The 44,617-nt window shown below is 44.4% G+C and carries 44 protein-coding genes and 1 pseudogene; 26 read left to right on the plus strand and 19 right to left on the minus strand.

Annotated elements, in window-relative coordinates:
* Positions 1–154: 154 nt before the first annotated feature.
* Positions 155–1,540 (plus strand): MBL fold metallo-hydrolase RNA specificity domain-containing protein, encoded by a 1,386-nt coding sequence (locus Q4519_RS16745; protein WP_303514225.1) that lies wholly within the window; start codon positions 155–157, stop codon positions 1,538–1,540.
* Positions 1,541–1,597: 57 nt separating this feature from the next.
* On the opposite strand, the gene Q4519_RS16750 is transcribed toward Q4519_RS16745, so the two are convergent.
* Positions 1,598–1,972 carry a hypothetical protein gene (locus Q4519_RS16750; protein WP_303514228.1) on the minus strand — a complete coding sequence of 125 codons (375 nt, stop codon included), beginning with the start codon at positions 1,970–1,972 and terminating at the stop codon, positions 1,598–1,600.
* 245 nt (positions 1,973–2,217) lie between these two features.
* Here Q4519_RS16750 and dusA point away from each other — a divergent pair, with 245 nt between their 5' ends.
* From dusA to Q4519_RS22440, 4 genes are all read left to right on the plus strand, one after another.
* Complete coding sequence (dusA, locus tag Q4519_RS16755; RefSeq protein ID WP_303514229.1) at positions 2,218–3,210, plus strand: tRNA dihydrouridine(20/20a) synthase DusA; 993 nt, start codon at positions 2,218–2,220, stop codon at positions 3,208–3,210.
* A 511-nt stretch (positions 3,211–3,721) separates the two neighbouring features.
* Positions 3,722–4,312 carry a DUF4136 domain-containing protein gene (locus Q4519_RS16760; RefSeq protein WP_303514231.1) on the plus strand — a complete coding sequence of 197 codons (591 nt, stop codon included), beginning with the start codon at positions 3,722–3,724 and terminating at the stop codon, positions 4,310–4,312.
* 1 nt (position 4,313) lies between these two features.
* Positions 4,314–4,709, plus strand: coding sequence for a hypothetical protein (locus tag Q4519_RS16765; RefSeq protein WP_232801679.1), 396 nt, complete (start codon positions 4,314–4,316; stop codon positions 4,707–4,709).
* 151 nt (positions 4,710–4,860) lie between these two features.
* Positions 4,861–5,316: a transposase gene (locus Q4519_RS22440; RefSeq protein ID WP_369293058.1), complete on the plus strand. Its 456-nt coding sequence runs from the start codon at positions 4,861–4,863 to the stop codon at positions 5,314–5,316.
* Positions 5,317–5,489: 173 nt separating this feature from the next.
* Here the strand turns inward: Q4519_RS22440 and panM are convergent, their stop codons facing one another.
* Positions 5,490–5,903 (minus strand): aspartate 1-decarboxylase autocleavage activator PanM, encoded by a 414-nt coding sequence (gene panM / locus Q4519_RS16770; protein WP_303514234.1) that lies wholly within the window; start codon positions 5,901–5,903, stop codon positions 5,490–5,492.
* Positions 5,904–6,005: 102 nt separating this feature from the next.
* Here panM and Q4519_RS16775 point away from each other — a divergent pair, with 102 nt between their 5' ends.
* The gene (locus Q4519_RS16775) at positions 6,006–6,254 is read left to right on the plus strand and encodes a YkgJ family cysteine cluster protein (protein ID WP_232801682.1); all 249 of its coding nucleotides are present in this window, start codon (positions 6,006–6,008) and stop codon (positions 6,252–6,254) included.
* Here Q4519_RS16775 and Q4519_RS16780 read toward each other — a convergent pair.
* The 3 genes from Q4519_RS16780 to gpmM are packed head-to-tail and all read right to left on the minus strand — an operon-like array spanning position 6,251 to position 9,749.
* Positions 6,251–7,042, minus strand: a complete 792-nt coding sequence (locus tag Q4519_RS16780) for a divergent polysaccharide deacetylase family protein (protein WP_232801683.1) — start codon at positions 7,040–7,042, stop codon at positions 6,251–6,253. The genes Q4519_RS16775 and Q4519_RS16780 overlap by 4 nt on opposite strands.
* 1 nt (position 7,043) lies before the next feature.
* Positions 7,044–8,198, minus strand: a complete 1,155-nt coding sequence (locus Q4519_RS16785) for a murein hydrolase activator EnvC (RefSeq protein ID WP_232801684.1) — start codon at positions 8,196–8,198, stop codon at positions 7,044–7,046.
* 24 nt (positions 8,199–8,222) lie between these two features.
* Positions 8,223–9,749 carry a 2,3-bisphosphoglycerate-independent phosphoglycerate mutase gene (gene gpmM, locus Q4519_RS16790; RefSeq protein WP_303514239.1) on the minus strand — a complete coding sequence of 509 codons (1,527 nt, stop codon included), beginning with the start codon at positions 9,747–9,749 and terminating at the stop codon, positions 8,223–8,225.
* 238 nt (positions 9,750–9,987) lie between these two features.
* Between gpmM and Q4519_RS16795 the strand changes: the two genes are divergently transcribed.
* The 3 genes from Q4519_RS16795 to gpsA all read left to right on the plus strand — a co-directional run bounded on the left by Q4519_RS16795 (position 9,988) and on the right by gpsA (position 12,078).
* Positions 9,988–10,416, plus strand: coding sequence for a rhodanese-like domain-containing protein (locus Q4519_RS16795; RefSeq protein WP_303514241.1), 429 nt, complete (start codon positions 9,988–9,990; stop codon positions 10,414–10,416).
* Positions 10,417–10,588: 172 nt separating this feature from the next.
* Positions 10,589–11,071: a protein-export chaperone SecB gene (secB, locus tag Q4519_RS16800; RefSeq protein WP_232801789.1), complete on the plus strand. Its 483-nt coding sequence runs from the start codon at positions 10,589–10,591 to the stop codon at positions 11,069–11,071.
* 5 nt (positions 11,072–11,076) lie between these two features.
* Positions 11,077–12,078 carry an NAD(P)H-dependent glycerol-3-phosphate dehydrogenase gene (gene gpsA / locus Q4519_RS16805; protein WP_303514243.1) on the plus strand — a complete coding sequence of 334 codons (1,002 nt, stop codon included), beginning with the start codon at positions 11,077–11,079 and terminating at the stop codon, positions 12,076–12,078.
* A 73-nt stretch (positions 12,079–12,151) separates the two neighbouring features.
* Here gpsA and nfuA read toward each other — a convergent pair whose 3' ends face one another.
* Positions 12,152–12,733 (minus strand): Fe-S biogenesis protein NfuA, encoded by a 582-nt coding sequence (gene nfuA / locus Q4519_RS16810; RefSeq protein WP_303514246.1) that lies wholly within the window; start codon positions 12,731–12,733, stop codon positions 12,152–12,154.
* 92 nt (positions 12,734–12,825) lie between these two features.
* On the minus strand, positions 12,826–13,596 hold the full coding sequence (locus tag Q4519_RS16815; RefSeq protein WP_232801689.1) for a ComF family protein: 771 nt from the start codon (positions 13,594–13,596) through the stop codon (positions 12,826–12,828).
* 7 nt (positions 13,597–13,603) lie between these two features.
* Here Q4519_RS16815 and bioH point away from each other — a divergent pair, with 7 nt between their 5' ends.
* The 3 genes from bioH to Q4519_RS16830 all read left to right on the plus strand — a co-directional run bounded on the left by bioH (position 13,604) and on the right by Q4519_RS16830 (position 15,767).
* Positions 13,604–14,371, plus strand: a complete 768-nt coding sequence (gene bioH / locus Q4519_RS16820; RefSeq protein WP_303514249.1) for a pimeloyl-ACP methyl ester esterase BioH — start codon at positions 13,604–13,606, stop codon at positions 14,369–14,371.
* A gap of 73 nt (positions 14,372–14,444) precedes the next feature.
* Positions 14,445–14,747 (plus strand): hypothetical protein, encoded by a 303-nt coding sequence (locus Q4519_RS16825; protein ID WP_303514252.1) that lies wholly within the window; start codon positions 14,445–14,447, stop codon positions 14,745–14,747.
* Between the two features lie 96 nt (positions 14,748–14,843).
* Positions 14,844–15,767, plus strand: a complete 924-nt coding sequence (locus Q4519_RS16830) for a putative metalloprotease CJM1_0395 family protein (protein WP_303514254.1) — start codon at positions 14,844–14,846, stop codon at positions 15,765–15,767.
* A gap of 301 nt (positions 15,768–16,068) precedes the next feature.
* Here the strand turns inward: Q4519_RS16830 and Q4519_RS16835 are convergent, their stop codons facing one another.
* The 5 genes from Q4519_RS16835 to hslR form a co-directional block, all read right to left on the minus strand.
* The gene (locus tag Q4519_RS16835) at positions 16,069–18,390 is read right to left on the minus strand and encodes a Tex family protein (protein ID WP_303514256.1); all 2,322 of its coding nucleotides are present in this window, start codon (positions 18,388–18,390) and stop codon (positions 16,069–16,071) included.
* 42 nt (positions 18,391–18,432) lie between these two features.
* Entirely contained in the window at positions 18,433–18,906 is a 474-nt protein-coding gene (greB, locus tag Q4519_RS16840; protein WP_303514258.1) for a transcription elongation factor GreB, read from the minus strand.
* Positions 18,907–19,083: 177 nt separating this feature from the next.
* A complete protein-coding gene (gene pckA / locus Q4519_RS16845; protein WP_303514261.1) occupies positions 19,084–20,712 on the minus strand; it encodes a phosphoenolpyruvate carboxykinase (ATP) in 1,629 nt (542 codons plus the stop codon).
* Positions 20,713–20,850: 138 nt separating this feature from the next.
* Positions 20,851–21,759: an Hsp33 family molecular chaperone HslO gene (gene hslO, locus Q4519_RS16850; RefSeq protein WP_303514264.1), complete on the minus strand. Its 909-nt coding sequence runs from the start codon at positions 21,757–21,759 to the stop codon at positions 20,851–20,853.
* Positions 21,760–21,774: 15 nt separating this feature from the next.
* A complete protein-coding gene (gene hslR / locus Q4519_RS16855) occupies positions 21,775–22,173 on the minus strand; it encodes a ribosome-associated heat shock protein Hsp15 (RefSeq protein ID WP_232801697.1) in 399 nt (132 codons plus the stop codon).
* 334 nt (positions 22,174–22,507) lie between these two features.
* Between hslR and gspC the strand changes: the two genes are divergently transcribed.
* The 12 genes from gspC (at position 22,508) to Q4519_RS16915 (ending at position 33,916) form a co-directional block, all read left to right on the plus strand.
* The gene (gspC, locus tag Q4519_RS16860) at positions 22,508–23,404 is read left to right on the plus strand and encodes a type II secretion system protein GspC (RefSeq protein WP_303514265.1); all 897 of its coding nucleotides are present in this window, start codon (positions 22,508–22,510) and stop codon (positions 23,402–23,404) included.
* Positions 23,405–23,430: 26 nt separating this feature from the next.
* Positions 23,431–25,479 (plus strand): type II secretion system secretin GspD, encoded by a 2,049-nt coding sequence (gspD, locus tag Q4519_RS16865; protein ID WP_303514268.1) that lies wholly within the window; start codon positions 23,431–23,433, stop codon positions 25,477–25,479.
* 11 nt (positions 25,480–25,490) lie between these two features.
* Positions 25,491–27,020 (plus strand): type II secretion system ATPase GspE, encoded by a 1,530-nt coding sequence (gene gspE / locus Q4519_RS16870; RefSeq protein WP_232801700.1) that lies wholly within the window; start codon positions 25,491–25,493, stop codon positions 27,018–27,020.
* Positions 27,021–27,024: 4 nt separating this feature from the next.
* Positions 27,025–28,245 (plus strand): type II secretion system inner membrane protein GspF, encoded by a 1,221-nt coding sequence (gene gspF / locus Q4519_RS16875; protein ID WP_232801701.1) that lies wholly within the window; start codon positions 27,025–27,027, stop codon positions 28,243–28,245.
* An 86-nt stretch (positions 28,246–28,331) separates the two neighbouring features.
* Positions 28,332–28,766 (plus strand): type II secretion system major pseudopilin GspG, encoded by a 435-nt coding sequence (gene gspG / locus Q4519_RS16880; RefSeq protein WP_303514272.1) that lies wholly within the window; start codon positions 28,332–28,334, stop codon positions 28,764–28,766.
* Positions 28,767–29,363 (plus strand): type II secretion system minor pseudopilin GspH, encoded by a 597-nt coding sequence (gspH, locus tag Q4519_RS16885; RefSeq protein WP_232801703.1) that lies wholly within the window; start codon positions 28,767–28,769, stop codon positions 29,361–29,363.
* On the plus strand, positions 29,360–29,740 hold the full coding sequence (gene gspI, locus Q4519_RS16890) for a type II secretion system minor pseudopilin GspI (RefSeq protein WP_232801704.1): 381 nt from the start codon (positions 29,360–29,362) through the stop codon (positions 29,738–29,740). The genes gspH and gspI overlap by 4 nt, the downstream gene beginning before the upstream one ends.
* Positions 29,688–30,479 (plus strand): type II secretion system minor pseudopilin GspJ, encoded by a 792-nt coding sequence (gspJ, locus tag Q4519_RS16895; RefSeq protein ID WP_232801705.1) that lies wholly within the window; start codon positions 29,688–29,690, stop codon positions 30,477–30,479. Before gspI ends, gspJ begins: the two co-directional genes overlap by 53 nt.
* Positions 30,479–31,468: a type II secretion system minor pseudopilin GspK gene (gene gspK, locus Q4519_RS16900; protein WP_232801706.1), complete on the plus strand. Its 990-nt coding sequence runs from the start codon at positions 30,479–30,481 to the stop codon at positions 31,466–31,468. The genes gspJ and gspK overlap by 1 nt, the downstream gene beginning before the upstream one ends.
* Positions 31,465–32,694 (plus strand): type II secretion system protein GspL, encoded by a 1,230-nt coding sequence (gene gspL / locus Q4519_RS16905; protein ID WP_232801707.1) that lies wholly within the window; start codon positions 31,465–31,467, stop codon positions 32,692–32,694. The genes gspK and gspL overlap by 4 nt, the downstream gene beginning before the upstream one ends.
* Positions 32,691–33,164 (plus strand): type II secretion system protein M, encoded by a 474-nt coding sequence (locus Q4519_RS16910; protein ID WP_303514276.1) that lies wholly within the window; start codon positions 32,691–32,693, stop codon positions 33,162–33,164. Before gspL ends, Q4519_RS16910 begins: the two co-directional genes overlap by 4 nt.
* Positions 33,161–33,916 (plus strand): type II secretion system protein N, encoded by a 756-nt coding sequence (locus Q4519_RS16915; RefSeq protein WP_303514278.1) that lies wholly within the window; start codon positions 33,161–33,163, stop codon positions 33,914–33,916. The genes Q4519_RS16910 and Q4519_RS16915 overlap by 4 nt, the downstream gene beginning before the upstream one ends.
* 291 nt (positions 33,917–34,207) lie before the next feature.
* On the opposite strand, the gene Q4519_RS16920 is transcribed toward Q4519_RS16915, so the two are convergent.
* The 4 genes and pseudogenes from Q4519_RS16920 to yrfG form a co-directional block, all read right to left on the minus strand.
* Complete coding sequence (locus Q4519_RS16920) at positions 34,208–35,170, minus strand: MBL fold metallo-hydrolase (RefSeq protein ID WP_303514279.1); 963 nt, start codon at positions 35,168–35,170, stop codon at positions 34,208–34,210.
* A gap of 189 nt (positions 35,171–35,359) precedes the next feature.
* Positions 35,360–35,809, minus strand: a pseudogene (locus Q4519_RS16925) (DKNYY domain-containing protein); the annotation flags it as partial.
* 56 nt (positions 35,810–35,865) lie between these two features.
* Positions 35,866–36,426 (minus strand): DKNYY domain-containing protein, encoded by a 561-nt coding sequence (locus Q4519_RS16930; RefSeq protein ID WP_303514283.1) that lies wholly within the window; start codon positions 36,424–36,426, stop codon positions 35,866–35,868.
* 82 nt (positions 36,427–36,508) lie between these two features.
* Positions 36,509–37,162 carry a GMP/IMP nucleotidase gene (gene yrfG / locus Q4519_RS16935; RefSeq protein WP_232801712.1) on the minus strand — a complete coding sequence of 218 codons (654 nt, stop codon included), beginning with the start codon at positions 37,160–37,162 and terminating at the stop codon, positions 36,509–36,511.
* Positions 37,163–37,241: 79 nt separating this feature from the next.
* On the opposite strand from yrfG, the gene nudE reads away from it, so the two are divergent.
* Together nudE and cysQ are read left to right on the plus strand one after the other, a co-directional pair.
* The gene (gene nudE, locus Q4519_RS16940; protein ID WP_232801713.1) at positions 37,242–37,811 is read left to right on the plus strand and encodes an ADP compounds hydrolase NudE; all 570 of its coding nucleotides are present in this window, start codon (positions 37,242–37,244) and stop codon (positions 37,809–37,811) included.
* A 24-nt stretch (positions 37,812–37,835) separates the two neighbouring features.
* A complete protein-coding gene (gene cysQ, locus Q4519_RS16945) occupies positions 37,836–38,642 on the plus strand; it encodes a 3'(2'),5'-bisphosphate nucleotidase CysQ (protein WP_303514288.1) in 807 nt (268 codons plus the stop codon).
* A 227-nt stretch (positions 38,643–38,869) separates the two neighbouring features.
* Here the strand turns inward: cysQ and Q4519_RS16950 are convergent, their stop codons facing one another.
* From Q4519_RS16950 to Q4519_RS16960, 3 genes are all read right to left on the minus strand, one after another.
* On the minus strand, positions 38,870–39,415 hold the full coding sequence (locus tag Q4519_RS16950; protein WP_232801715.1) for a zf-TFIIB domain-containing protein: 546 nt from the start codon (positions 39,413–39,415) through the stop codon (positions 38,870–38,872).
* A 386-nt stretch (positions 39,416–39,801) separates the two neighbouring features.
* On the minus strand, positions 39,802–41,154 hold the full coding sequence (locus Q4519_RS16955) for a sodium-dependent transporter (RefSeq protein ID WP_303514290.1): 1,353 nt from the start codon (positions 41,152–41,154) through the stop codon (positions 39,802–39,804).
* 316 nt (positions 41,155–41,470) lie between these two features.
* Positions 41,471–44,551, minus strand: a complete 3,081-nt coding sequence (locus Q4519_RS16960) for an efflux RND transporter permease subunit (protein ID WP_303514293.1) — start codon at positions 44,549–44,551, stop codon at positions 41,471–41,473.
* Positions 44,552–44,617 lie beyond the last annotated feature (66 nt).

A 44,617-nucleotide genomic window follows, 5' to 3' on the forward strand; every position in this document is an offset into this window, starting at 1 on the left:
TCCCTTGGTAAAGTAATTTTTCGTCGATTTATTTATACCGTATCTCCCGCGTGGGGAGGAGTCCATACATCTCCTACGTGGGGGTAACACGCTTTTGTAGGAGCAGAATTTATTCTGCGAAGCATGCTTTGATACATAGATATATGGAGATTGAATGGATATAAAACATTGGGGCGCGGTTGATGGGGTCACAGGCTCTTGTCATCAGTTGATACTAAATGAACATAACAGCATTTTAATTGATTGCGGTTTGTTTCAAGGGGCTGAAACAGCCGGTAAAGCAGGCGCTGAGTCGTTGGCTATTGAGTTTGACCTCTCAACAGTTAAAGCCCTTGTTGTTACCCATTGCCATATTGATCACGTTGGCCGCATTCCATATTTATTAGCCGCTGGCTTTAATGGCCCCATTTATGCTACCCAAGCTACGGTGGCGATGTTGCCGATGATTTTGCGCGATGCCCTTAAGCTTGGTGTCACACAAGATCAGCGTTTAATCGATGCTTGTATTCGCAAGCTGAAAAGCCAGATGATTGCGGTGGACTATAAAGTTTGGCAACGTTTACCGGTTGATGGTTTGGCTAAGGTGAAGTTTAAGCCAGCTGGGCATATTTTAGGCTCGGCCTATTTAGAGTTTGATTGTGGTAAAGGGAAGCGCGTGGTGTTCTCCGGTGATTTAGGCGCGCCTTACACGCCATTGCTCGCCGCGCCGAAAAGTCCTTATCAAGCCGATGTATTAGTAATTGAAAGTACCTATGGCGATCATTGCCATCAAGGACGTAAAGCGCGCTCTGCTTTATTGAAAACCACCATTGAAAAAGCAGTGGCAGATAACGGTGTGGTGTTGATCCCTGCTTTTAGTATTGGTCGCACTCAAGAGCTGTTATATGAGCTTGAGTCTATCGCTTATGCTGAATCGAAAAAGAACCCCGCGGCCATGTGGGCCAATTTAGAGGTGATTATCGACTCGCCAATGGCGGCAGGCTTTACGGATTTTTATTGTGAGTTTAGCGAGCTTTGGGATGCCGAAGCGCGCCGGAAAACCCAATCTGGTCGTCATCCACTCGACTTTGAAACGTTATATACAGTTAGTAGCCATAAAGAGCACATCCAAGTGCTCAATTATCTTGCCAAGCGCAATAAGCCTGCGGTGGTGATTGCTGCCAGTGGCATGTGTAGCGGTGGTCGTATCGTGAGTTATTTAGAGCAGTTTTTACCCGATGAAAAAGCCGATGTGTTGTTTGTCGGTTATCAAGCCCGTGGCAGTTTAGGGCGTGATATTCAACAATATGGTCCAACGGGCGGTCACGTATTTATTGACGATAAACGCATTGATATTAAAGCTGGCGTACACACTTTAAGTGGTTATTCAGCCCACGCCGATCAAAAAGATTTGCTGAACTTTGTGAAACGGATGCGCAAGCCGCCAAAGCTAATCAAAATTGTGCATGGTGACGAAGAGGCGAAAGCAGAGCTTGCACGTTTGTATCGTGATTTACTGCCTGAGTGTGATGTGGTGATTGCTGGTTATGGCCTTGAGTGATACAAGTAGCTAGCCGAACATAATGCGATTGAGCGCAAAGGCTCAATCGCAGCATCATTATTCTTCTTCGTTAGCGTCTTCCAATAACCATTGGGCTAGCTCGGTTTTCTTTTGTTTGATCACGTCATTCACTTGCTGCTCAAGATCTTCAGCGTTGATGTCCTGTACTGCGGCCAGTGGCTCACCAATGGTTTGCTCAACCACTCCGTCAATATGCTCAAGGGCAGCTTGCTTGCCTTCTTCAATTGAGTTGACGTCTAGCTCTTTTTTCGCTTCGAGTAATTCGTCAACGTTAATGCCTGTACTTTCTTCTAATAAGCTTTTACTCGCCGCTTTGGCTTCTTTTTTTGTTTCTTCATACGCTTCTGAGATTGGCCCACATCCCGCTAATAAGGTGAAAGAAAAGGCAGCTATGATAGGTAATGCTTTCATATTATGGGTCCTTCTAATTAAGAATGTGTGACATAAAATGTCATGATGACTATACCTAATATTTATTAATTAGCTACAGAATATCGAGACTTGATAGCTTAATTTTTTATCAACTTGGCTTGCAGTCAGGTGATGAATTTGAAGCCATGACAGTGGAGCGCTATAATCGGCGCTGTTTTTAAATGCGCCGCTAACTCATCGTGCGTTATATTTCCATCCTATTGTTATTTAAGGAATATGTAGTCATGTCGCACAATGTGTCGCACCTTCAGCGTTTCTCCGTTGCCCCGATGTTAGATTGGACGGATCGTCATTGTCGCTACTTTCATCGCTTGATGTCACAGCACACTTTGCTTTATACCGAAATGGTGACAACGGGCGCGATCTTGTTTGGTAAGGGCGATTACTTGGCATTTAACGAAGAAGAGCAACCCGTTTCATTGCAGCTCGGAGGTAGTGATCCGAAGGCGTTAGCTGAGTGCGCAAAAATTGCCCAGCAACGTGGTTATAATGAAATTAATTTGAATGTAGGTTGCCCCTCAGATCGGGTGCAAAGCGGTCGTTTTGGTGCGTGCTTAATGGCTGAGCCAGCGCTGGTGGCGGATGCCGTTAAAGCGATGCAAGACGCCTGTGATTTACCTGTTACGGTGAAAACACGCATTGGTATTGACGAACAAGATAGCTATGCCTTTTTAACCACGTTTATTGATCAAGTGGCGCAGGCTGGCTGTGATACTTTCATTGTGCATGCGCGCAAGGCATGGTTGAGCGGCTTAAGTCCAAAAGAAAATCGCGATATTCCGCCGCTGGATTACGAGCGTGTGTATCAGCTTAAACAGGATTTTCCTGAGCTGGTGATTGCCATTAACGGTGGCATAAAAACTTATGAGCAATGTGATGAGCATTTACAGCATTTAGATGGGGTGATGTTAGGCCGTGAAGTGTATAGCAATCCTTATTTGTTGGCTGAGGTTGACCAACGTTATTTTGGTTCGACGCGCCCTGTGCTGAGCCGCGTTGAAGTGATTGAAGCGATGTTTCCGTATGTTGAAAAGCATTTGGCATCGGGGGCTAAGCTGTCTCACGTTACGCGCCACATGTTGGGCATGTTTCAAGGCTTGCCCAATGGCCGTGCTTATCGCCGTCATTTAAGTGAGCGGTCACCGCGGGGGGATGCGACGTTAAAAGTGCTAGAAGATGCGCTAAAACTGGTGAGGGAGTTTACGCCTGCAGAATAAATGTGAATAACAAAGTGCTTGTTTAGATTATTTTTGAACAAGCACTTGCTGTAAAAGTCAGGCCTTTTATTTTTAATAATTAAGGTCAAGTTGTTAGTGGTTGTTTTTATTTCCTTTCTATTTATTGCTACGACTTTGGTTGTAATGCTGAGCGCTGTTGGCTTTTCTTCCGATATTCAATATAACGTTTTCAACTAAATACATGGTTTTTGCTTCTACGACTTTAGTCTAATATGTCGCTACTTTTTAATAACAGCGACGTGTTTCAAGTGGGTAGTAAAATGGCCAAATTAGCCTTAGTTAGAGTGATGTTTGGGTTAACAACGTTATTAGGTTTTCATGTTAGTGCTTTGTACTTTTTTTTGGCGCTGCTTATTTACTGCACCCATCACCGTGAAGTGTTTGGCTGGTAGGGTAGGTCTGTCTCACGCTTTTCGGCTTTAATTTTAAGCATCTCGTGTTATATTCTTTTTAGATTTATGCGGTTAGCGTATTTAAAAAGGATAAGTGTGTGTTGAGAAAAATTTCAAGTTATTTATTACTCCCCGTACTTGTAGTGCTGTCTGCTTGCTCTAAAGATGAGCCGGTGACAGAGCAAGCTGTCGAGAAACCGATGCAGCGCACTACGATAGTAAGCGATGCAACACCTGGTCAAACTATTCCTGCGTCTAAAACTTACACTTTTGTTGACGCGGTGAATGTGGTGATTGAAGACTCCCGCTTGGATAGCACAGCTGTGCAAGGTGAGCTTCGCAATGCGATAGCTTCGGTAATGCAGGCAAAGGGCTATGGCTATGAGCCTAATGTGGCGAAAGCTGATTTGGTTATGGGCTTTTTGTTCTCTCTTGAATCTGGGTTACCGGACGCTGAGTTGATTAAAATATTTGGTTTGTCGCCAGGACTAATGAGTATTAACAGTGATGGCCGTTATGAGAAAGCGACGCTAGTGCTCGGCGCGATGTCTAGTGACACCAAGCAAGTTTATTGGAAAACCATGTTGCAGGGTTTTGCTGATTTTGAACGACCACGTGATGAGGCGACGAAACGCGCTGATCGTCTAGTGGGTGAAATGCTGGCTAATATTCCAACGGCGGAGCAATAATATGCGTGGTGCAGGTGGCAGTGAAGGTGGCGTTGGCCAGTTTTTTATTGGTTTGATTATGATGGTTGCTGGTGGCTATTTGTTACTTAATGCCATTATGGTGACTAATCATTTTCATATGGGTTATAGCTTATACCGAGTTGGCGGGTTTTCATTAACCAGCGGCATGGTCATGGTGCCTTTTATTTTTGGTGTTGGCTTGGTGTTTTATAACAGCCGAAATATTTTAGGCTGGATTTTGGCTATTGGCGCGTTAGTGATGCTGATATTCGGCGTGATCACGTCCATTAATTTTCAATTACGTCATATGTCAGCATTCGATTTAATTGTGATTTTGGTGTTGTTGGTTGGCGGTATCGGGTTGTTTTTACGCTCGTTAAGAAATTTGAGTAGTTAGGCTTTAATATCACATCACGTTTATTTTTGGTTAATTCGCCGAGCAAGCTCAGCTCCTACGTGAACGATTTTATCGAGTAGGAGCAGAACTTGTTCTGCGAACAAGGACAGTTTAACTATAATTAGAAGATGATTACTGTCGCGATATTGCTATGAATTATCATGCTAACCATCTGCGCTTTGGTCGCGTTTCACAAGCAAACCAAGCATATTCTCTTACATCAACCACGTTTCAGCGTCGGCCTATTTTTCATTCGTTTAGCTCTGCGAGGTTGTTGATAAATTCAATGGCGAAAGCCGATCATGAACGATTGTGTTCAACGTTAGCTTTTGTTGCCATGCCTGACCATTTTCACTGTGTTATTCAGTTGGCTGATTTAAGCACACTTAGTCAGTTAGTTGGTAGGGTGAAGCGGGAAACTAGCTATCTTTTGCATCAGCGAGGCTTATGCAGGGGAAGTATTTGGCAGCATGGGTTTTACGATCACGCGATTCGCAATGAGAATGATCTTTTACCAATTTGTCGATATGTGGTGGCGAATCCACTTCGCGCAGGGCTGGTTAAGAGTGTGAAGGATTATCCATATTGGGATTGCGTTTATTTGTAGGTTTGTTCGTCGAGCGAGCTCGGCTCCTACGTGGGAGGTGTTAACGACTATGGATTTAATTTGTGGTGAATTCGCCGAGCAAGCTCGACTCCTACGTGAACTATTTTATCGCGTAGGAGCAGAACTTGTTCTGCGAATGGTCTCTAGTAATGATTTAAATAGCGTTATTTCAATTATAAGGCTTTACACCACTTTCCATTTTGCTCTTCATATCCCATTGCTACTAAAAAGCCACTAAAGGGTTGCTCTTGTTCATTTAGGGTTGTCACTACTGTGGTCGCTCCCTGCGCTTTGGCGATTAATTCTAATTGGGTTAATAAATACTTGCCGACACCGCGTCGTCGGGTTAAATCTCTAACCGTGAAATGGCTTAAATTTGTGGTGCTTCCCACTATATTCAGCAATGCAGCTGCGATATGGCGTTCATTGAACATGGCGACATATAGGCTTGGTTGCTGTTGTTCAATTAATGAATTTAGTGCGGCATCCGTGAGCTGGTTTTGCGGCCAAACAGAGGCGTAAATTTTTTTTAAATCAATCAGTAATTGAGACTCGACTTGCTGCGGATGAAAAACGCTTAAGCGCATGTTGGCTCCTAAGAAATGACAAGCGGTATGCTTATGACGATATGCAGGTTAGAATTGCCCGCTATTATAAAAGGTTCGCTGGCTAGGACAAAGGGGTTGTTGATGGAATGTCGCTTAGGGTGCGGCGCTTGTTGTATTGCGCCAAGTATTAGCTCCTCTATTCCTGGGATGGAGCAGGGCAAACCAGCGGGTGTCCGCTGTGTTCAGCTTAATGAGCAGAACTTATGTCGTTTGTTTGGTAAACCTGAGCGTCCCAAGGTATGCGTTGATTTTAAGCCTTGTGCTTCAGTATGTGGTAGCACTAACCAGCAGGCAATGACCAATATTGATGAGTTAGAAAGGTTGACTTAATTAACCGCGTCACTGCCGTTTTCATTAGCCGTTTTGGCTATTGCTGCCTCAGCAAGGGGCATGAGTTCAGTAATATTTACTAAATTAACTGGGGCGATAGGCTGACTAAGCCTTTGCTGTAAAAAGCTTAACGTTTCTGGGTAAGGGTGGCCAATAATGACCACATCGCGTCCTGATCTGGCAAGTTTTAAGGCGAGATTAAATTGCTTTTCAATGGCCGCTCGGCTGCGCAAATTATCTAAAAAAACATGACGACGCAGTACTGGCACGCCTAATGACTGGGCAGTACTTTCGGCTAGGGTATTTTTACTGGTTCGGCTATCGAGAAAAAATAATTCATGATGGCGCAAGGTTTCCATCGTCCAGCGCATTTGTTCGGCCATGGTAGTCAGTTTACTGCCCATGTGATTATTCATGCCTTGAATGAAAGGCAAAGCGATAATAGCTTGCTCTAGTTTATGTTTTAGCTCTTGCTCACTCATATCTGCGCGCAGCGCTCCAGGGCCAAGCAACTGATTATTGGCCACTGCTTCCATTGGGATATGCAGTAACATATCTCGGTTTTGTGCCCATGCTTGCTGGCCTATAGTGAGCGCTTGTGGGGTAAAAGGAAGCAGAGAAAAGGCAACTTCACTCGGTAGCTTAAGGGCTTGAAAGTCATGCTCGCTATTGCCTATATCATCAATGATGATAGCTAGATTGGCGGCATTACAAGGTATTGATAGCATTAATAAAAATACGCTCAATAACCGTAATACTACGGTCGCTTTGCGCTGGTGTAAGGGCATATTATTTTCTGCTTAACCATTTCCGTGGATCTTGCGGTTTGCCTTGATAACGAATTTCAAAGTACAAACCACTGCGTTTTTGTCCGCCACTGCGTCCTGCAAGGGCGATCACTTCATCATTTCTTACGGTTTCACCTACGCTTTTTAATAAGGCTTGATTATGGCCATAAAGACTCATAAAGCCTTTGCCATGATCGATAACCATCACCATGCCGTAGCCCTTTAAATATTCAGAGTAGACGACTTGGCCATGAGATAAAGCTTTTATTTCAGCGCCTTCTTTTGCTGCAATAAGCATGCCTTTCCAGCGCAACTGACCACTGCGATGACCACCGAAGCGATGTAATACGCGACCTTTTATTGGCCAGCTTAGTTTACCCTTGTAGTTTTGCAGGCCATCAAGCACTGGCTTTTTAATGTTATCTAGCTCTTGTTCGATTTTTTGTTGCTCGATACTTTCGGCTAGTTGTTTCGATAGATGTTTTTCGGCATCTTCTAATTGTTTGATTTGCTGCTGTTCTGAGGTGATCGTTTTATTTAAGGCGGCCATCGCATCTTCACGACCCGCTTGTTGTGCCGTCAATCTTTTCTGTTGCTCAGCATGATCCAGCTTGAGTCTGGTCAGTTGCTCAATTTTAGCGGTTTGTTGCCGTTGGTTTTCATTAAGATCGGCTAAGGTGTTCTGCATTTTTTGCAGGCTCTTAATGCGCGCTTTGTTCAAGTACTGATAATAGCTAATTGCTCTGTCTATTTTTGTTGGATCTTCTTGATTAAGCAGAACTTTTAAATAATCGTGCTGACCGGTTCGATAAGCGCTGGCAATTTGATTAGCTAATAGCTTTTGTTGTTTCTGTCTATTTTGTTCTAATTTTTCAGCGGAGATCTTGAGCTTGTCGAGAGTTTTTTGTGCTTCACGGGTGGCTTCAGCGTTGATCTGCAATTTACCGGCAAATTTGGCGATTTCTTTTTCGGCACTCTCTAGCTCTTGTTGCAGTCGTGCGATGGCTTTATTCTGTTTTTGGATATTTTCTTGGTGGGATTTTATTTGCTGTTTTACATTGTCCAGCTCAGATTGCTCGGCATAGGCTAAGTTAAAAAATGAAAAAAGCAAAACAGCGGCGATAACGCCGGCCATTTTGCTTATTTGCTTAAACAATTCATTCCCCTTCATGGGGAAAGATTATTTCAAAATCATCAGAGGCTTACCAGTCATTTCAGCTGGAATTTCCATGCCCATCAAATTTAGCATGGTTGGTGCTAAGTCACTTAGCTTACCATCTTCTAATGCCGTTGCTTCACGGCCTACGTAGATAAGTGGCACAGGCAGATTGGTGTGTGCAGTGTGCACGCCACCTGTTTCTGGGTCGATCATTTGCTCTGCATTACCGTGGTCTGCGGTGATTAAACATTCGCCGCCGACTTCTTTTAATGCCGCAACAACTTCACCGATACTGCTGTCTACGGCTTCACAAGCTTTAACTGCTGCCTCGTAAACACCAGTGTGGCCTACCATGTCGCCATTTGGATAGTTACAAATGATGACGTCGTATTTATCGCTCTTAATTGCGCCAACTAGCTTTTCAGTGAGTTCAGCAGAGCTCATTTCTGGCTGTAGGTCGTAAGTTGCCACTGCTGGAGAAGAAATTAATGAACGCTCTTCGCCCTTAAATTCTGCTTCTACGCCGCCGTTGAAGAAAAAGGTAACGTGGGCATATTTTTCAGTTTCAGAAATACGCAGTTGCGTTTTACCGTGATCAGATAACCATTCACCTAGGGTGTTCGTCAGTGATTCTGATGGATAAGCACAAGCCGTATCAATATCGGCTGCGTATTCAGTGATCATCACAAAATCAGCCAGTTTTGGTTCCACTTGACGATTAAAGCCAGCAAAGTCTGCATCGGTAAATGAACGGGTAATTTCACGCGCACGGTCAGCGCGGAAGTTCATGAAAATAACCGAGTCACCATCTTCAATAGGAGCTGCTTCACCGATGACAGTTGCTTTCACGAATTCATCGTTTTCTTCACGAGCGTAAGCTGCTGCTAATGCGTCTGTGGCGCTGTCGTATTGATATTCAGCCTGGCTTTGCGCTAGTAGGTTGTAGGCTTGTTCAACACGATCCCAGCGGTTGTCGCGATCCATTGCAAAGTAACGACCAATTACAGTCGCAAAACGGCCTTTGCCTAAGGCTTTGAATTTTTCTTCAAATAATTCGATTGAACCTTGAGCGCTACGTGGTGGTGTGTCACGGCCATCAGTGATTGCGTGTAGGTAGATTTTTTCTGCACCACGTTTAGCAGCAAGTTCAACAGCTGCAAGCATGTGATCTTCGTGGCTGTGAACGCCGCCTGGAGAAAGTAGGCCCATGATGTGAACCGCTTTACCCGCGTTAGTCGCTTTATCAATTGCGCTCGTTAATACTGGGTTTTCATCAAACGTACCGTCAAGGATGTCTTTGGTGATGCGGGTTAAGTTTTGGTAAACCACGCGGCCCGCACCGATATTGGTGTGACCCACTTCAGAGTTACCCATTTGACCATCAGGTAAGCCCACGTCCATGCCTGAAGCAGAGATTAGGGTATTGGCATATTCTTTACATAGACCGTCAAGTACTGGTGTATTAGCATTTGATACTGCGTTGTCTGGCATATCTGCACGATATCCCCAACCATCCATAATGATAAGTACTAAGGGCTTCTTAGCCATATGTTGAACCTCTTTTGGTTAGATTTGTTAAAACAAAATTAGCGTAATTTTACTACATTTAGATGCTATGTTGTAGATCTCGCTCAATCCTTTCGTATTATTTCAGACCTTTTCTCCTTGTTTTGCTCACTTTTATCACTGCACGAGAAAAAGTATCGCATTTCGGTTTTGGCAAGGCTGATCTTCTGGCTCGGCACAGGTATACTCAGCTTTTTTCAAGCTAACGAAGTAATACATTATGCAAGAATATATGGATTTTGCGGCCGCTAACCCAATGTTGGTTATTGCGTGGTTTGGTTTAGCGGGGGCGTTAATTTTTACCACAGTAAAGAGCCGTTTTTCAGCTGTTACCAATGTGACCCATCAGCAAGCAACGTTGATGATGAACAAAGAAGATGCCGTGATTATTGACGTGCGTAGCTTAGATGAATTCAAAAAAGGCCACATTGTTGGTGCAAAACATTTAACTGAGTCACAAATTAACGCAGGAACCTTCACCGGTGTTGAAAATCTAAAAGAGAGCCCCATTATAGTGGTATGTGCCACGGGAATGCGCTCTTCTGGAGCTGCCAATAAACTTGTTAAAGCAGGTTTTACGCAAGTGAGTAACTTGACGGGCGGTATAGCGGAATGGAAAAACGCCAACCTGCCACTAACAAAGAAATAATCGTCGCCTAGTTATTATCAGTAGGTTCAGCTCTTTTGAGCTAAGCTCTGACACTATTTTTTGCGGCGTTGTCATTCATATAAGTGCAAGCGGAATGCATTATTTTAAATGATATGGTTTTTTATTCGGGGGAATCCCCCCTTTGCAGTTTTTTATTATTAAGGATTTTAAGATGGCCGAAGAACAACAAAATGCGCAAGAGCAACAACAAATTGATTTCAACATCCAGCGCATCTTTCTAAAAGATATCTCTTTTGAATGCCCTAACTCTCCAGCAGTATTCCAAAAAGAATGGCAGCCAGAAGTTAAACTTGATTTAGATACTAAAAGCGCAAAACTAGCTGATAATGTTTTTGAAGTAGTACTATCTTTAACAGTAACAGCAACAATCGCGGGCGAAACGGCTTTCCTATGTGAAGTGCAGCAAGCAGGTATTTTCACTGTTGGTGAAATGCCGGATCCACAGCTTGCACATTGTTTAGGTGCATTTTGTCCAAACATTCTTTTCCCGTATGCGCGCGAAGCAGTAACGAGCATGGTTACACGTGGTACTTTCCCACAACTTAACCTTGCGCCAGTTAACTTTGACGCACTTTTCGCCCAAGCTATGCAACAACGTGCAGCTGAAGCGCAGCCGGAACAACTGGATTCATAATATTTATGGCTAAATCTGCAGCCATTTCTGTATTGGGGGCGGGGTCTTATGGCACCGCCCTTGCTATTTCTTTAGCCAGAAATGGACATCAAACTTTGCTATGGGGGCATGAGCCTGATCACATGGCAAAGCTTAAGCAAGAGCGTTGCAATCAAGCGTTTTTACCCGATTGCCCCTTCCCTGAAACCTTAAATATTGAAGCCGATTTGGCAACTTGTGTGGCTGCGTCGCGTAATATTTTACTTGTGGTACCAAGTCATGCTTTTGGCATTGTATTAAAGCAAATAAAGCCGCTATTAACGCCTGAGCACCGTGTGGTATGGGCGACTAAAGGCCTTGATCCAGACACCGGCAGGTTACTTCAAGACGTCGCTATTGATGTATTGGGTCGCGATATTTCCCTTGCTGTGATTTCAGGGCCAACCTTTGCTAAAGAATTAGCGGCCGGTTTGCCTACGGCAATCTCGTTATCTTCTACTGATCCCGTATTTGTTAACGATTTATCTGATCTGTTACACAGTGAACATTTTCGCGTTTATACCAATGAAGACTTTATTGGTGTGCAATTAGGTGGTGCAGTGAAGAACGTCATTGCTATTGGCGCCGGCTTGGCCGATGGCTTGGGTTTTGGTGCCAACGCCAGAACCGCTTTGATTACCCGTGGTTTGGCCGAGCTAACTCGGCTTGGTGCAGCATTAAATGCCGATCCTAAAACCTTTATGGGCATGGCGGGGTTGGGCGATTTAGTGCTGACATGTACCGATAATCAATCGCGAAATCGACGCTTTGGTTTAGCGTTAGGCCGTGGTTTATCGATGGCCGATGCGCAAACTGAAATTGGTCAAGTGGTTGAGGGTTATCGCAACACAAAAGAAGTGTTTATGTTGTCGCAGCGGCTAAATGTAGAGATGCCAATAACCGAGCAAATATACCAAGTATTATACCAAGGCAAAGACCCAAAAGCGGCAGCGATTGCTTTATTAGCACGCAGTAAAAAAGATGAATAATGTTTTTTAGCTTTGCCTCTGAGCATAAAAAAACCGCTTATTGTTAAGCGGTTTTTTTTAGTCAAAAGTAAGCTTACTTATAGTAAGAATGCTCGCCACTTTCATGGTCGGTAATGTCACGAACACCTTTTAGCTCACCTTCAAAGGTGACTAGCATTTGTTTTTCAATGCCGTCTTTTAAGGTGACGTCAACCATTGAGCAGCCATTACAACCACCACCAAACTGGACGATAGCAAAGCCATCTTCGGTGATTTCGATTAGTTTTACATTACCGCCATGACTTGCTAGGTCTGGATTCACTTCCGATTGAATAAAATATTCAATTCGCTCGATCAACGGTGCATCATCTGCAACACGTTTCATTTTCGCGTTAGGTGCTTTTAGTGTTAACTGAGTGCCAGTTTCTTCCGTTACTAAATCGATGGTAGCGTCTTCTAAAAACGGTGCACTGACTTCATCAACTAAAGCATCAAAACCCTCAAAAGGTAAGAACACATCGGTGCGTTCAACCGCTTCAGGTGGGCAATAAGAAACACCACATTCAGCGTTAGGCGTGCCAGGGTTAACTACAAATACGCGAATATTGGTGCCTTCTGGCTGCGAGCTTAGCAGCTTTACAAAGTGTTGCTGCGCGTCACTGGAAATACTAATCATCACTATCCTCAAAAAACCTGACTAAATCACTCAGGCATTATAGCGTCAATAACAGGGTATTTAGTATCAAAAAAAGCACATTTGTGACGATTTTATGGCCTTGTGGTGGGCGTCCGGCAAATACACCAGATTTCAATTTGACTAACACCGGCCTTTTGTAGCTCTTTACACAAACTATCTACAGTGGCGCCAGTGGTGACGATATCATCGATAATGGCAACATGGTTCAGTTGTGCTGGTAGTGCAGTTACTTTGAAAGCTTGTTGCATATTCCGCTTGCGTTGTTTGACATTGAGTTGTGTTTGGCTGGTGGTATTTTTAACTCTTTTTACCCAGTTTGATTGGCATGGGAGGTTTAACGTTTTAGCGCAATGCTCGGCAATCAATTGAGCTTGATTAAAACCACGTTGTCGCTCTTTGCGGGGATGAAGGGGGATTGGCAGCAAGGCTTGGGGTAAAGTTATATTAGCGGAGCTTGCTGTATATGCGCTGATTTTTTCAGCCATTAATTGGCCAAGAATATAGCTGTAGATGCTCTGTTTTTGGTATTTGAGGTGATAGATCAACTGATTGAGTGGGGGCTGAAATAAGCCACATGCATGTAATGACGAAAATTTGGGTGGTTTGCGGATACATTGGCCACACATGGATTCAGTGCTAGTGAGAGGTAGACCACAGCGTAAGCAATGTGGGTAAGTTTGTTTTAGGTCTTGATAGCAGGTGTGACAAACAAGGCCTGTTGTAATGCCTTGTTGGCAAAGTAAGCAGCTTAATGGCAATAGACGCTGGGCGTATTGGCTAAGCTTCTTTCTTGCAAGTGTTAATGCATGGGGTAACATGGAGGCTTTTTGAAGACTGAGCATAGGCACCATGACAAAAAAACTGAATATAACCAGTGTAGGACAAGGACGTGACCTTGTGTTGTTACACGGTTGGGGGTTAAACAGCGCGGCGTGGCAGGGCGTGCTACCACTACTTGAAAGCTATTTTACGGTGCACTTAATTGACTTACCGGGCTTTGGTGACAGTGAGCCTTTTGCGCTTCATACATTGCAGAATATGGCGCAAGCGGTGCTAGATAAAGCGCCAACTGAAGCTGTTTGGGTGGGATGGTCTTTAGGTGGCTTAGTTGCTACACAAGCTGCGTTGATGGCTCCTGACAGAATAAGGCGTTTAGTAACTGTGGCCTCAAATCCTAAATTTTCACAAGACCAAGATTGGCCGGGTATTCAACCTAAGGTACTGCAGCAATTTATTGACTCATTATCGGGCGATTTCAAAACCACTATTGAACGTTTTTTGGCCATTCAAGCGATGGGCAGTGAATCGGCAAGGCAGGATATAAAAGCGTTGAAAAGTTGGTTGGCAGAAAAACCGTTACCCGCTCCTAAGGCATTAGCAGATGGCCTGGCAATTTTGCAGCAAGATGATTTACGAAGCCAACTAAAGACACTAGAGATGCCTTTTTTGGCGATGTTCGGTAAATTAGATCGCTTAGTTCCGATTGAGGTTGCACACCAAGTGACATTATTAGCGCCGGACAGCGAAATCTATGTCTTTGAAAAAGCATCACATGCGCCGTTCGTGACCGACAAAGAACAGTTTTCCGCTCAGCTTATTCACTTTTGTTTGGTATAAATAAGCAATTGCTGCTGTAAAAATGAACAATTTTGAGCGATAATTAGCTTAGTTACTGGGCGAGAATTTAGCCATGAACATACAGTCTGCATTTAACATTGGCGTTGAAGGTTTTCAACGAGCACAGCAACAGGTGACAGAGAGTGCGTCAAACATTGCTCGTCAAGCTGTCGACAGTGCCAATGTCAACGCTAGCCCTGAAGTTGTTCAAGATGGGCAAACAAGCGCAACCTTGTTACCTGCTGATCGTACCCAGCAATCGGTAGTAACAGAGCTGGTTAATTTGACTGTGGCTGAGCATCAAGCCAAGGCATCTGCCAAAACGATTTCAGCCGCGGATGAAATGATAGGCAGTATTATTGATATAAAAGTGTAATAAAGTATTTTGCAAGCAGGGGTTTAATTCGGGGCTGTTGGGTTAAACAAATTAGGCGAGATAGTATCAAGGAGTAATGAACATGAGGCAACGATCATGAATATGAATGTTCAGCTCCCTCCTATGGTGCCCTTGTCGTTGCAACCGCAGCAGAATGTTACGCGTAATGAAAACCGCTATCGCGAGCTTGTTCCGCAATTAACTAAAACAGAGCCATATAAAGCCGAGACAGAAGTTGGCTCGGAAAAAGACAAATCTAAAGTTAGCCAGCAGCAAGCTGGTGGTACCCATTCAACTGAAGCGCAAAATTCTGATATTCGTACTGTTCAAGGTAAAGAGCAGGGCGAAGGACAAGGCTCAGAGCAGCAGCCTAATCAGCAGCAGGCTTCTGATCAGCAAGATAATAAAGGCGAAGGAAATCAGGCAGCTGGCCAACTTACACCACAAGAGCAAAAGATAGTTGACTCTCTTGAGAGCCGTCATAATGAAGTTGTCATTCATGAACGTGCGCATGCCAGTGTTGGTGGCCAGCATGCTGGCCAACCTAGTTACGGTTATGAAAATGGTCCCGATGGCAAACGTTATGCGGTATCTGGTGAAGTACCAATCAGTGTGTCGCCGATCGCAGGTGATCCTCAAGCCACAATACAAAAAATGCGTCAGGTGCGTGCGGCAGCGCTAGCACCACAGAGTCCTTCTGTTGCCGACAGAAGAATTGCAGCTGAAGCGACTCGTCAGCTTAATGCTGCTTATTCAGAATTAGCGGCTAGTCAAAAAGTTAAAAGTACAAGTGCGGATAGCGGCGAAGGTGATAACGAGACTCAAGCTTCTCGTGGTGGCTTAAGTGCTGCAGATACTCAAACGTTAAAAAGTGAAGATATTCATTCATTTAATCCAAGTAAAAAATATGGCCCTATTGCTCGCTCTGAGCAAGCCATGCAAACCGATAGGGCAATAGAGCAACGCTATTTTGGCTCTGTTGTGCCAAATGAGCGTCCCGCACTGCGCGCTTCCATTTAGCCGCTATTCCCTCTCTATACATGATCGCCCCATGACAGGGCTCCTACTTAAGTAGGAGCAGAATTTATTCTGCGATAGATTATTGTGCGATAAATTTGTTGCGATGAATCACTGCAGGTGAATCGCCCTGTGATGAGGGCTCATAAGGCTTACACCACATCTAGTAAGAGCTGAGCTTGCTCTGCGAACATCACAAATGCCCTGAGCAAGCTCTGGTCCTACAAAAAACACGAAGCAACAAGTTCAACATACAAGGAGCTGAAGTGATTCTGCGATCAATGATTCTACAAATCAGCTATCGTTAGCGTTTCTGTTTCGCCTTGTTAAAAGCATCAGCAAAAGCATTATTTAGCGGCGCAGCTGCTTTTTTCGGCTGGCGAGCCTTTGGTGCGTTAGTTTTTGACTGATGATTGTCTTTAGGTGCGTGGCGCAATGTTGGTTTAGTACCTTGCTCTACGGCTTGGTCTAGCTTCATAGTTAATGCTATACGCTTGCGTTGCACGTCTACTTCAATCACTTTTACTTTGACTATTTGTCCCGCCTTCACGACTTCACGAGGATCGGAAACAAACTTATTGCTCAAGGCTGAAATGTGTACCAAACCATCTTGATGGACACCAACATCAACAAAAGCTCCAAAGTTGGCCACGTTGGTCACCATGCCTTCTAAGATCATTTCAGGCTTTAAGTCATTAATGGTGTTTACGCCGTCTTTGAAGGTGGCGGTTTTAAACTCGGGGCGCGGATCGCGTCCAGGCTTATCGAGCTCTTTGATAATATCCGTCACCGTGGGCACACCGAACTCTTCACTGGCATAGACTTGCGGTTGAATGGTGCTTAACAGTGCGCTATTACCCATTAAGCTGGTGATATCCTGCTTGATATCTTTAAGCATCGCTTTAACTACTGGGTAGGCTTCGGGGTGCACCGCTGAGGCATCAAGTGGGTTTTTACCACCGCGAATGCGTAAGAAACCAGCACATTGCTGAAACGCTTTTGGCCCTAAACGTGCAACTTTTTTCAGCTGTGAACGGTCAACAAAAATGCCATTCTCATCCCGGTAGTCGACAATGTTTTGCGCCAGAGTGGGGTTTAATCCTGCCACATGGGTAAGTAACGCGGCAGACGCACTATTCACATCAACGCCAACCGCGTTCACACAATCTTCGACCACACCATCCAGTTTTTTCGCTAGTAATGATTGGTTTACATCATGCTGATATTGGCCAACCCCAATTGCCTTGGCTTCTATTTTAACTAATTCAGCCAAAGGATCTTGTAAACGGCGCGCAATGGAAACGGCGCCGCGAATTGACACATCAAGTTCGGGGAATTCTTTAGCGGCCAGTTCAGATGCAGAGTAAACCGATGCGCCGGCTTCACTCACCATAATTTTTGTGAGCTTCAGTTCCGGCTTCGCTTTGATTAATTCTGCGACCAGTTGGTCGGTTTCGCGTGATGCGGTGCCGTTACCTATGCTGATCAGTTCAACTTTATGTTGCTGACATAATTTAGCTAACTCACTGAGCGAACCTTGCCAATCTTTACGTGGCGCATGTGGATAAATAGTACTGTATGCCAATAATTTACCTGTGCCATCCACCACTGCAACTTTAACCCCTGTACGCAAGCCTGGGTCTAACGCAAGAGTGACTTTCGGGCCACCGGGAGCGGCCATTAATAAATCATTTAGATTTTTGGCAAACACATTGATAGCTTCAATTTCTGCCGCTTCACGTAGATTAGAAATCAATTCATTCTCTAACTGCATCAATAGTTTAATGCGCCAAGTCCATTGCACCACAGTTTTTAACCAAAGGTTACAAGTGAGTTGATTCACTTGCATGTAGCGGGCAATCAAGGTTTCCCCAGTGCTGGGCAAGGTTTTATCTTCACGCTCAGGGTCGGCGTTTAAACTGAGTTGCAGTATTCCCTCATTGCGTCCACGTAAAATAGCGAGAGCACGATGTGATGGGATCTGGCTAATTTTTTCGCTGTAAGCAAAATAATCTTTAAATTTGATGCCTTCTTGTTCTTTGCCTGCAATCACTTGGGCATCTAAGGTTGCGTTTTGCTGCAAATAAGAGCGCACTTGGCTGATCAGTTCGGCATCTTGTGAATAACGCTCCATAAGAATGTATTTTGCGCCCTCTAACACGGCTTTGGTATCGGGGTAGTTTTTTTCGGGGCTAAGATAAGCGCTTGCTTGGGTTTCTGGATCAAGTGAAGGCTGTGTTAATAGCATATCTGCAAGGGGCTCGATACCTGCCTCAATCGCCATTTGACCTTTAGTGACACGCTTTTGCTTGTAAGGTAAGTACAAGTCTTCAAGGCGAGTTTTGGTATCAGCATCAAGCAGTAGCTGATGCAGCGCATCACTGAGCTTACCTTGCTCTTGAATGGTACTAATAATGCTGCTGCGTCGATCTTCTAGCTCGCGTAAATAAGTTAGCCTTTGTTCTAAAATACGCAGTTGGCCATCATCAAGGCCGCCGGTAACTTCTTTACGATAACGCGAGATAAAAGGCACGGTTGCGCCTTCATCTAATAGTTGTACGGCGGCGTTGATTTGTGCGGTGCTGGCACCAATTTCTTGAGCGATTGTATTATGAATAGAATGCATTGTTTTCTCAGCGTTTAAAATTTGGGAAAGCGAGGGAATTCATCAAAGATCGTAATCTATTTTATTGATATACCAAGTCTTCTCACCCGAAGGCGTGTGAACGATAGCTTCGTCATCAACGGATTTTTTTAGCAGCGCTCGCGCCATTGGCGAGTCGATGGAAATGTAGTCCTTGCGGCCATAAATTTCATCGGGGCCGACTATTTTAAAATTCAGTATTTCGCCTGCATCGTTTTCAATATTAACGATGGCACCAAAAAACACTTTTCCTTGTTGTTGAGGCGATGGGGTAACGATGGTGAGCTCTTCGATGCGCTTGCGCAAGAACCTGACTCGTTTATCAATTTGCCTTAAAACGCGTTTATTTTCTTTATAATCGGCGTTTTCAGAACGATCGCCCAAGCTGGCTGCCCATGCTACTTTTTGCGTGATTTCTGGGCGGTATTCGCGCCATAGATGATCGAGTTCGGCTTCTAACTTTTTCATGCCTTCTGGCGTAATGAGATTTGTCTTCAATCTTGTAATTCACCATGCTGTCGATTGCTTGCGCTCTTTATAGCGTCTATGGCTAGCTTTTTAAAGTCTAGTGATGCAAATAAGCGAGGGGTGAACGACTATGTGTTGCGCTGGATTGATGAGAAGCGTGAAAAGCGGGACTCATGGTCCCGCATTTATTTGCTGGTTAAGTGAACCTTATAGTTGTGGCCCGGCGGCTACCAGTGCTTTTCCTTCCTCGTTGTCAGTGTATTGCGCAAAATTATTGATAAACAATTGCGCCAAATTCTCTGCTTTAGTATCCCATTGCTCTGCAGACTCATAGGTGTCTCTAGGATCAAGGATCGCAGGATCTACGCCGGGCAGAGCGGTTGGCACCGCCAAGTTAAAGATTGGAATCGTTTTCGTTTCCGCCTTTTCAATCGAGCCGTCTAAGATAGCATCGATGATGGCGCGGGTGTCTTGAATCGAGATCCGCTTACCGGTGCCATTCCAGCCTGTATTAACTAAATATGCTTCCGCGCCTGCCGCTTCCATTCGTTTCACTAGCTCTTGGCCGTATTTGGTTGGGTGCAGTGTTAAAAACGCCGCGCCAAAACAGGCTGAGAAAGTCGGAGTTGGCTCGGTAATGCCGCGTTCAGTACCGGCTAATTTGGCGGTAAAACCAGATAAGAAGTGGTACTTAGTTTGAGCTTTGGTTAGCTTAGATACCGGTGGTAGCACGCCAAAGGCATCAGCCGTTAAAAATATCACTTTGTTAGCGTGGCCCGCTTTAGATACCGGCTTAACAATGTTATCTATGTGGTAAATGGGGTAGCTAACACGGGTGTTTTCGGTTTTACTGCCATCATCATAATCGACTGTTTTATCGTCGCGCACGGTTACATTTTCAAGTAATGCGTCACGTTTAATGGCTTTGTAAATATCCGGCTCGGCTTCTAAACAAAGGCGGATGGTCTTGGCATAACAACCACCCTCAAAGTTAAACACGCCTGAGTCATCCCAACCGTGCTCATCGTCACCAATTAAGGCGCGTTTAGGATCCGTTGATAAGGTGGTTTTACCGGTGCCGGAAAGACCAAAGAATATAGCAGTGTCACCATTAGCGCCGACGTTTGCAGAACAATGCATTGATGCCATGCCGCGCAGTGGCAGCAGGTAATTCATCATCGCAAACATGCCTTTTTTCATTTCACCGCCGTACCAAGTTCCACCAATAATTTGCATTTTTTCGGTGAGGTTAAAAGCGATGAAGTTTTCAGAGTTTAGGCCGTGTTGCTGCCAATTTGGGTTGGTGGTTTCAGAGCCATTTAGTACCACAAAATCGGGTTCAAATTCTGCCAATTCATCTGCGCTAGGTCGAATGAACATATTCGTGACGAAGTGTGCTTGCCATGCAACTTCAACAATAAAACGCACGGCCAGGCGAGAATCTTTGTTAGCGCCACAAAAGGCATCAACAACAAACAGGCGTTTATTCGATAGCTCTTCGACGACTAAAGATTTGAGGTCTTGCCAGACTGCTGGGGTGATGGGCTTGTTATCATTCTTTCCTTGATCTGACCACCAAATTGTATCGCGAGTAACATCGTCTTTAACGATGTATTTATCTTTTGGTGATCGCCCTGTAAAAATCCCTGTGTCCACCGCGACAGCACCTGACTCGGTTACAACTCCACGTTCAAACCCCACTAAGTCGGGTTTTGTCTCCTCGACAAACAAGGTTTCATAAGAAGGGTTGTGTACCACTTCTTTCACACCTTGAATGCCGTATTTACCTAAGTCTTGTGCACTTAATAGAGTTCTTTCCGCGTCGATAACTGTCATATTTATCTCCAAGGTTACTTTTTAGTTTGTTCATTAATGATTCTATTACTTTATAAATAGAATAATGGGATATGCTTCAAACTTAAGAGTAAAGTGTCGTGATAAATACAACTTCTTGTTAATTTCTCCGGTTTTTTTCTAGTGTTTTGTTTTATTGTTCTGCAAGGATGGGTTGTTGGTAGCAAATAATGCTTCCACATCTAGTGCGTCGAAATGGTAAGCGGTGCGACAATATTCGCAATCCATATCGATTTGACCTTTCTCTTGCAGAATATCAAGCAGCTCACTTTTCTCGACCGATAACAAGGCTCCTTCACACTTTTCTCTTGAGCACCCACATTCAAAAACAATGGCTTGTGGTTCAAAAATACGAACAGCTTCTTGGTGATATAAGCGGTACAGCAAGGTTTCCGCGTCTAGGCCAAATAATTCATCGTCTTTTAAAGTCTCAGCCAACGTTGTGACATGGCTAAATTCAGCTTCATGTTCTTCTTTTGCTGTCGGCAGCTTTTGTAATAATAGACCAGCTGCCATTTTTTGGTCGTTATAAAGGCCTGTTTTTAAGATAAGTTTGGTAGCTAATTGCTCTGATTGGGCAAAGTAGTTTTCTAAGCTGTCGGTTAACGAGTTACCGACTAGCTCAACCACGCCTTGGTAGCGCTCACCTTCGTTTGGCGTGATGGTGATTAATAGAAACCCTTTACCCACCATTTCGGTTAAGTTCGCATCGTCTGCTGGGGTCGATTTATAGCGCGCTACGCCACGTAAAGCTTGATTATGATCACCGTTAATAGCCGCTAAATGCACCGGACCATCGCCTTGTAATTGAACGTTTATATGGCCTTCAAATTTTAGAGTGGCAGTTAATAGGCTGGTGGCTACAAATAACTCACCGACTAAACGCTCAATTGCGGCCGGGTAGTTGTGGTTACGTAGAACGTCTTGGTAGCTTTGGCTAAGTTGTACGAGTTCGCCACGCACATCGTAATCTTCAAATAAAAAACGGTGTAGGTGGTCTAATAAAGGTTGTGTTGGTGCTTGGTCCATGGGAACTCCAAAAAATTAGTTTTCACTGCGCTGTGATTTTACTTTAATTAATTCTCTGCGCTGTTTTTTATCCGGCCGACGATCTGGGTGCGGGGCATGCAAGGCACTTAGCTTTCTTAGCTCAGCGTGCTGTGCTCTTAGTGCAATACTGGCCTCAGTTTCTTCGTAAAGTAGTTGGGCTTGCGGTGCACTTTTACGTTGCCCCTCAACTTTTAGTACCACCACTTCTTTATTATCATGACCTTGGCGAACAGTAATCGTTGCGCCAACCTCAACCAATCTACTTGGTTTAGTGCGCTGACCATTATACTGTACTTTACCTCCTTGAATCACGTCTCTAGCAAGACCGCGAGTTTTAAAAAACCGAGCCGCCCATAACCATTTATCAAGGCGTACGCCATCGTGCTCTGACATTGGAATTTCTCGTTCTTGTTAAACTTATCATGCTTAAGATATGGTGACGGTAACAGTTTTTATCAAGTCTCACCGTTGTGGCTGTTTTTTGTTTTCATCATCGTGTTACACTCGCCATCATAAAAAATGCATTGTATTTAATGTAATGTGATGCGTGTAGCGTATATATTTGAACTTAACAAGACAGAATCGAGTATTTATTATGTATTGTGAGGGCTAAGAATATTGCCCATCTCTCATAACCCAATTTTTATACTTGAGTGAAACACTCGCCGCGGGCTAGTATGGTCTCTATCGGCAGGATGCTGTGTTGTAATAAATTAGGAATGTAGTAATGGATAAGTTCTCTGGTGTACTGATGCGCCTGAGCGGCTTGCCCCAGCAAAAGCTTTCTTCAATCGCTTTTTATTCTTTGCTGGTGCTGCTCTGTTATCAGTTAGCCCATTTGACTTGGATGGTCATGCCTTCAGGTTCAACAAAATCAACGCCTTGGCGTCCCGCCCCCGTTGCACAGCAGGGAAATAGCAATCAAGGTATTAACTTGACTGCTATTACTGCATTGCATCTATTCGGTGAGTTTAATAAAAAAGTCGCTCCAGTGTCGGTTGCGGCTAAGCCGAAGGTTGCTCCTAAAACTAAGCTCAATGTTAAGTTGACGGGTGTATTAGCTTCTACTGTGCCACAAAATGCTGTCGCTATTATTGAAGACAGAGGTAGGCAGGATTCCTATTTCATTGGTAATAGTATTGGTAACACGGGGGCGGTGCTGAAAGAGATTAAGTTTGACCGTGTGATTTTAGAGTATCGTGGTGATTTACAAACCTTGATGCTTGATGGTGAGACTTATGCGGCCAATAAAAATGCGTCTAGTCAGCCAGCTGCATCTAAACCTGAACCTAAAGCCATACGTGAAGCACCTGTTGAGCTAGAGCTTAACCGTGCTGAGTTATTGGCTAACCCCAGTAAAATCACTGATTTCATTTCTATCTCACCTGTGCGTAATCAAGGTGCGCTTATTGGCTATCGGATTAATCCTGGCCGAGACGCCACTATATTTCAGAACGCGGGGTTACAAGCAAACGATCTCGCCGTTAGCCTTAATGGCATTGACTTAACTGATATGCAGCAGTCAATGAGCTTAATGCAAGAGTTTCCTACTATGCGTGAAATGACCTTGTCGGTAGAGCGCGACGGCCAAATTCACGATTTATATTTTAGTCTGCCCGAATAATAAGAAAGTTGGAGCAAGTAAGAATTATGAGAATTTCAGGGACCCGGCGTAAATTAAGCGCCCTTTGTGCAGGATTGCTATTAGCCGTGAGCGCTAACATTTCTGCTGCTGAATATTCAGCCAGCTTTAAGGGCACTGACATCAACGAGTTTATTAATATCGTTGGTAAGAACCTCAACAAAACTATCATTATCGAGCCCTCAGTTCGCGGCAAAATAAACGTCCGTAGTTATGATTTGCTTAATGATGAGCAATATTACCAGTTCTTCCTTAATGTACTTGATGTCTACGGTTTTGCTGTGGTGGAAATGGATAATGGCGTGATGAAAGTCATCAAAGCTAAAGATGCCAAGGTTTCAGCCATTCCCGTTGTTGACGGTAAAAATCCGGGCAAGGGAGATGAAATGGTGACGCGAGTGGTGCCCGTGCGTAATGTATCGGTACGAGAGCTTGCTCCTTTGTTACGCCAGCTAAATGACAACGCTGGTGGCGGTAACGTGGTTCATTACGACCCGTCAAATGTTATTATGATCACGGGCCGTGCAGCTGTGGTTAATCGTTTGGTGGAAATTGTTCGCCGCGTAGATAAAGCGGGTGATGAAGAGGTTGATATTGTTCGCCTTCAGTTCGCTAGCGCTGCAGAAATGGTGCGAATTTTAGAATCTATTCAAAAGCCAGGCGATGGCAAAACCAATACACCAAGCATGCTAAAACCTCGAATGGTTGCTGATGAGCGCACTAACTCCATTATTATCAGCGGTGAGCCGCAAGCGCGTAAACGCGCAGTGCATTTAGTTAAGCAGCTTGATAGTGAATTAGAAACCAGTGGTAACACCCGCGTATTCTATCTTAAATATGCTAAAGCCAAAGAAATGGTTGATGTCTTGAACGGTGTGAGCAAATCAATCGAAGGTGAAGTTAAGGGGGCCAATGGCGCAGCTGCAGGTGGTTCAAAGAATAAACAGTCTACCTTAAATATCGAAGCTCACGAAGGCACTAACGCGATTGTCATTACTGCGCAGCCTGATGTGATGGGGTCGTTAGAAGCGGTTATTCGTCAACTCGATATTCGCCGTGCTCAAGTATTGGTTGAAGCCATTATTGTTGAAGTAGCAGAAGGTGACGGCATTGGCTTGAGTGTGCAGTGGGCAACCCTTGCTGGTGGTGGTACGCAATTTAATACCAATGGTGCATCACTGAGTGAAATCGCAGCGGGTGCTTATCAAGCAAGGCCTGAAAAAGGCTCGACCATCATTGATGGTGATAAAACGACAGTTAACCCTGAAACTAAAGGTGATGTGACAGCACTCGCGAGCGTATTGAGCAAAGTGAGCGGTATGGCGGTTGGTTATGCGACTAATGATTGGGGCGTAGTGTTACAAGCCTTAGCAAGCTCGAAAGGTTCAAACATTCTTGCCACGCCAAGTATCACGACATTGGATAACCAAGAGGCCAGCTTTATTGTTGGTGATGAAGTACCCGTTAAAACAGGCTCAGCAGCTAGCGGTAATAATGACAATCCATTTACCACCATTGAACGTAAAAAAGTGGGTATCCAGCTAAAAGTGACCCCACAAATCAATGAAGGCGACGCGGTACAGCTGGTTATTGAGCAAGAAGTTTCTAACGTAAATGGTAATACGGGTGTCGACATTACTTTTGCAACTCGTGCTGTGAAAACAACCGTGTTAGCAGACAGCGGCGATACCATTGTCATCGGTGGTTTAATTGACGAAAAAGTAGATGAATCGGTCGAGAAAGTGCCTTTACTGGGAGACATTCCTTATCTTGGTAACCTATTTAAGTCGACCAGTAGTAGCACCTCGAAGCGTAATTTGATGATTTTTATTCGTCCGACCATTATTCGTGACAGTAATAAAATGGCGAGCCTAAGCTCTCGTAAGTACAGCCTAATGCGTGCAGTGCAGCTACAGCAGCAAGCACAAGGTGTTAATTTAATGCCTAATACCGATGTGCCAGTGTTGCCTGAATGGGGTCAAAGTCCAGAAATTAATCCTGAAGTGTTCGACTTCACCAAGAAAAAACGTCGTGCGCCAGAAGCCAGCAGTAATTAAGGATGCAGTAGATGGAAACGCCGCTTATTGATGAAAAAGCCATTGCTGACGAAGTACCTCATTTCGATGAGCTTGATACTTCGGCTAAGCTACTGCCTTTTGCTTTTGCAAAAAATCATGGTGTAGTTTTTTGTCAAACCAATGGCCAAGCTAAGGTGTTTTGCAAAGCAGACGCTAAACCGGAAATTTTCCTCGAAATTCGCAGGCAAATGGGTAAGCGTTTTAGTATTGCTATTTTAGCGGATGAAGTGTTTGAACAAACGTTAACACAAACTTACCAACGTGATTCTTCACAAGCGCGTCAGCTGATGGAAGACATAGGTAACGAAGACTTTTTTACTTTGGCAGAAGAGTTACCGGATAATGAAGACCTGCTTGAAGCTGATGATGATGCTCCGATCATTAAATTGATCAATGCCATGCTCAGTGAAGCGATCAAGGAAGGTGCGTCAGATATTCACATTGAGACGTTTGAAAAAACTCTCATTATCCGTTTTCGTATTGATGGTGTTTTACGCGAAATTCTTAAGCCGCAACGCAAGCTGGCATCACTGCTAGTATCACGTATTAAAGTCATGGCGAAGTTAGATATTGCTGAAAAGCGGATCCCGCAAGATGGCCGTATTGCCCTGCGTATTGGTGGTCGTGCGGTCGACGTGCGTGTATCGACGATGCCGTCAAGTCATGGTGAACGTGTGGTATTGCGTTTATTAGATAAAAACGCGGTTAAGCGTATGTCTGAATTAAACATGACGGCGAAAAATAGCGAAATTTTGAGTGACTTACTGCGTAAACCTCACGGTATTATCTTAGTTACTGGGCCTACTGGCTCGGGTAAAAGTACGACGTTATATGCCGGTTTATCAGACATAAACTCAAAAGACCGCAACATTTTGACGGTTGAAGACCCCATCGAATACCTACTAGAAGGTATCGGTCAAACCCAAGTAAATACTAAGGTTGATATGACCTTTGCACGTGGCTTACGTGCTATTTTACGTCAAGACCCTGATGTGGTGATGATAGGTGAGATACGTGACCTAGAAACGGCACAAATCGCAGTTCAAGCCAGTTTAACGGGTCACTTAGTATTATCAACCTTGCATACCAATACGGCCATCGGCGCATTAACTCGGATGCAAGACATGGGGGTAGAGCCTTTCCTACTATCTTCTTCTTTATTGGGCGTGTTGGCTCAGCGACTGGTGCGAACCTTATGCCCAGATTGTCGTGAGCCACATTTAATGACAGATAAAGAAAAGTCTATGCTTAACATGCCGATTGAAGATCCCATTCAAGTGTTCAGAGCCAATGGCTGTGAAGCATGTAACTTCTCAGGTTATAAAGGGCGAACCGGTATCTACGAATTATTAGTGATGGATGATGATGTGCGCAATGCTATCCATGATGGCGCGAGCGAACAACAAATTGAAAAAGTCGTCCGTCAGCACACCCCAAGTATTCGCAGTGATGGCTTATCGAAAGTTCGCGAAGGTATCACCACGATAGAAGAAGTCCTTCGTGTGACCAGAGAAGGCTAGCAAAATGGCAACATTCGAATATAAAGCGCTAGATAAAAAAGGTAAACAAAAGAAAGGCTTGCAAGAGGCTGATACGGCTCGTCAAGTACGCCAAATTTTGCGAGACCGAGGCCTAACCCCTATCGAAGTGATGGCTGCTGCAGAGCAAGCTAAAAAAGAGAGCAAAGGTGGCTTTTCGTTTAAGCGTAAAATCTCTACCCCAGAGCTCGCCCTAATGACACGTCAGCTGTCTACTTTAGTGGCGTCTTCAATGCCCATTGAAGAATGCCTTAAAGCCGTGGTTGAGCAAACCGATAAACCGAAAGTAAAGTCCATGTTATCGGCGGTTCGTAGTCGCGTGTTAGAAGGTTACACTTTAGCGGGCAGTATGGCTGAGTTTCCGCATATTTTTGATGATCTCTTCTGCGCAATGGTAGCTGCGGGCGAAAAAGCGGGGCACTTAGAATTAGTACTGGATCGTCTGGCTGATTACACCGAACAACGTCAGCAAATGCGCAGTAAATTGATGCAGGCGATGATTTATCCATTAATGTTGACACTGGTGGCGATAGGTGTTGTGTCAATTTTGCTTACTTCGGTTGTCCCTCAAGTAGTGGGGCAATTTGAGCATATGGGGCAAGACCTTCCTGGCTCAACCTTATTCCTAATTGCAAGTAGTGATTTTTTACGCGATTACGGATTATTTATTGTAAGTGGCATCGCCTTAGGGTTGTTTGGCCTAAAGCAATATCTTAAAAACCCTAAAAATCAGCTTAAATTCGATCGGGTGTTATTACAGGTACCGGTCGTGGGTAAAGTGAGTCGAGACTTAAACACCGCTCGTTTTGCCCGCACCTTAAGTATTCTAAATGCCAGTGCGGTCCCGCTGTTAGAGGGGATGAAAATAGCAGGCGAGGTACTAAGTAACCTATATGCGCGCGGGAAAGTAGGTGAAGCGACAGAGTTTGTTCGTGAAGGTAGCAGTTTGGGCGCAGCATTAGAAAACACCAAATTGTTCCCACCGATGATGCTACATATGATAGCCAGCGGTGAGCGCAGTGGTGAATTAGATCAAATGCTGGAGCGCTCAGCAGATAACCAAGATAAGCAATTTGCTGCGCAGGTAAATATGGCATTAGGCGTATTTGAGCCAGCACTAGTTGTGAGTATGGCTGGAGTGGTATTGTTTATTGTCGCTGCTATTCTACAGCCAATGCTAGCCCTTAATAATATGGTAGGAGGGTAATCCTACCTAGATTAAGCTGTGATTTTAGATTTAGTTTCGTTTAACCCTTAGCTGGCATTTATGCCATTTTTATAGAGAGTGTAGTCATGAGAGTACAGAACAAACAGCAAGGTTTTACCTTGCTTGAGGTGATGGTTGTTATTGTTATTTTGGGTGTGTTGTCAGCCATGATTGTACCTAACTTACTAGGTAATAAAGAAAAAGCAGATCAACAAAAAGTAGTGTCAGACATTGTTGCACTAGAAAACTCATTGGATATGTACAAACTGGACAACAGCCGCTACCCAACCACAGATCAAGGCCTAGAAGCGCTAGTTAGCAAACCTGCTGGCTCTCCTGAGCCACGTAACTACCGTGATGGCGGTTATCTAAAGCGTTTACCTAACGATCCGTGGGGTAACCCTTACCTGCTAACTAGCCCAGGTGAAAAAGGCAATATTGATATCTTTTCGGTTGGTCCTGATGGCGAAGAAGGTACCGATGATGATATTGGTAACTGGAACATGGACGAAATCAAGTAAATGAAATTTGATTACCGACCATTTTTAGCGAAACCGGTAAAGCCAGCCATGGCTGGCTTTACCTTGCTGGAAATAATGTTGGTAATCATGCTGATGGGCTTGGCATCTACCGCGGTGGTGATGACCATGCCCAGTAACTCAGGTTATAAATCCCTTAAATTAGAAGCGCAGCGTTTAGCTGGCTTTATCGAAGTGATGAGCGACCAAGCCTTAATGACATCGCGTGAATTGGGCATAGTGGTTGAAGAGCAACGTTACCAGTTTGTATTTTATGATGTTGCAAAGAAGCTTTGGTTTCCCTTGCCTGCGGGAAAGTTTAATACTGAGGTAACACTGCCTGAAGACATGAAGGTTACACTCACTCTTTCAGGTTTTGTTTGGGATGATAGGGATGAGCAAGAAGAGCTATTTGAAGACGAAAGTGTGTTTGATGAGCCTGAAGAACCTATCATCCCACAAATACACATTATGTCGAGTGGCGAAATAACCCCTTTTGTAATGCGTTTTAGTCCAACTGACGAAGACAACAAATTGTGGATTGAGCTGCAAGTGAAAATGACAGGTGATCTGGCTATTAATGAAGAGCCTGAAGAATGAAGAAATATACCTCATTAACTAAGCAAGCTGGTATGACGTTACTTGAAGTGATGGTCGCCTTAGGAGTGTTCGCTTCCGCCGGGCTAGCGGTGATGAACACTGCCAGTGAGCATGTACGTAGCTTGAGTTATTTACAAGAAAAAACCTTTGCGACTTGGGTTGCCAGTAATCAATTAACGCAAGCAACCCTTGAAAAGCGCTGGCCGGGCGCGTCTTGGGTGAAAGGCTCTGAAGAAATGGCAGGGCAAACATGGTATTGGCAATGGAAAGGCGTGGAAACTGGCGATCCTAACTTTAAGGCGCTTGATATTGAAGTGTCATTGGATGACAAAATGGATGTTGCCATTGCAACTGCTCGTACCTACGTTGGCCGTTAAAATGAAATCAATGCAGCGTGGCTTTACCTTACTTGAGATCCTGATCGCCATAGCGGTTTTTTCTGTGTTGAGTATGGCGGCGTATCAAGTGTTACAAGGTGTGATGACTAGCGACAAAATATCATCCGAGCACAGCGAAAAATTAAAACAAATGCAGCGTGCAATGATGATTATTGAGCGTGATATGACGCAAATGGTTGCCCGAACCACGCGTAATGGCGCTGAGCCAAATGGTTCTTTGCTCCGTGCGGGAAAGTATGTGGCCGAATCAGAAAGTGATGGTATCGATTTTGTGCGTTTAGGCTGGTCAAACCCTCAAGGGCAATTACCGCGCTCTAACTTAGTGCGTGTGGCCTATCGAATTAAAGAAAACAACTTAGAGCGGCTGTATTTTTTATATCCCGATACCGTTTCAGGGCAAGAGCCTGAAGTACAAGTGTTGATTAAAGATGTGAATAGCTTAACGTTGCGTTATTGGGATAAGAGCTGGCAGGCTAGTTGGACTAAAAAAGATAAATTACCAGCGGGCATCGCTATGGAGTTTGACTTTGAAGCTTACGGCGTGATTTCAAGGCTGTTTTTGACGCCAGAAGGCGAGGCGGTGAAAGCGAAAGCGCCTGTTGTGCCAGCAAACCCTGATCGTAAACCTGATGAAAATCAGCCTGGCTCGAATACAGAGAATGGCGAGCAAGATCCGAACGTCCCCAACGGCGGTCCTGTCAATGGCGGTCGAACTTAATGAAAGGGCTAACGCAAAACACACCATCAGCTCAACAAGGGGTTGCGTTGCTCACTGTATTGCTGATCCTTTCAGTAATGGTGGTTGTAGCAACCAATATGACCTCTCGGTTGCAACTGGAACTGATGCGTACGCAAGGACAGGTTATGAGTCAACGTGCGTATTGGTATGGTCATGCGGCAGAAGCGCTGGTTAAAATGACGTTAAAGAACGCCTTAAAAGACGATGAAGTCGTGAGTTTAGATCAAGCTTGGGCCATGAGTGGGATGAGTTTCCCCCTTGATGGCGGCACCATTTCTGGTGAAATTAAAGACCGACAAGGATGCTTTAACCTTAATGCCTTAGATGTGCCTAATAAGCCCGATGGTCAGCGACCACTTGTTGCTAACCAGTTTCAGGCATTATTGGAAATTGTTGGTGTCGATGGTTACTACGCCGAGCAGATAACAGATTCGACCCGTGATTGGCTTGATGCCGATGACATCGCCATTAGTAGCCAAGGCGCAGAAGACAGCTTTTATCAAGGACGCGGTGTCCCCCATCTGACCGCTAATGCCCCAATGGTGGATGTCTCTGAGTTCAGAGCTATCCAAGGTGTGAGTGCTGGTGTGTATAAAAAGTTAAAGCCTTACTTATGTGTGGTGCCTGATAAAAGTTGGCTGCTCAATGTTAATACTGTGCCTGCTGACCAACCACAGATTTTCCAAGCACTATTTACCCCGATGCTTAGTGAAGATCAGGCGCAAGGTTTACTTGATGAGCGGCCACAAAATGGCTGGGCAAATAAAGAAGAGTTTTTGGCCTCATCATCCTTAGCGGGCTTAAACATCAGTGATGAAGTGAAAGCGCAAATTGATGTTAAAAGCCAGTATTTTGAGTTAGAAGGTATCGCCGAATTTGATGAAACAAAAGTCGCCTTACAAGCCTTGTTTCAAGCCAGTAAAAAAGAAGTTAAGACGCTTAGACGTCAATATGGAGGCGTTCAGTGAGTGAACGATTAGTAGTTCGATTAGGCAGTGAAGCCAACCACGGAATTGACTGGCTTGTTTGGTCGAATAGTGAGCAAGAGATCATCGCATCTGGGCAGCTCAATAATGCCCAGCAGCTGTCACAATTACATGAAAAAGCGGGTGGTCGGCCGGTCATTGTTTTATTACCCGTTGCTGATGTATTACTAACGCAGGTAGAAGTGCCTGGTAAGTTAACTCGACAATTGCAGCAAGCTTTACCTTATATGGTTGAGGAAGAGCTCGCGACAGATGTCGACAAATTGCACTTTACCGTGCTCGATTGCAGTGATGGCGTGGCTAGTTTAGCTATTGTCGAAAAAGCTAAAATGGATAATTGGCTGGACTGGTTAGAAGCTGCCCAGCTCAAGTGTCGTCAGTTTTTACCTGATGCATTAATGCTACCTGAGCATGAAGGCCAATGGTCTGCAGTGCAAATGGCGGATGATTGGTTGATTCGCCAAGGTCGCTATAAAGGCTTTAGTGCGGATGAAAGCCTGTTGCCATTTTTAATGGACAAATGGTTACAAGAAGGCGAGTCCGCTGTTGACAACGAAGTTGAAGCCAGTGAACAAGTCATTCAAGTATATACCCCGTTACCATCAGGCGTGGCCGGTAATTGGCAGCTAAATACACCTGAACTACCGATGCAATTACTCGCTCAAGGTGCATTGGCGAGCCATATGAACTTGTTGGTTGGTGAATATCAGCCGCAGAAGGAATATTCTAAAAATTGGTTGTTATGGAAACGTGTTGGGATTGCCGCTGCGGCATGTTTGGTGCTGGCATTAGTGTCAACGGTATTATCGCTACAGCAACTCAAGCAAGAAAATGAACAGCTAACGGCAGAAATTAAAGATATTTATGTCACGTTGTTTCCCGATGAGAAAAACATTCGTGAAGCCCGTATTAAAGCGCAGCTAAAACGTCACTTATCTAAATTAGAAAACCAAACTCAAGGTGCAGACTTATTATCAATGCTGGCTAAGATTCAACCAGCATTTAAGCAAGTACCTGGTTTTAAGCCGATGTCACTGAAGTATGAAGGTAAAGATAGTGAGATTAGGTTACAAATTAAAGCCAACACCTATGCTGAGTTTGAAAAGTTTCAAAGCTTGCTTGATCCTAGCCTCAAGGTGCAACAAGGTGCGATGAGTAATCAAGATAATAAAGTGACAGGCACGTTAACTATCAGGGGACAAGGATGAAAGAGTGGTGGGAAAATCTCGCAACCCGCGAACGTAACTTAGCTATTTTATCAGCGGTAGTGCTTATCGTGGGCGCTTTTTACTGGGGCCTGTATCAGCCATTGAGTAATGCCTTAGCCAATGAGCAAACTCGGCTTAAAAGTAACCAGCAAACCTTGGTTTGGATGAAGTCAAAGGGTCAAGATATTGTTAACTTTCAGGCGCATAATGCCAGTCAGGTGGGCAAGGTAAACCTTAATCAGTTAATTGGTAATAGTGCAAGACAAAGTGGCATCACTATTAGCCGAATTCAGCCTAAGGGTGATGAGCTAGAAGTGTGGATTGATAACATCGAGTTCAATAAGTTACTGAGTTGGTTAAAGCAACTGAAAGAGCGCCATGGGGTTGTTACCTTAAATACGGATTTAGCCGTAGGTGATGCACCAGGAAGAGTGAAAGTAAGACGTTTGCATTTAGGAGTCGCTGGATGAAACTTAGATTAAAGCCTCTGCTAATCTGTTTATCTCTTTATGGCTTGTTTTTAGTTTATTTAATGCCGGCGAAGTGGGCGTTTCAGTTTATCCCGGGTAATCTTGGTATTGAGCTATCGGGTGTCTCCGGCAGTGTTTGGCAAGGTAAAGCTGAACAAGTGATGGTGCGCGGTGAAAATATTGAAAAGTTGCAATGGCAAGTTAAACCTTGGTCTTTGTTTACTGCTCGTTTAGCGGCTGATGTTAAATTTGGTCGTGGTAAGGGGTTAGCCGGTAAAGGAGAGTTAGCATACGGTTTCTCCGGTGGCGAAGCGTCTGATTTAACTGTTACTGTGCCCGTGCAACGAGTTATTAAGTATTTACCATTACCGATGCCAATAGAAGCGCAAGGTTTATTGGATTTAAAAATTAAATCCGTTAGCCAAGGTCAGCCTTTTTGTCAGCAGTTAGATGGTTTCTTATTTTGGACCGATGCCAGTGTTACAATGCCAATGGGTGAAGTGATCTTAGGCGACCCTAAAGTTAAGTTAGAGTGTGAAAACGGTGGCTTGGCGGCGATCTTAGATCAGCAGTCGGATCATCTAACCATCAGCATGAAGTCTTGGTTGCCTAACCAGCAACAGTATCGTGTTGAAGGTGAAATTAAAGGCGGTAAATCGTTAGCGCCGGCGATTAGCCAAGCGTTAGATTGGATTGGCCCACAACAAGAAAATGGCAGCTACCGAATTAGCTTGTCGAATATTCCTAACTAGTTATCTTGGATAGCCGCTTCACAGCGGCTTTTCGCGGCTTAAAAGCCGCTCCCACAAAGCTTGATAACTTCACGTAGGAGCGGAATTTATTCCGCGAAAACGGGGGTTACCGTATTCGAGATATCAATATTGTTCTCACAAAAAATATGTTCTCACGTAGGAGCAGAGCTTGCTCTGCGAATATCACAAATTCCCTGAGCAAGCTCAGGTCCTACAAAAAATACGAATCAACAAGTACAACATACAAGTAACGAAATTTATTAAGCAAAAACAAGGCTCTAGAATCGCTTGTTAAGGTGTAAGTTTGCTTAGCTCACCCTTGCTATTAAGCTGATAGGTGGTGAGATCCTCAGCTAAGAACAACTCGCCGTGATAAAACCGCTTTGCTTCCTGTTGTAGTATTCTCATTGATGACTTTCCTTCACCGCCAAAACGCGCACTAAAATGTGTCATCACCAGATTAGGTAAGGCTACTTGCTGGGCAAACTTAGCTAGTTGCATGGCACTACTGTGCATGGGGTCGGGGCCAACTTTGTCGGCGATGGCTTGAGTATAGGTTGCTTCGTGGATCAACACATTCGCATTAGCAGCGGCTTGTTGCAGTAACTCGGGTTGATCGTTATCACCGGCGACAATAATGCTCCGCGCCTCATTGTCTAAACGCCAAAAGTCTCGGCCATTGATTAAGCTGCCGTCGGCCAAGCGCACTTGCTCTCCTTGCTGAATCTTCCCCCACAATGGGCCCTTTTCGATACCGGCTTGGCCTAGCTTCTCTTGGTCGAGTTGGTGAGCAATATTACGTTCAACAAAGTGCCAGGCATGGCAGGGTACGCGATGTGATAGTCTAATGGCTGAGACGGTAAAACCAGCGACCTCGATCTCTTGGTCGAGGCTTTCAACATCCACAAACTCAATTGGGTAGCACAAGTACGTATCGGTTAATTCAAGGGTTAACGGGATAAACTGCGCTAATGCAGCGGGTCCATAAATGGTAAGGGGCGCTTTGCGCCCAGTCAGAGATGCACTGGCTAATAAGCCAACCAAACCAAAACAGTGATCGCCATGAACATGAGTGATAAATACAGCGGCCAAGTTTGCTAGTGAGTAGGGTGCATGCAGTAATTGGTGTTGTGTGCCTTCGCCACAGTCAATTAAACACCAGCTCTTTTCTCGTTTTAAACGCAATGCTAAGGCTGTGACATTACGCGCTTTCGTTGGTGTACCGGCACTGGTGCCAAAAAAGGTAAATTCCATCTTATAGCTCTCTTTTAGATTGGCTGATTTAGGCCTTTTACCATTGCGCTTTGCTATCACTATTTTGGTTAAGCAACCCGGATCTTGATAAGTGAAATAGTATGTTTTCTGCAAAAACGCTGTGAATATGTTGCTATACGCTTTTCGTTTGCGTCTCTGCAAATCTGGATGCAATAGGCTTAAGTAGAACTAAGGTTTATCAGCATTTAAACGTTGTCCATTAAGTAAATAGCCATGCTTGTCGTAGGCGTCTGAGCCTGTTTTATCATCATAGTCTGTCACAACTAGGCTCTCGCGGTCGACATCTGCTAATACAATCGTAGGTGCATATTGTTGGCTCAGGTAAACGCGATGTTTATCTTTCATATAGCCGCGGCCTAAAAACTCAAAGCTAGCAGGGTCTGAATCAGTAATCTCTTGTGAGTTATCAGCAATTAAGTCGTACACGCTGTTTTTGTCAAAGGCGTAGTATTGTTCATTATCATAAAGGGTAAAGCTGGTAATATCTGCCTCAGGTAAAATAATGGCATCTTCATAGTAAATATGGTGTTTGTCTTTGGCGACGGGGCCAAATAATACGGTAAAGCTGGCAAGATCAGCGCCAGCAACCAGCATGCTTTCACAATAGAGTCTTTCGCCATCGGTTAAATACGTTGCATGGCTGTCTTGATGAAAAACTCTGGTCTTGCTTGGAGTTAGATTAAGAGGTGTGGCGTGATAAAAACCTGATTTTTATCAGCCCAATAGTCATCGTTGTCGGCAAACAAGAGTTTAAAGCTCGTTGCGTCGGCTTCAGGTAGTGGTTGACCATGATAATAAACCCGCTCTGCGTCACGGGCATATTGTGAGCTGCGATAACTCGGCTCGTTATCAAATATACTAAACGACTCCGCGAGCGCGTCTGGAATAAGCTTGCCACTGTAATAAACATTCTGCTCAACCACACTGTAACCTGAATTCGAAATACCTCGTAAGGTGTTGCTCACTAGCGAGCCGTAGCTGGCATAAACCAACAATAGATTAAGAGGTATACCGATAATTATTAAATACTTAGACGGTATAAAAAACAGTGGCCAACCCATCAAGCCATAGAGTAAAAACAGCACACAAGGATAGAGCAGTAAGGCAACCGTGCTATAAACGGTATTGGGGTTATCGGTCGCACCGGGGCCGCCGAACATCATCACGCTGCCTATCCACATCATGGGCCAAAACAGTAGGGCCAGCGCGGTGAGTATTTGAAACGTGGTTAGCATGTTACTTCCTTGTCTTGATGGCTAGTGTGACCTTCTTTAACACGACACTTGAACTGGCAGGGTTAAAGTCGTTCAGTTGGCCTTATTGCGGCATGATTTCGCTAAAGTGGCTAATGGCTTGATGGCGATGAAAGGTCTTTTTCCCTAACTGGGAGTCGGGTAAATCAATAGCGATTAAATGTTTGATGCCAAAGGTTTTAGCGGCATCTAAAATCAGCTCATTATCGTCAATAAATAGGGTGCGGGCAGGATCAAAACCGATACGCTGCTGCACTTTATGCCAGAGTTGTTGCTCTTCTTTTGGTTGGCCATATTCATGTGTTGAAATGCAAGAGTCAAAAAATGCCACTAGCCCAGTGTATTCATTTTTAAGGCGTACACCTTCTGGGTGCGCATTGGTTAATATATGACGCGCCTTATTGGCCTTAATGAGTTGCTTGAGAAACAGTTGCGCATCTTGTCGCCAGTTGATTTTATCGGCCACTTGGTGTTGCAGTTGGTAAATATCAAGCTCTAAGGTTTGGGTCCAAAAGTCGTAACAATACCAATGCATGCTATCGGCAACGTCTTGGTATTTTTGTGCCATGATTTGTTTTGCTTGTGGCAGTGAAATTTGCTGGTGATCGGCATACGCTTGCGGAACAATATGATTCCAAAGTTGATTATCATAATGTAAATCCAACAAGGTGCCGTCCATATCCAGTAGTACTGTGTCTATCTCTTGCCAGTTGAGCATGGTGTTCCTTATAAATATCTGATATTAATGTTCTAGTATGGACAGCAGTGTAACTTTTCTTTTTCTAACAGGCGAGAAGATGGCTAAATCGGCAGAAAAACCTAAGATTATCAATGCAGAGATTGTTGCGAAAAGTCGCTTTTTTAAGGTGGAAGCATTGGATTTATGCTTTAGTAATGGCGAGCAACGTCGTTACGAACGCATGAAAAGCAACGGACGCGGTGCAGTGATGATGGTGCCTATCTACAACAATGAAAGCCTGATTTTGGTGCGAGAATATGCTGCTGGAACCCATAGTTATGAACTCGGGTTCCCCAAAGGTTTAATTGATGAAGGCGAGCAAGCAGTGGCTGCAGCGAATCGCGAGCTAATGGAGGAAGCGGGCTTTGGTGCGAAACAATTCTATCCACTTAAATCACTGCAACTTGCGCCGGCCTATTTTGCTAATGCGATGTCCGTTTTTATTGCCGATGATTTATATCCACAAACATTGGCTGGCGATGAGCCCGAGCCACTAGAAGTGGTGTACTGGCCGATTAAAGATGCATTGCAGTTATTAAATGAGCCAGACTTTAACGAGGCGCGCAGTGTTTGCGCACTGATGCTGGCATTAAAGTGGCTTGAAACTGACCCAAGGCTCAGTGCTTAATTATCACCTCGTTCAGGAGTGAATATGCAACCAATAGATTATTTAGATTCCGCTTGTCAATTTGCCCGCGAAGCAGGGGCGATTATCAAGCAAATTTATGATTCAAAAGACTATGAAGCTTGCACTAAGGGAGATGATACCCCCGTTACCAGTGCGGATATCGCTGCACATCAATATCTGGTAAAAGCATTTCATGAACTGACGCCTGAGATCCCGATGTTGTCAGAAGAGGCTGCCGATATTCCACTAGCCAGGAGATCAAATTGGTCGACTTATTGGCTGGTTGATCCCCTTGATGGTACCCAAGAGTTTATTTCTCGCAGCGGGGATTTTGCCACCATTATCGCCTTAGTACATGAAAATAAGCCGGTGCTGGGAGTGATTTATGCTCCGATAGCGGACGTATGTTATTACGCCGTGAGTGGTCATGGTGCGTTTAAACAAGTGGCCGATCAAGCGCCAGTGGCTATTTCTAGCATGCAATATGACGTACAAACCAAGCAACTTAATGTTGCAGTCAGTAAAGTGCAGTCCCTTTCTAAAATTACTAATTTATTGGCGCCTGACTATAACTACAACATGATCCCATTAGGCTCAAGCTCACTGAAAAGCTGCCTAGTAGCGGAAGGTAGTGCTGATTGTTACGTGCGAGTGGGGCCCACAGGTGAATGGGATACGGCGGGGGCCCAATGTATTGTTGAAGAAGCGGGTGGCAAAATTCAAAGCTTAAAATTAGAAGCGTTAAGTTACAACGAACGTGAAAGTTTAGAAAACCCTAACTTTATTGTGGTTGGTGATAATCAGCTGCCTTGGCAGCGTATTATTCTGTAACTAATCCGAATCTGGATAAGCGAAATAGTATGCATTCCTGCAAAAACGCAGTAAATAGTCCCTATTCGCTTTACGTTTTCATCCCTGAAAACGAAATTTTGCCCTAAAACATACTTTATCTGGCTACGATAGGATTCAGCAAAACTAAGGTTAACTATTCTTGACCATGAAAAAAGCCTTCAGTGTCAATCTGAAGGCTTTTTAAATTTAAACTAGAAGATAGTTGGTTAGACCTTGTAAGGATCGTCCGCAACCAAATAAGCTAACATTTCAGCTTTGTGCTCTGAGTCTTTTAGCCACGCTTTAACTTGTTGTAGCTTTTCATAATCAGCGTCACCAAAACGATTTTCATATTGCGCTTTTAGCACATCAGCGGTTTTTTCTAGGCGAATATTACGCTGCCACGGGTCGGTGAAAATCTTGTTGAGTTGGTTACTCAGACCAGACTTAACTAACAGTTCCCACTCGCCCTTATCTAGCCAAATGCCATTAACTGCAACACTTAAATCTACTTTATGCTGATGCTCGCTCGACATGCGGTATTTGCGCATTAAGCGGCCTGTAATTGGACAGATAATCGCCTTAGTGGTTTCACTTGGTTCAATATCGGTAATATCCGTTTCTTTTAGTGGCTCTGGGTTTGTTTCTTTCCAACGCAAGTAGTCGGCTAAGTAGAAAAAGTGGCCACCGCAATGATCACAAGTTAAAGAAGGCAGTAGCTGGGCTAGGTTTCCTTGGTGTAATTTACCGGTTTCACAGCTGGTACATTGCATTAAAATCGACTCCTTAAAGATGATGTCGCTATTATAAAGGTGAAGGCGCAACTGAACAGTGCTAAATAAAAAAAAGGTGAAGTATACCCAAGTTACCTCAAGATGCTTGTTCCGCGAGAATTTGTAGGCTGTTAAGCGCGACGCTGATTTGAGACATAGTTATTCTACGTTGAAAATCAGCAACAAAGCATAACAGCCTACAAAACTCGCCCTTTGGGAGCCGCTCATTATGTTCATTTTTCGTTAAAAGCCTCGCAAGGGACCCAGTCCGTAGGTCACTATTACGTCGTCTTTTTGCCTTAGACGAAACAGAATGAGAGGCTCTGAATCCTGTATCTTGGGGTGTCTTGGGTATAGATACTTCACCTTTTAATTTACTAGGTCGATTAAGCGGTAATCGAGCGAACCACTAATAAACCCACTAACACCGGGCAGACAAACTTAACGTAAGCCGGCCAAATTTTCCAAAACAGGCTGTTTTCAATGTTGTCATCACCTTGTCTAATTTCAGCTAACACCTTATTTCGGTGCCAGACCCAACCAGCAAAAATACACACGGCTAAGCTGGCAAGGGGCTGAGCATACTGAGTTGAAATTTGAATGATGAGTTCAAATAACATATCAAAGTTAAAAACAATCAAGTTACTAAAGCTAATCGCTGTTAAGCCCACTATCCATACCGCTTTACTGCGGTCAATGCGGGTTAGTTCGCACACAAAAGCCACTGGCGTTTCTAGCATCGCGATAGAGGAAGTCAGTGCCGCAATCACTAATAGAAAGAAAAAGCCGGTGCTAACGATATATTTTGCTGAGCCCATGGTGTCAAACAAAGCAGGTAACACTTTAAAAACTAAGTTGCTACTAGCGATGAGATCGCCATTGGCATCAAAAATTTCAACCCCTTGACTCATGGCAACATACATCGCGGGTACAATCAATAAACCAGCTAGGAAAGCTACGCCAGTGTCTACTAAGGTAACTTGTGCCGCTAGCTTAGGCACGCTGTCTTGTTTACTTAAATAAGAGCCATATACCATCATGGCGCCAGAGCCTAATGAAAGAGAGAAGAAGGTTTGACCGAGTGCATTAGCCAGTAAAGTGGCGTCAAACACTTGACTGAAGTCAGGTAGCAAATACGCCTTAAGGCCTTCCATTGCTCCGTTTTGGGTCATCATATACATGGCACTGGCTATTAATAATAAAAATAGCAGCGGCATTAAACGGGTTGACCACTTTTCAATGCCATCTTTGATGCCTTTTTTCACCACTAAAATGGTAATAAGGCCAAACAAGGTGGTAAACACTAAATTACGAGACAGTGAAAAGTCTGTAAGCCAAACGCTTTTTTCTCTATCTCCTGCTAATTCCACGACTGGCGCTAAGGTAAAACTGATAAACCAGCCGGAAATAATACTGTAAAAAGTGAAAATTAAGGTCACCACGAGAATTGATACTATTCCCGCTGTTGCGCCAATATGGCGAGTAAGGGGCGAGCTTGCTACACTTTGCATCGACTTCATTGGGTTAGCTTGGCCAGCGCGACCGATGAGTAATTCAGCCACTAACATGGGGTAACCAAGCATAAAAATCAGCACAAGATAGACCAGTAAAAATGCGCCACCACCATTACTGGCCGCTTGAGTAGGGAAGCCCCAAATATTACCTACGCCGACAGCACAGCCTGCTGCCGCTAATACGAACCCCAGCCGAGAGCTGAATTGTCCTCTGGTTTGTGCCATTTTTATCCTCTATTTAATGTTGTGTATGTGCGCTTTTTATAATTGTCGATGGGCGTTGCGAGGTGTAACGCCTTAGCTTCGGCTGTTTAAACAGATTATCTACTTAATCAGATCAGCATACAGCGTCACCTAAAAATTGAGCCTAGTGTGACGTGAACGCGAAGGTTGTCAAATCTAATCCACAAAAAATGTGAACATTAAAGAGTGAATACTTGTTTTTTTGTTTTTCTTTAGCTTGTTGTACTGTTGATTTTACATTGTTTGATGCTTTTGTTTGTCAGGGCCACTTTAGCCCTGACTTTAGGCTGTTGTCTAACTAAGTAGGCTGAGGTGCAAGTACTGCTTTGGTGTTTGAGTTTCCGCGTAGCAGTAGAAAGCCCGTTGGCACGAAATAGAACGAAACCAATGTTGTTAGCGCGGTGCCACCCGCAATTGCTATGGCAAAAGGTGGCCAAAAACCGCCGCCCGCTAATATTAGGGGTAAAAAGCCGCCGACCGTAGTAATAGTGGTAGAGGTTATATGACGGGTGCAACTCATTACGCAGGCTAATGCTGCCTCTTTGTTGCCAGCCATGGCATAGGGATTTGATTTCAGCTCCGCCAATATAACGATCGCCGCATTAATTGCTAAGCCAATTAAGCCGAGTAAGCCAATAATAACGGTAAAGCCAAATGGAAATTGACCTAAGTAAACACTCAACAGACCTAAGCCTGCTGCTTGTACCGCTGTTAGCATTATAAGTAAGCTTAAGCGAAACGAGTTAAACGAGAGCACCACCACAGTAACCAGCAGGGTCATCACTAAACCTAAGCTAGCTAATAGGTTACCCACTGCGTCATTACGTTTAGCTGACTCGCCGCCAAACTCTAAGCGATAACCAGATGGTAAAGTGAATTGGCTCTGTTCCAGCTTTTGTTTGAGCTGAGAGAGGACACTTGCTGGTAAAACCCCCTGTGTTAAGTAAGCTTCAATCACATTGACTCGCTCACCATCTCGTCTTGGAATGGCTCCTCGACTGGGGGCTAATTCAAATTCTGAGATTCCTGACAGTGGGATCATGCCTTGTTGGTTAGAAGTGACATTAAGAGAATTTAAATCAGATAACTCTTGCCTAGCATCGGGCGCAATGCGGATCCGAATAGGAATTGATTCCGTTGACTCGATAACACGGCTGCCTATTTTACCTTGGGTTGTACTTTCTAACTGATCGGCTATTTCGGTTAAGCCCAAGCCCATTACTCGGCTGGCCTCTTCGTTGACGTTTAGCCACACCTTAGGCGTTCCTGCTAGTAAGGTGCCACGGGTATGTAGTACATCGGGAATAGTGAATAACAGAGCTCGAACTTCATCACCTAGCGTTTTTAACTGATCTAAATTTTGACCGTATAAACGCACCTCAATGGGGGCGTTAAATGGCGGGCCTTGCTCGAGTTGACGTACCAGAATTTGCGCTTCGGGTACCGCTTTATCTAGCTCAGCTTGTAGCTCATGTATCAAGCGATTAGCGGTGCTAAAGTGATCAGCAGTGATCATGGCTTGGGCATAATTTTGTGCGCCTTGCTGGCGCATTAACAAGTTGTAATAAAAGGTGGGAGCATTGTTACCAATAAACCAATGAACAGACTCAATACCTTGGTATTTTGCAAGTATTTCATCTACTTCTGCGGTAACAGCACGGGTACGTTCGATGCTGGTTTGCGGCGCAAGGAACATTTCAATATGAAACATATCGCGATCTGATGGTGGAAAGAATTGCTCCGTTAATTGCCCTGCACCGTAAAAGCCGCTAACAGGGACCAAAAACACCAAGATCACACTGAGTTTCGGGTAGTTAAGTGAAAGGCGAACAGTTTTCTTAAATAGGTTCGCCAGTGACGGTAGCTGAATACCATTTTGATACCAGCGATGATTCGCCTCTTTTTGGCGTAGAAAGCGCCCCGCGATACTGGCTAAAATAGTATGGGAAATAAGGTATGAGCCGATCAATGAAAAGATCACACTTAAGGCAATACCACCAACAAATTCTCCAGCGGGTCCTGGCATTAAAATAATTGGCATAAAAGCCAAAATAGTGGTCAAAGTGGAGCCAAGTAGCGGCAGCCATAAATGTTTTAATGAGCGTTGCACCGCAAACAGAGCAGACATGCCCTGATGTCGTTTTTGTCCAATGGAGTCAACCATGACAATGGCGTTGTCAACCATTATCCCTAAGGCGACGACCAGCCCTGTCACCGACATTTGGTGAATGGGCAGGCCAAAATACTTCATGCAACTTAATGTGAATAACACAGTGATAGGTAGCGATAGTGCCACGATTAAGGCCGATCGCCAGCCTAATGTGAGTAATAACACTACCGATATAATGGCAAAACCAAATAACACGTTGCCCATTAACTCAGACAAGCGGGTTTGGGTGTAGCCATTTTGGTCGAAGATAACCTGACTAAGAATATTGCTTGGTAGCTGCTGACTAAATTCGTTTAGGCTACGGTCTAATGAGGCTGACCAAGTATCAATGCGCAAATCTGGCAGCATACGAGCTGACACCACAATACCTTGCTGACCATTGATAATAGCGAGACTGCTTTCGGGGGTTTTAATGCTACGTTTAACTTCTGCAAGATCGCCAACTCGATAAACAAAGCCTTTGCTATCACTGAGTAAGGGAATTTGTCGGATCCGCTCTAACGAGTCCAGCTCGCCCCTAAGCTCCAGTTGCATGGTATTGTCATTATTGTGTAATTCACCAGCGGATACCTTGGCATCGGCCGTATTGATTAGCTGGGCGACTTGCGCGCCAGTGAGTCTAAGAGCGGAAGCTGCATTTAAATCAAGTTCAACAAGAATTTCTTCTTCTGGCGCCCCTTGTACCTCAACAAAGTCAGTGCCAGGTATTAAGCGCAAGCGATTTTGTAACTCGCGGCCATAGCGGCCTAATATAGCCAAGTCGGGCTGAGTGCCGCCTTGCCAAGTGAGAGCGATGATTCGGGTAAATGCATAGCCGCGATCATCATCTAATTGTGGCACTGAACTGCCTGGCGGTAATTCTGGCGTAATATCACTTAATAAATCGCGGATCCTTGACCAAACGGGGGCTCCTTGCGTGATATGGTCTTTCAATTCCGCTTGGATCACTGAAATACCCGGACGAGAGGTTGAAGTCAGCACCTTGATTTCTGGGAGTTTACGAATTTTACTTTCTATTTTTTCACTGATCAGGGCTTCGACTCGCTCAGCCGATGCGCCGGGGAAGTGAGTGATAACTGTTGCAAAACGATTAGATATTCTAGGGTCTTCCATTCGTGGCAAGGTGTGAATAGCACCGAGGCCAGATACGATTAACACCACTAATGCCAGAACCAGTAGACGGGTATTATGAACCAACATTTTGATCATCTTCGTAGCTCCAGTTGCTCCAGTCGCTGTCTTGTGTGGTGACTTGTTGCCCTGGCATTAGCTTGT

The sequence above is a fragment of the Motilimonas sp. 1_MG-2023 genome (genome assembly GCF_030547455.1).
Lineage (GTDB): Bacteria > Pseudomonadota > Gammaproteobacteria > Enterobacterales > CBDFNC01 > Motilimonas.

Bases quoted from the DNA above. Each gene is read 5' to 3' on its own strand.
- Q4519_RS16910 (WP_303514276.1), top strand. From the start codon at position 32,691: ATGAAAGAGTGGTGGGAAAATCTCGCAACCCGCGAACGTAACTTAGCT.
- pckA (WP_303514261.1), bottom strand. From the start codon at position 20,712: ATGACAGTTATCGACGCGGAAAGAACTCTATTAAGTGCACAAGACTTA.
- gspI (WP_232801704.1), top strand. From the start codon at position 29,360: ATGAAGAAATATACCTCATTAACTAAGCAAGCTGGTATGACGTTACTT.
- gspH (WP_232801703.1), top strand. From the start codon at position 28,767: ATGAAATTTGATTACCGACCATTTTTAGCGAAACCGGTAAAGCCAGCC.
- Q4519_RS16795 (WP_303514241.1), top strand. From the start codon at position 9,988: ATGCAAGAATATATGGATTTTGCGGCCGCTAACCCAATGTTGGTTATT.
- nudE (WP_232801713.1), top strand. From the start codon at position 37,242: ATGGCTAAATCGGCAGAAAAACCTAAGATTATCAATGCAGAGATTGTT.
- Q4519_RS16815 (WP_232801689.1), bottom strand. From the start codon at position 13,596: ATGCTCAGTCTTCAAAAAGCCTCCATGTTACCCCATGCATTAACACTT.
- nfuA (WP_303514246.1), bottom strand. From the start codon at position 12,733: ATGATTAGTATTTCCAGTGACGCGCAGCAACACTTTGTAAAGCTGCTA.
- Q4519_RS16775 (WP_232801682.1), top strand. From the start codon at position 6,006: ATGGAATGTCGCTTAGGGTGCGGCGCTTGTTGTATTGCGCCAAGTATT.
- hslR (WP_232801697.1), bottom strand. From the start codon at position 22,173: ATGTCAGAGCACGATGGCGTACGCCTTGATAAATGGTTATGGGCGGCT.
- gspG (WP_303514272.1), top strand. From the start codon at position 28,332: ATGAGAGTACAGAACAAACAGCAAGGTTTTACCTTGCTTGAGGTGATG.
- panM (WP_303514234.1), bottom strand. From the start codon at position 5,903: ATGCGCTTAAGCGTTTTTCATCCGCAGCAAGTCGAGTCTCAATTACTG.
- gspJ (WP_232801705.1), top strand. From the start codon at position 29,688: ATGACAAAATGGATGTTGCCATTGCAACTGCTCGTACCTACGTTGGCC.
- Q4519_RS16745 (WP_303514225.1), top strand. From the start codon at position 155: ATGGATATAAAACATTGGGGCGCGGTTGATGGGGTCACAGGCTCTTGT.
- Q4519_RS16920 (WP_303514279.1), bottom strand. From the start codon at position 35,170: ATGGAATTTACCTTTTTTGGCACCAGTGCCGGTACACCAACGAAAGCG.
- gspE (WP_232801700.1), top strand. From the start codon at position 25,491: ATGGAAACGCCGCTTATTGATGAAAAAGCCATTGCTGACGAAGTACCT.
- gspD (WP_303514268.1), top strand. From the start codon at position 23,431: ATGAGAATTTCAGGGACCCGGCGTAAATTAAGCGCCCTTTGTGCAGGA.
- hslO (WP_303514264.1), bottom strand. From the start codon at position 21,759: ATGGACCAAGCACCAACACAACCTTTATTAGACCACCTACACCGTTTT.
- gspC (WP_303514265.1), top strand. From the start codon at position 22,508: ATGGATAAGTTCTCTGGTGTACTGATGCGCCTGAGCGGCTTGCCCCAG.
- dusA (WP_303514229.1), top strand. From the start codon at position 2,218: ATGTCGCACAATGTGTCGCACCTTCAGCGTTTCTCCGTTGCCCCGATG.
- gspK (WP_232801706.1), top strand. From the start codon at position 30,479: ATGAAAGGGCTAACGCAAAACACACCATCAGCTCAACAAGGGGTTGCG.
- Q4519_RS16780 (WP_232801683.1), bottom strand. From the start codon at position 7,042: ATGCCCTTACACCAGCGCAAAGCGACCGTAGTATTACGGTTATTGAGC.
- Q4519_RS16950 (WP_232801715.1), bottom strand. From the start codon at position 39,415: ATGCAATGTACCAGCTGTGAAACCGGTAAATTACACCAAGGAAACCTA.
- Q4519_RS16750 (WP_303514228.1), bottom strand. From the start codon at position 1,972: ATGAAAGCATTACCTATCATAGCTGCCTTTTCTTTCACCTTATTAGCG.
- secB (WP_232801789.1), top strand. From the start codon at position 10,589: ATGGCCGAAGAACAACAAAATGCGCAAGAGCAACAACAAATTGATTTC.
- Q4519_RS16955 (WP_303514290.1), bottom strand. From the start codon at position 41,154: ATGGCACAAACCAGAGGACAATTCAGCTCTCGGCTGGGGTTCGTATTA.
- yrfG (WP_232801712.1), bottom strand. From the start codon at position 37,162: ATGCTCAACTGGCAAGAGATAGACACAGTACTACTGGATATGGACGGC.
- Q4519_RS16915 (WP_303514278.1), top strand. From the start codon at position 33,161: ATGAAACTTAGATTAAAGCCTCTGCTAATCTGTTTATCTCTTTATGGC.
- Q4519_RS16765 (WP_232801679.1), top strand. From the start codon at position 4,314: ATGCGTGGTGCAGGTGGCAGTGAAGGTGGCGTTGGCCAGTTTTTTATT.
- Q4519_RS22440 (WP_369293058.1), top strand. From the start codon at position 4,861: ATGAATTATCATGCTAACCATCTGCGCTTTGGTCGCGTTTCACAAGCA.
- gspF (WP_232801701.1), top strand. From the start codon at position 27,025: ATGGCAACATTCGAATATAAAGCGCTAGATAAAAAAGGTAAACAAAAG.
- Q4519_RS16960 (WP_303514293.1), bottom strand. From the start codon at position 44,551: ATGATCAAAATGTTGGTTCATAATACCCGTCTACTGGTTCTGGCATTA.
- cysQ (WP_303514288.1), top strand. From the start codon at position 37,836: ATGCAACCAATAGATTATTTAGATTCCGCTTGTCAATTTGCCCGCGAA.
- bioH (WP_303514249.1), top strand. From the start codon at position 13,604: ATGACAAAAAAACTGAATATAACCAGTGTAGGACAAGGACGTGACCTT.
- Q4519_RS16930 (WP_303514283.1), bottom strand. From the start codon at position 36,426: ATGCTAACCACGTTTCAAATACTCACCGCGCTGGCCCTACTGTTTTGG.
- Q4519_RS16835 (WP_303514256.1), bottom strand. From the start codon at position 18,390: ATGCATTCTATTCATAATACAATCGCTCAAGAAATTGGTGCCAGCACC.
- gpmM (WP_303514239.1), bottom strand. From the start codon at position 9,749: ATGGCTAAGAAGCCCTTAGTACTTATCATTATGGATGGTTGGGGATAT.
- Q4519_RS16825 (WP_303514252.1), top strand. From the start codon at position 14,445: ATGAACATACAGTCTGCATTTAACATTGGCGTTGAAGGTTTTCAACGA.
- gpsA (WP_303514243.1), top strand. From the start codon at position 11,077: ATGGCTAAATCTGCAGCCATTTCTGTATTGGGGGCGGGGTCTTATGGC.
- Q4519_RS16830 (WP_303514254.1), top strand. From the start codon at position 14,844: ATGAATATGAATGTTCAGCTCCCTCCTATGGTGCCCTTGTCGTTGCAA.